This is a genomic window from Acinetobacter sp. H1(2024) (assembly GCF_046557555.1).
GTDB lineage: Bacteria > Pseudomonadota > Gammaproteobacteria > Pseudomonadales > Moraxellaceae > Acinetobacter > Acinetobacter seifertii.
The window spans coordinates 1-57,671 of record NZ_JBKGFO010000002.1 but is presented as its reverse complement, the minus strand read 5'-3'; the positions used below and the strand labels follow the sequence as shown (position 1 = coordinate 57,671).

47 protein-coding genes and 3 pseudogenes (1 of these 50 running past the window's edge) are annotated in these 57,671 nt (G+C 37.8%); 30 read left to right on the top strand and 20 right to left on the bottom strand.

Annotated elements, in window-relative coordinates:
• Positions 1-1,003, bottom strand: partial view of an MFS transporter gene (locus tag ACLCEG_RS05895; RefSeq protein ID WP_077164885.1) — the 5' portion only. The gene continues 320 nt to the left of window position 1, outside the view; the window shows 1,003 of its 1,323 coding nt (coding positions 1-1,003); it begins with the start codon at positions 1,001-1,003; the stop codon falls past the left edge of the window.
• 165 nt (positions 1,004-1,168) lie between these two features.
• Between ACLCEG_RS05895 and ACLCEG_RS05890 the strand changes: the two are divergent.
• The 9 genes and pseudogenes from ACLCEG_RS05890 to ACLCEG_RS05850 form a co-directional block, all read left to right on the top strand.
• Positions 1,169-2,753: pseudogene (locus ACLCEG_RS05890) on the top strand (POTRA domain-containing protein); the annotation flags it as partial.
• A 59-nt stretch (positions 2,754-2,812) separates the two neighbouring features.
• Positions 2,813-3,892, top strand: a pseudogene (locus ACLCEG_RS05885) (autotransporter assembly complex protein TamA); the annotation flags it as partial.
• Between the two features lie 26 nt (positions 3,893-3,918).
• A complete protein-coding gene (locus ACLCEG_RS05880; protein WP_410566614.1) occupies positions 3,919-8,424 on the top strand; it encodes a translocation/assembly module TamB domain-containing protein in 4,506 nt (1,501 codons plus the stop codon).
• A gap of 248 nt (positions 8,425-8,672) precedes the next feature.
• On the top strand, positions 8,673-9,914 hold the full coding sequence (locus ACLCEG_RS05875; protein WP_410566612.1) for a lactonase family protein: 1,242 nt from the start codon (positions 8,673-8,675) through the stop codon (positions 9,912-9,914).
• Positions 9,915-10,047: 133 nt separating this feature from the next.
• Positions 10,048-10,410 (top strand): hypothetical protein, encoded by a 363-nt coding sequence (locus tag ACLCEG_RS05870; protein WP_031944952.1) that lies wholly within the window; start codon positions 10,048-10,050, stop codon positions 10,408-10,410.
• Positions 10,411-10,667: 257 nt separating this feature from the next.
• Positions 10,668-13,307 carry a bifunctional aconitate hydratase 2/2-methylisocitrate dehydratase gene (locus ACLCEG_RS05865; RefSeq protein ID WP_004700901.1) on the top strand — a complete coding sequence of 880 codons (2,640 nt, stop codon included), beginning with the start codon at positions 10,668-10,670 and terminating at the stop codon, positions 13,305-13,307.
• Positions 13,308-13,395: 88 nt separating this feature from the next.
• A complete protein-coding gene (locus tag ACLCEG_RS05860; RefSeq protein WP_410566610.1) occupies positions 13,396-14,511 on the top strand; it encodes a DUF262 domain-containing protein in 1,116 nt (371 codons plus the stop codon).
• A gap of 2 nt (positions 14,512-14,513) precedes the next feature.
• Positions 14,514-15,017 carry a hypothetical protein gene (locus tag ACLCEG_RS05855; RefSeq protein ID WP_410566608.1) on the top strand — a complete coding sequence of 168 codons (504 nt, stop codon included), beginning with the start codon at positions 14,514-14,516 and terminating at the stop codon, positions 15,015-15,017.
• 87 nt (positions 15,018-15,104) lie between these two features.
• Positions 15,105-15,326, top strand: a complete 222-nt coding sequence (locus ACLCEG_RS05850) for a hypothetical protein (RefSeq protein ID WP_410566606.1) — start codon at positions 15,105-15,107, stop codon at positions 15,324-15,326.
• A 106-nt stretch (positions 15,327-15,432) separates the two neighbouring features.
• On the opposite strand, the gene ACLCEG_RS05845 is transcribed toward ACLCEG_RS05850, so the two are convergent.
• Positions 15,433-16,890, bottom strand: a complete 1,458-nt coding sequence (locus ACLCEG_RS05845; RefSeq protein ID WP_410566604.1) for a DASS family sodium-coupled anion symporter — start codon at positions 16,888-16,890, stop codon at positions 15,433-15,435.
• A gap of 651 nt (positions 16,891-17,541) precedes the next feature.
• Here ACLCEG_RS05845 and ACLCEG_RS05840 point away from each other — a divergent pair.
• Entirely contained in the window at positions 17,542-17,976 is a 435-nt protein-coding gene (locus tag ACLCEG_RS05840) for a hypothetical protein (protein ID WP_004700904.1), read from the top strand.
• Positions 17,977-18,114: 138 nt separating this feature from the next.
• Positions 18,115-19,098 (top strand): ion transporter, encoded by a 984-nt coding sequence (locus ACLCEG_RS05835; RefSeq protein WP_174741483.1) that lies wholly within the window; start codon positions 18,115-18,117, stop codon positions 19,096-19,098.
• Between the two features lie 27 nt (positions 19,099-19,125).
• On the opposite strand, the gene ACLCEG_RS05830 is transcribed toward ACLCEG_RS05835, so the two are convergent.
• Positions 19,126-20,325: an MFS transporter gene (locus ACLCEG_RS05830; RefSeq protein ID WP_410566602.1), complete on the bottom strand. Its 1,200-nt coding sequence runs from the start codon at positions 20,323-20,325 to the stop codon at positions 19,126-19,128.
• A gap of 226 nt (positions 20,326-20,551) precedes the next feature.
• On the opposite strand from ACLCEG_RS05830, the gene ACLCEG_RS05825 reads away from it, so the two are divergent.
• Together ACLCEG_RS05825 and ACLCEG_RS05820 are read left to right on the top strand one after the other, a co-directional pair.
• Complete coding sequence (locus tag ACLCEG_RS05825) at positions 20,552-20,980, top strand: hypothetical protein (protein ID WP_025465208.1); 429 nt, start codon at positions 20,552-20,554, stop codon at positions 20,978-20,980.
• Positions 20,981-21,240: 260 nt separating this feature from the next.
• Positions 21,241-22,161: a LysR family transcriptional regulator gene (locus ACLCEG_RS05820; RefSeq protein ID WP_039251455.1), complete on the top strand. Its 921-nt coding sequence runs from the start codon at positions 21,241-21,243 to the stop codon at positions 22,159-22,161.
• A 51-nt stretch (positions 22,162-22,212) separates the two neighbouring features.
• Here the strand turns inward: ACLCEG_RS05820 and ACLCEG_RS05815 are convergent, their stop codons facing one another.
• Complete coding sequence (locus tag ACLCEG_RS05815; RefSeq protein WP_004700914.1) at positions 22,213-22,665, bottom strand: DUF441 domain-containing protein; 453 nt, start codon at positions 22,663-22,665, stop codon at positions 22,213-22,215.
• Positions 22,666-22,919: 254 nt separating this feature from the next.
• Between ACLCEG_RS05815 and ACLCEG_RS05810 the strand changes: the two genes are divergently transcribed.
• Positions 22,920-23,138, top strand: coding sequence for a hypothetical protein (locus tag ACLCEG_RS05810; protein WP_004700915.1), 219 nt, complete (start codon positions 22,920-22,922; stop codon positions 23,136-23,138).
• A gap of 103 nt (positions 23,139-23,241) precedes the next feature.
• On the top strand, positions 23,242-23,946 hold the full coding sequence (locus ACLCEG_RS05805) for a pseudouridine synthase (RefSeq protein ID WP_191011821.1): 705 nt from the start codon (positions 23,242-23,244) through the stop codon (positions 23,944-23,946).
• Here ACLCEG_RS05805 and ACLCEG_RS05800 read toward each other — a convergent pair.
• From ACLCEG_RS05800 to ACLCEG_RS05790, 3 genes are all read right to left on the bottom strand, one after another.
• Complete coding sequence (locus ACLCEG_RS05800; protein WP_077163434.1) at positions 23,939-24,382, bottom strand: GNAT family N-acetyltransferase; 444 nt, start codon at positions 24,380-24,382, stop codon at positions 23,939-23,941. The two genes, ACLCEG_RS05805 and ACLCEG_RS05800, sit on opposite strands and share 8 nt — an antisense overlap.
• 97 nt (positions 24,383-24,479) lie before the next feature.
• On the bottom strand, positions 24,480-24,788 hold the full coding sequence (locus ACLCEG_RS05795; RefSeq protein WP_004700921.1) for a type II toxin-antitoxin system RelB/DinJ family antitoxin: 309 nt from the start codon (positions 24,786-24,788) through the stop codon (positions 24,480-24,482).
• Between the two features lie 111 nt (positions 24,789-24,899).
• Complete coding sequence (locus ACLCEG_RS05790; protein WP_410566599.1) at positions 24,900-25,808, bottom strand: pseudouridine synthase; 909 nt, start codon at positions 25,806-25,808, stop codon at positions 24,900-24,902.
• A gap of 119 nt (positions 25,809-25,927) precedes the next feature.
• Here ACLCEG_RS05790 and tsaE point away from each other — a divergent pair, with 119 nt between their 5' ends.
• The 5 genes from tsaE to ACLCEG_RS05765 all read left to right on the top strand — a co-directional run bounded on the left by tsaE (position 25,928) and on the right by ACLCEG_RS05765 (position 30,895).
• Positions 25,928-26,401, top strand: a complete 474-nt coding sequence (tsaE, locus tag ACLCEG_RS05785) for a tRNA (adenosine(37)-N6)-threonylcarbamoyltransferase complex ATPase subunit type 1 TsaE (protein ID WP_191011820.1) — start codon at positions 25,928-25,930, stop codon at positions 26,399-26,401.
• On the top strand, positions 26,394-28,349 hold the full coding sequence (mutL, locus tag ACLCEG_RS05780; protein ID WP_410566597.1) for a DNA mismatch repair endonuclease MutL: 1,956 nt from the start codon (positions 26,394-26,396) through the stop codon (positions 28,347-28,349). Before tsaE ends, mutL begins: the two co-directional genes overlap by 8 nt.
• 6 nt (positions 28,350-28,355) lie before the next feature.
• On the top strand, positions 28,356-29,300 hold the full coding sequence (gene miaA, locus ACLCEG_RS05775) for a tRNA (adenosine(37)-N6)-dimethylallyltransferase MiaA (protein ID WP_410566595.1): 945 nt from the start codon (positions 28,356-28,358) through the stop codon (positions 29,298-29,300).
• A gap of 94 nt (positions 29,301-29,394) precedes the next feature.
• Positions 29,395-29,907, top strand: a complete 513-nt coding sequence (gene hfq, locus ACLCEG_RS05770; protein WP_004700932.1) for an RNA chaperone Hfq — start codon at positions 29,395-29,397, stop codon at positions 29,905-29,907.
• Positions 29,908-30,037: 130 nt separating this feature from the next.
• Positions 30,038-30,895 carry an EamA family transporter gene (locus ACLCEG_RS05765; RefSeq protein ID WP_410566593.1) on the top strand — a complete coding sequence of 286 codons (858 nt, stop codon included), beginning with the start codon at positions 30,038-30,040 and terminating at the stop codon, positions 30,893-30,895.
• Positions 30,896-30,932: 37 nt separating this feature from the next.
• Here ACLCEG_RS05765 and nfsB read toward each other — a convergent pair whose 3' ends face one another.
• Positions 30,933-31,586 (bottom strand): oxygen-insensitive NAD(P)H nitroreductase, encoded by a 654-nt coding sequence (gene nfsB / locus ACLCEG_RS05760; RefSeq protein WP_100193591.1) that lies wholly within the window; start codon positions 31,584-31,586, stop codon positions 30,933-30,935.
• A 139-nt stretch (positions 31,587-31,725) separates the two neighbouring features.
• Here nfsB and ACLCEG_RS05755 point away from each other — a divergent pair, with 139 nt between their 5' ends.
• The gene (locus ACLCEG_RS05755; RefSeq protein WP_086497307.1) at positions 31,726-31,944 is read left to right on the top strand and encodes a hypothetical protein; all 219 of its coding nucleotides are present in this window, start codon (positions 31,726-31,728) and stop codon (positions 31,942-31,944) included.
• 7 nt (positions 31,945-31,951) lie between these two features.
• Here the strand turns inward: ACLCEG_RS05755 and ACLCEG_RS05750 are convergent, their stop codons facing one another.
• Both ACLCEG_RS05750 and ACLCEG_RS05745 read right to left on the bottom strand, forming a co-directional pair.
• Positions 31,952-32,671, bottom strand: coding sequence for a UDP-2,3-diacylglucosamine diphosphatase (locus ACLCEG_RS05750; RefSeq protein ID WP_191010093.1), 720 nt, complete (start codon positions 32,669-32,671; stop codon positions 31,952-31,954).
• A 15-nt stretch (positions 32,672-32,686) separates the two neighbouring features.
• The gene (locus ACLCEG_RS05745) at positions 32,687-33,196 is read right to left on the bottom strand and encodes a peptidylprolyl isomerase (protein WP_004700945.1); all 510 of its coding nucleotides are present in this window, start codon (positions 33,194-33,196) and stop codon (positions 32,687-32,689) included.
• A 168-nt stretch (positions 33,197-33,364) separates the two neighbouring features.
• Here ACLCEG_RS05745 and ACLCEG_RS05740 point away from each other — a divergent pair, with 168 nt between their 5' ends.
• Positions 33,365-35,092 (top strand): glutamine--tRNA ligase/YqeY domain fusion protein, encoded by a 1,728-nt coding sequence (locus tag ACLCEG_RS05740; protein ID WP_410566591.1) that lies wholly within the window; start codon positions 33,365-33,367, stop codon positions 35,090-35,092.
• A gap of 547 nt (positions 35,093-35,639) precedes the next feature.
• Here the strand turns inward: ACLCEG_RS05740 and ACLCEG_RS05735 are convergent.
• The 5 genes from ACLCEG_RS05735 to ACLCEG_RS05715 form a co-directional block, all read right to left on the bottom strand.
• Positions 35,640-36,362, bottom strand: a complete 723-nt coding sequence (locus ACLCEG_RS05735; RefSeq protein ID WP_410566589.1) for a glutamine amidotransferase — start codon at positions 36,360-36,362, stop codon at positions 35,640-35,642.
• A gap of 165 nt (positions 36,363-36,527) precedes the next feature.
• Positions 36,528-37,343, bottom strand: a complete 816-nt coding sequence (gene eutC / locus ACLCEG_RS05730) for an ethanolamine ammonia-lyase subunit EutC (RefSeq protein WP_410566587.1) — start codon at positions 37,341-37,343, stop codon at positions 36,528-36,530.
• Between the two features lie 10 nt (positions 37,344-37,353).
• Positions 37,354-38,739: an ethanolamine ammonia-lyase subunit EutB gene (locus ACLCEG_RS05725; RefSeq protein WP_410566585.1), complete on the bottom strand. Its 1,386-nt coding sequence runs from the start codon at positions 38,737-38,739 to the stop codon at positions 37,354-37,356.
• Positions 38,740-38,752: 13 nt separating this feature from the next.
• Positions 38,753-40,189: an ethanolamine permease gene (gene eat, locus ACLCEG_RS05720; protein ID WP_410566583.1), complete on the bottom strand. Its 1,437-nt coding sequence runs from the start codon at positions 40,187-40,189 to the stop codon at positions 38,753-38,755.
• A gap of 220 nt (positions 40,190-40,409) precedes the next feature.
• Entirely contained in the window at positions 40,410-41,921 is a 1,512-nt protein-coding gene (locus ACLCEG_RS05715; RefSeq protein WP_191110550.1) for an aldehyde dehydrogenase family protein, read from the bottom strand.
• A 142-nt stretch (positions 41,922-42,063) separates the two neighbouring features.
• Here ACLCEG_RS05715 and ACLCEG_RS05710 point away from each other — a divergent pair, with 142 nt between their 5' ends.
• Positions 42,064-43,254: a helix-turn-helix domain-containing protein gene (locus ACLCEG_RS05710; protein ID WP_151683429.1), complete on the top strand. Its 1,191-nt coding sequence runs from the start codon at positions 42,064-42,066 to the stop codon at positions 43,252-43,254.
• Here the strand turns inward: ACLCEG_RS05710 and ACLCEG_RS05705 are convergent.
• Both ACLCEG_RS05705 and ACLCEG_RS05700 read right to left on the bottom strand, forming a co-directional pair.
• On the bottom strand, positions 43,251-44,219 hold the full coding sequence (locus tag ACLCEG_RS05705) for an alpha/beta hydrolase (RefSeq protein ID WP_410566581.1): 969 nt from the start codon (positions 44,217-44,219) through the stop codon (positions 43,251-43,253). The genes ACLCEG_RS05710 and ACLCEG_RS05705 overlap by 4 nt on opposite strands.
• 195 nt (positions 44,220-44,414) lie before the next feature.
• On the bottom strand, positions 44,415-45,587 hold the full coding sequence (locus ACLCEG_RS05700) for an iron-containing alcohol dehydrogenase (protein ID WP_134261781.1): 1,173 nt from the start codon (positions 45,585-45,587) through the stop codon (positions 44,415-44,417).
• A 230-nt stretch (positions 45,588-45,817) separates the two neighbouring features.
• Between ACLCEG_RS05700 and ACLCEG_RS05695 the strand changes: the two genes are divergently transcribed.
• From ACLCEG_RS05695 to ACLCEG_RS05685, 3 genes are all read left to right on the top strand, one after another.
• A complete protein-coding gene (locus tag ACLCEG_RS05695) occupies positions 45,818-47,530 on the top strand; it encodes an AAA family ATPase (protein ID WP_410566579.1) in 1,713 nt (570 codons plus the stop codon).
• A 43-nt stretch (positions 47,531-47,573) separates the two neighbouring features.
• The gene (locus tag ACLCEG_RS05690) at positions 47,574-47,933 is read left to right on the top strand and encodes a 5-carboxymethyl-2-hydroxymuconate Delta-isomerase (RefSeq protein ID WP_200002119.1); all 360 of its coding nucleotides are present in this window, start codon (positions 47,574-47,576) and stop codon (positions 47,931-47,933) included.
• Positions 47,934-48,014: 81 nt separating this feature from the next.
• Positions 48,015-48,866, top strand: coding sequence for a GyrI-like domain-containing protein (locus ACLCEG_RS05685; RefSeq protein WP_410567275.1), 852 nt, complete (start codon positions 48,015-48,017; stop codon positions 48,864-48,866).
• Between the two features lie 28 nt (positions 48,867-48,894).
• On the opposite strand, the gene thiM is transcribed toward ACLCEG_RS05685, so the two are convergent.
• The 3 genes from thiM to ACLCEG_RS05670 all read right to left on the bottom strand — a co-directional run bounded on the left by thiM (position 48,895) and on the right by ACLCEG_RS05670 (position 51,321).
• Positions 48,895-49,722 (bottom strand): hydroxyethylthiazole kinase, encoded by an 828-nt coding sequence (gene thiM, locus ACLCEG_RS05680; protein ID WP_410566577.1) that lies wholly within the window; start codon positions 49,720-49,722, stop codon positions 48,895-48,897.
• A 32-nt stretch (positions 49,723-49,754) separates the two neighbouring features.
• Entirely contained in the window at positions 49,755-50,912 is a 1,158-nt protein-coding gene (locus ACLCEG_RS05675) for a hypothetical protein (protein ID WP_410566575.1), read from the bottom strand.
• Between the two features lie 151 nt (positions 50,913-51,063).
• The gene (locus ACLCEG_RS05670; RefSeq protein WP_410566573.1) at positions 51,064-51,321 is read right to left on the bottom strand and encodes a hypothetical protein; all 258 of its coding nucleotides are present in this window, start codon (positions 51,319-51,321) and stop codon (positions 51,064-51,066) included.
• 319 nt (positions 51,322-51,640) lie between these two features.
• On the opposite strand from ACLCEG_RS05670, the gene pepN reads away from it, so the two are divergent.
• The 4 genes and pseudogenes from pepN to ACLCEG_RS05650 form a co-directional block, all read left to right on the top strand.
• A complete protein-coding gene (gene pepN, locus ACLCEG_RS05665; protein ID WP_410566571.1) occupies positions 51,641-54,247 on the top strand; it encodes an aminopeptidase N in 2,607 nt (868 codons plus the stop codon).
• Between the two features lie 488 nt (positions 54,248-54,735).
• Complete coding sequence (locus ACLCEG_RS05660) at positions 54,736-55,272, top strand: spore coat U domain-containing protein (RefSeq protein WP_199983325.1); 537 nt, start codon at positions 54,736-54,738, stop codon at positions 55,270-55,272.
• 90 nt (positions 55,273-55,362) lie between these two features.
• The gene (locus tag ACLCEG_RS05655) at positions 55,363-56,067 is read left to right on the top strand and encodes a molecular chaperone (protein WP_410566569.1); all 705 of its coding nucleotides are present in this window, start codon (positions 55,363-55,365) and stop codon (positions 56,065-56,067) included.
• Between the two features lie 9 nt (positions 56,068-56,076).
• Positions 56,077-57,671 (top strand): annotated as a pseudogene (locus ACLCEG_RS05650) (fimbrial biogenesis outer membrane usher protein); the annotation flags it as partial.

The window sequence follows — 57,671 nt, the reverse complement described above, 5'->3', positions numbered from 1 at the left end:
CTTGAGTGAAAATATCTTTTAAGGTCAGTAATGCTCCAGTTCTTTCAGGTACAAAAGCTAGACTGGCTGCAAGGTAAAGTGCAAAAACAGTAAGGCCAATTGCACCGATTGGCACCATTTTAATGTTGATTTCCGAACCACCAATTTTACGGCAAAGTAATGAACCCACACCAATTCCGACAGAGAAGAAGGTGAGTAACAGGCTAACTACATTTTCCGATGCATGAAGATTTTGCTGAGTGAGCTGCGGAATTTGCGTTAAATAAGTTGCCCCATAAAACCAGTACCACGAGTTACCTAATAAAATGGTAAATACTAACGGTAAACTTTTGGCATATGTAATGGTTTGGAAGCTTGTCCGAATAAAGTTCCAGTCTATATCTAAATCTGGCGCAGCAACTTTCTGTGGCAAAATAAAGCGACTAAACACATAGCCTATGCAAGCAATAGCGACTACAGTCACACTAATCCACAGTAAATTGCCTTCTGATGATGCGATTACGGCACCACCTAAAATCATGCCGAACAAGATCGCCATCGATGTACCAGATTGAAATAAGGCATTACCCGACATGAGTTCGTTTGGTTTTAAAATTTCAGGCAAAATGGCATATTTAATTGGGCCGAAGAAAGTTGAATGTGTACCCATTAAAAATAAGGCGAAGAGTAGCAACCATAAATGCCCCAATAAAAAGCCAGCAGAACCAATGAGCATAATAATAATTTCTAAGATTTTTATGCCGCGTACAAGTTGTGATCGTTCGTATTTGTCTGCAATTTGTCCAGCAGTTGCTGAAAAAAAGAAATATGGCAATATAAACAATAATGCTGCTAAATTATTGAGTGTGCTTACTGGGGCAGATTGTTGTTGAATCCAACCATACGTAATGACTAACAATAAAGCTTGCTTAAAAACATTGTCATTTAATGCGCCAAAAAACTGTGTAAAAAACATCGGTACAAACCGACGTGATGTCATCAGGGATTCATCTTGTTTCATCATGTGCAAGCTTCATTGAGTTTTATTAAAAAATGTGACCGAGTGTTAATTTGCATCGAAAACCATGTATGATATTTTTAACGCTTGATTAAATGAAAAATCAATGGTTTCGAGTGAGTTTTATCCTCATATTGGTGCGTTTATTAAAAAATAAGTTTAGAGTTTTCCATGCCTTCTAAAATTAAGTTTAAACAGTCAACTCTTTCTCACTCTATGCATTTAATCTTAAAAATGCAGAGTATACCTAAACTTATTTGTAGCAGCTTATTGTTAAGTTTATGTGTTACTCCTTGTTATGCCGAAAGTTCGGCAGAAACAGTAACACCAGCAGCCCAACAGACGGTAGCTAATTTATCACTACAACAAACGAGTACAAATAACCAAAATGATGTTCCAATTACGGATGTTGCGACGCTTGTAACTCAAGCACAGCAGCAACAAGATAGCTTGGCTATATTGCAACAACAAGAACAATTTCCAAATCAGATTGAAGAATTTAAGCCAATTACGCTTGATAACCTTGATGACTTACCTGTTATGCCCGTTGATCAGAGTATGGCAAATGAAATTTATCGGGTTGCAGAAGAGGCAAAAACTGAGGCGCAAAACTTCCAAAATGGAACTCAAAAACATCCAGAAATGGTGGTCAATGATGCATCTCAAGCAGAATTACATGAAATTACTCAAGCACCTGTAAATATTGACCAACTCATGAGTGAGATTCAATCGGATAGTAAGATTGTAGTCGAAGCAAATGAAACGGGAAAAACTTTACCAGAACTTACAGCTGCTACAGAAGAACCACCTGAAGAGAAAGGTTTCTTTAAACGTATTATCAATAAAATTCGTCCGCCGCGTGTGACTCCGATGGAACAAATTCCACGTATCACTGCGGAGGTTAGTGGTGCACCGGATGATCTTGCTAAAAATATCAAAGGTAAGTTATCTACATTTACCCAAGAATCATTTGAAGATTTTAATTCTGCGTTACCACAGCTTAGAAGTTTAAGTAACCAAGCCGCACAAGCTGTAGGTTATTACAATGCCGAATTTCGTTTTGAAAAATTAAGTGCAAGTCGAGTACGCGTAAAAGTCACACCAAATGAACCTGTTCGAATTAATGAACAAAATATTGAATTTAGTGGAGCAGGTGCAAAACAACCACAGTTCCAAGTTATTCGTTTAGTTCCAGACCAAGATGTAGGAGATATTTTTAACCATGGTCTGTATGAAACAACTAAAAGCCGAATTGTAGATGCTGCATCAAATAATGGATACTTTGATGCATTCTGGCGGTTACACGATGTAAAAGTCAGCCAACCTGAAAACAAAGCAGATATTAATCTCAAATATGAAACGGGTGAGCGATACAAGCTTGGTAAGGTTGAGTTTCGTATGAGCGATCCTTCAAAACCATTACCTATCAAATTAAATATTTTGGAAAGTATGGCGCCTTGGAAAGAGGGCGATGACTATACATTTTGGCGTGTAAATGCTTTAGCTAATAACCTGACTAACTCGCGGTATTTTAACTATACTCTGGTCGATTCAATTAAACCTGATCCAATTGAAAAGCCGCTTGAGTTACCTCCAGATTTACAAGCACTGGTCGATCAGCAGAATGTTACGATTGACGAATCAAAACTGCTTTCTCCAGAGCAACAACAACTTGCTAAAGCACGTCAATTAGCCTCACCTACTAAAGAGGTTAGTCAAAATGTTGTAGACGAAAAACAATTTGCTGGGACTGAAAATGCACAATTAGCTGCAGCTCCAGCTGCTTTAAAAACTGCAGCAGATCATGAAGAGCAAGAATCGGAACAAGACCGTTTACAAGCCAAAGCACGTGAAGAAAAAAGAATTCCAGTTATTGTGACTTTAAATGCAGACAGATTAAATAGTCTGGAAACTGGTGTGGGTTATGGTACCGATACGGGAGCTCGCTTACGTAGTCAATATCGTCGTTCAATTGTGAACGAATATGGTCATTCATTTGACGCGAACTTTGAGCTTTCTCAAATTCGTCAGTCCATAGATGGCCGTTATAGTATTCCTTATAAACACCCATTAAATGACTACTTTAACATTGTGGGTGGTTATGAACGTGAGACTAGAGATAATATTGGGCCTGATGTCAGTTTATTAACCGAATCTGCCGTGTTTGGTGGAGAGCGCGTTATTAAAAAACCGTTAGGTGATTGGCAACATACCATTGGAGTTCGTTATCGTCTGGATCGTTTAACTCAAAAAGGAAATGTCGATATTTCTGAGTTACCCGATGCTTTTAAAACTGCCGCTTCAGAGCAAGAAGCGTTATTGTTTGGTTATGAAACTTCTAAAACTTCAAGTAATACACGTTTAAATCCAACTAAAGCATTTAAACAAAGTTATAAGTTAGAACTGGGAAGTAGCAGTTTACTTTCAGATGCCAATATGGCAATTGCAACAGCTGGTTGGAGATTTATTTATTCTTTAGGTGAGAATGATGACCATCAGTTTGTGGGTAGATCAGATCTTAGTTATATTTTTACAGATGAGTTTGATAAAGTTCCCTACAATTTAAGATTCTTTACAGGTGGTGACCAAACAATTCGTGGGTTTGACTACAAAAGTCTTTCTCCAGAAGTGGATGGATATAAAATTGGGGGACAAGCTCTAGCGGTAGGCTCTCTGGAATACAACTATCAATTCAAAGAAGGTTGGCGAGCAGCAATTTTTTCTGATTTTGGTAATGCTTACGATAAGAATTTTAGTAACCCGACAGCTTATAGCGTTGGTGTTGGTATTCGTTGGAAGTCACCTATTGGCCCAATTCGTTTGGATGTAGCTTCGGGTATTTCTGATGAAAATCATCCAATTCGTTTGCATTTCTTTATTGGTCCACAACTTTAAAAATAAAATTTTATTAGGTTTATTTTATGGCGGAAGTAGAACAGCAGCCCACTTCGGCACCAAGCTCTCCTAAGAAGCGACGTATTTTGCGTAGCTTCTTGCTGACAATATTAATCATACTTTTATTACTTGTTGCTTCCATCATTATTATGATGTCGACTGACCGTGGAAGCCGTTTTTTATTAGACCGTGTTTTACAAGCTCAACAAGTCATTAAATATGAGTATGAAGGGGGTAATTTACTTAGGGGAATTATCCTTAAAAATATTATTGTTCAGTTGGCAGAAGTCGATGTTACTTTAGATAGAGCTGATGTTCGCTTAGGATGGCGTTCTTTACTATTAGAAAAAGAAGTCCATTTAAGCAACGCAGATGTACGCAACTTAATCATTATTAATAAAGCGCCGCCGTCAGATAAACCATTTGGATTTAAACCTATAAAACTACCATTTGTTTTACGTATAGATAAGGCAGATGTTGATCATTTAGAAATTAAAAATTCGGGTTCTGTTGTAAATTTTCATGATGTCCACTTAAACGATGCGCTGTGGTCAGAGACAAAGCTGAAGTTTGAAAACTCAAGTATGGATATGGGTTATCTTTCTGTACATAACGCAACAGGAAACATGGACTTTAGTGGGAAATATCCGCTTAATGCGACAGCAGATTTAAGAATTCCTTCTTTAAAAAGCTTAAATATTCAAAATATAAAAGTTGCAGCCCGAGGAAGTTTAGATACATTACAAGCTGGCGTAGCAACGACAACACCAGACCTCTTAACTGGCTGGGTTGTTTTACATCCAGTTCGTCATGAAGTTCCAATGCAAGGGGCTTTGTTACTTAAAAATTATCACTTGCCTTTACTGGTTGATCAAAAATTATTTGCTAAAAATGGTGTTATTAAATTTCAGGGTAATGTTCAAAAGCTTAACTTAGCACTTGATACAGATTTAAAAGGTGCGAACTTACCTGAAGGCCAATACAACGCCTTAATGAATACTGATTTAGTACATCAGTTGAATATTACTGATTTTAATGGCCAAGTCATGAAAGGTGCAATTAACCTTAAAGGGTTAGTGAGCTGGAAAGACCATGTTACTTGGGACATAAAAGGTCGTTTAGATCATGTTAATCCTAAAGATAAAGCGATTCCCCAAGTCGTTCAGGACTTCTTACCACCAAGTTTAGATGCAGCAGTTTCTTCCACTGGTTCTTTAGAAAAAGGCACTGAAGTATTAGCGAATGTAGACTTCGATCGTTATGAATCTTGGAAACTTAAATTAAACCAAGCACCTGAAAAGAATAAAAAACCTCAACCAATGTTTATGAATGTGGCTTGGTCGAAAATAGACCGTGCTATGCCATATATAGGTTGGTTAAGCAGTGATAGTGGACAAGTTGATCTGACTTTGCGAGATGGTCAGCAAGATATTAAAGTCGCAACCAAAGTATATCAGCATGAACAGACTCTATTACCAGCAGGACAATATCTTGCAACGTTGAATGTTAAAGATAATATTCTTAATGTTCCTAGTTTTAGTTTTGCTGCTCAAAAAGGTAGCCTTACAGGCCAAGCCAAAGTTTTATTGCCTACTGAAAAACGTCAGCTGGCTTGGAATGCCTTATTAAATGCAAAAGACTTTAATCCGCAAAGTATTCATACAGCAGCACCTGTTAACCTACTTAATGGATCAATCAAAGCAAGTGGTTTTGCAAAGCCAAATCAACAAATTATTCAACTTGAAAAAATCGATTTAAAAGGTCAATTGGCTCAAGCAAGCCAAGAAACGGTTGCGCTAGCAGGGAAAAGTACAGCTGCTTTATTATTTAATGATGTTAAAGCAGGTGGTGGGTTTAAAGGTTTTGCAGTTAATTATGATGGATCTTTGAAAGCACTTAATCAGGCGAATGGATTATTAAAGTTCTCTATTGCGGGTACTCCAGAGTTTATTCGAATTAACCAGTTACAACATGATGGTGTTGCTGGAAAAATCTATGCGACTGGCTCAGTAAACTTAAAAGATCGTATTGCTTGGGATATCAACAGCTCGCTTGTACGTTTTAAACCTCAATATTTTGCTTCAAGTGTAAAAGGCGAAATTTCAGGAAATGTAAAAACGCAAGGTGTTTGGTCTGATAAGTTAAAGCGTATTGATATTCAACAGTTGAATCTTGCAGGATTTTTGAATAACAAGCCAGTGAGAGGTAGAGGTAACTTATCTGTACTTATGGATTCGAACCAAAAGGGCTTTTTACCTCAACAATTCGAAGCGAATAATCTATTTTTGGTTTATGCACAAAACCAGTTACAAGCAACGGGTAATGCGCAAAATTTAAAAATTAAGCTTAATGCACCTGCACTTTATGAGTTGTATCCTGGTTTGAGTGGGCGTGCCTATGGGGATTTGAGTGTCCAATCTCAACCTCGCCTAAAAGCTACAGCGAATATTGCAGTTGATAACTTTGCGTATACTAATTTAGTGAGCATTAAAAAACTGCGTATACAGGGTGAACTCCCAACATCTGAAACAACACCAACCCAGCTTACAGCTAAGTTAGATAATTTACGTAGTGGTAGCCGTCTAATTCAGTCCGCTGAAGTTAATTTAACAGGAACACGGAAAGCGCATTTATTAAAAGTGCAGGCAAATAATAATGTTTCTAAATTCTATGTTCAGTTGGCAGGTGGTTTTAACCAAAATAATGATTGGTTAGGCCAAATTCAAAAAGGAAGTTTTGATTCGCGACGAATTCGTTTAGCACAAAATCAAAATGCACCTATTATTTTCTCATCAGCACGTTCTGAATTATTTGTTGGGCAACATTGTTGGCAGAGTAAAAATAGTCAGTTATGTCTTGATCAACCTGTACGTGTAAGTAAAGCTCAAGGTAATATTTCATTTGTTACCCAAAATCTGGATTTAGGTGATTTTGCTGCGTTTATGCCAGAAGGGTTGGCAATGACAGGTCAGCTCAATGGTTATGCAAAAGCTTCTTGGGTAAATGGTGGGCATCCTAAACTTGATGCACGTTTAGTGACTAGAAAAGGTGAACTAGGCCTAGCTGCGGAAGATCCTCAAGACCCGCCAACCACGCTGAATTATGATGAGCTCAGTGTAATTGCGAAGAGTATCTCAGATGGTCTATTGTTACGCATTGACGTGAAAACACCTGATATTGGTACTGGCTATGCAAATGTCATTATTAATCCATACCAACCCTCTATGCCAATGCGTGGTGAGGTGGCCTTTAATGATGTGCAATTAAAAGTTTTGAAACCATTTATTCAAGATGTACGCTCAATGAGTGGTACGTTAGCTTTAGCTGGTAAAGTAAATGGTACTTTAACCCAACCTCAATTTACGGGTGAAATGCGATTGAAAAACGGGGCGATCAGTATGATTTCCCTGCCAGTGAACTTAACCAACGTACAAGTGTATTCATCTATTCGTCAGGATATGGCAACAATTGATGGTGCATTTAACAGCGGACAAGGGGTAGGTTTACTTAAAGGCAGTTTCGACTGGAAAGATTCACCGCGTCTACAGTTGAACTTAAAAGGTGATAACTTACTGGTACGCCAAGCACCATTAATTACAGCAATTGCAAATCCGAATTTGACACTTGATATGTATCCTTTCGATAAACGTTTAAGTTTGAAAGGGTCTGTAGATGTTCCTCGTGCACGTATTTCAATGCCTGAAACAACTGCACCTGTCATTAATACATCTTCAGATGTGCGTATCGTCCGTCAGGGCCAAGACCCACTTGCAATTTTACGCGCAGCTAAACCTTGGGATATTCGTGCTGATATTTCGGTGAATATTGGTAACCAAGTAATCTTCCAAGGCTTTAACAGTAATATTCCTTTAGTTGGTCGTTTGAACTTGACTCAACGTGGTTATGAAACTGCAATGCGCGCGATGGGTGCTATTGGTGTAAGTCAAAAAGTGAAAATTGAAGCATATGGTCAAAGCTTAGATTTAAATCGTGCAATTGCTCGTTTCAATGGGCCACTGTCAAACCCGACTTTAGATATTGATGCCAATAAAAATGTTCAGGGCAGTATGGTTGGTGTGCGTGTTACGGGTACTGCGTCATCACCAAGTATTCAAGTTTATAATGATGCTGGTTTGTCTGAACAAGAAGCCTTGAATGCATTGGTAACAGGTCGTATTAATGAAGGTTCAAGCGGTTTAAGTAATTCGGAAGGTTTTAAATCTGATGTAAACAATACTATTGCTGCTGCTGGTATTAGTATGGGCTTAGGTGGTACTCGCGCTTTAACGAATCAAATTGGTCGTACTTTTGGCTTAAGTGGACTTGCATTAGATGCCCAAGGTACAGGGGATGATACTCAGGTAAGCTTAACTGGATATATCACCCCTGACTTATTTATTCGTTATGGTGTTGGTGTATTTACGCCAGTCAATAAGCTTACCTTACGTTATCAAATGAATCGCCGTTTATATTTAGAAGCAAGTCAGTCTTTAGAAAGAGCGATCGACTTATTCTACAACTGGCGTTTCTAAATGTATGAATTAAGAGCTCACTTTAAGTGGGCTCTTATTTTATTAAGGTTATACCATTTTAAAAAAATTAATAATTCTCATATAGATCATTAATTTACTTTGAAGTAATCACATATTAAACACGATTCTGGTTAAAGAAACTTCACTTGAAAATTGCTGTTTTATAAATTAATTTTCAAAATCATTAAATGAAATTAGATCGATAAAGCCTTGTTGATAATTACAAATAAGGTGAATTTTTCAAGGAAATGCCGGTGAAAAAAGTTACTTGTGTTGAAATTACAGAGAGCAAGGATAACGATATAAAGCTTAAATATCGTGGATTGATTCAGAAATTAACAGCAACTTTGTCGTTGACGTTTATATCACTTGGGTGGGGTAACATAGTTAATGCCGCAGACCAACAAATCGCTTTAGTGGGAACTTGGACATCTATTCCTAATGCACCACTTGTGCAAAAGCCAAAGCAGGCCAGTGAAGGTTTGTACCAGTTTAAAGTTAATAGGGATGGGACTTTAACTCCTATTAAAGTTTTAAAAATGAAAAGTCCTTCTTGGATTGTGAAATCGAAAGATGGCCGTTTTGCATATACAACAAATGAAGAAAATTTAGGAGAAGTCACTGCATTATCAGTTCAAAACGGAAAGGTAGAAGTGCTAAACACAGTAGATAGCCATGGTGGGCATCCAACACACGCCTCAATCAGTTTAGATAGTAAATTCCTATTCGTGTCGAACTATTCTGCATTTGATAAAGGTCGTGGTGGTGTAGCCGTTTTGCCAATTTTACCAAATGGACATATAGGTGAAATGGTACAGAATATTGTTTTCGCGGAAGGTTCTGGCCATGTCAAAGGTCGGCAGGAAAGTGGTCATGCACATTCGACAACTTTCAGCCCAGATGGTAAGTATTTATATGCGAGTGATCTAGGAAATGACAAAGTCTATGCCTTTCGTTATAACCCTAACAAACCCCAACCACTTGAAGCAGACAGCAGTCGAGATGTGAAGTTTGTTCATGGTTCTGGGCCGCGCCATATGGTCTTTTCTCCAAATGGCAAATATGCGTACATTACCGCAGAAATGCGAAGTGAGATTGTAGCGTTCAATGTACAAGATGGACATTTGAAAAAAATAGCTGAGCTAAAGTTGGTACACGAAGATAAAACACCTGAATTTAAGAGTGCGAGTGGAATTATCTTGAGTCCAGATGGCAAATATGTCATCGCTGCCAATCGTGGTGCAGACAACAAACTTCTGGTATTTAAAATTCAACAAAATGGGTTGTTAGGTCAACCAGTCATTTATAAAGCTAATGGCATTGAACCACGAGCTTTCTCTTTCGATGCAACTGGTAAATATCTATATGTGACGAATGTATATAGTAATAACATCAGTTTGTTCCGTTTTGATGCAAAAAGCGGTAGTTTAAAACCTGCTGGCGATGCTGCAAAAATATCTACACCTACTGATATTAAGTTCTTTAATTAATTTGAGTAAAGTGACCTATATTTTTGACACTTCATATAAAAGATCGAGAGCTGGTATCTCGGTTTTTTTATGGCAGTTTTTGCAAAGTCTGTCAGATTCAGTATGATGTGGGCAGCTTAGTCTGTGTAGAGTAATGATGAAAAAAGTTTTATTTGTCTTGATGGGAATGTTGTTAGTCGGCTGTACAGAGAAAAAACCTTTGACACCAGAAGAACAATGGCATGGCTTTTGTACCAGTGTTGGTAATGCGGCTAGAAGTATTGTGTTTGACCGTCAGCAAGCAATTGAAAAGTCTCAAGCGGTTGAGCATGCAAATAAAATTGAAGATGAGATCACAAAAAAATTCATCTTGAATATTATTGAGAAAGTTTATGCTATTCCACAAGATGAGCTAAAAACTAACCCAGAAGCCCTACAAGAAAAAATTAGAAAACAAATGGCAGATGAATGCTTAGTTACACCACATGACAAAATGCCAAACTACAAAAAGTTCTAAGTGTGCAAGACATCGTTAACACTCCACTAAGGTGGAGTGTTCTTTCAATTCAAAATATCGCATGATAAGTCAGTCATTAAGATCATTATTTACACAGGGGTATTTAGTTACAAAATAATGGGCATCACGGAGAAACACCCCGCGCGCATTAACTTTTAGCTTGAACTCTAGTAAAATTTTGTAGTCCATATTACTTGTGAAGCTTTGTGAAAGCTGGAATTTACAAGTAATTTTTTAAAAAAAGAGGAATGAACACCGTGCTAGAAGCTTACCGCCAACACGTTGCTGAACGTGCCGCACTCGGAGTCCCACCGAAGCCACTTGATGATGCTCAAACTGCTCAACTTGTTGAGTTATTAAAAAACCCACCGGCAGGTGAAGAAGCATTCTTGGTTGATTTGCTTGAAAACCGTGTTCCTGCAGGTGTTGACCAAGCAGCTTACGTAAAAGCAGCTTTCTTGGCAGCGATTGCAAAAGGCGAAGCGACATCTCCGCTAGTTTCTAAAGAACGTGCAGTTTATTTACTAGGTACGATGCTTGGTGGCTATAACGTAGCGCCTTTAGTTGAGCTTCTAGATGATGCTGAATTAGGTAGCTTAGCTGCTGAAGCATTGAAAAAAACATTACTTGTATTTGATGCGTTCCATGACGTAGCTGACAAAGCTAAAGCTGGCAATGCAAATGCAAAAGCTGTTTTACAATCTTGGGCTGATGCTGAATGGTTCACTAGTCGTAAAGACGTACCAGAAGAAATCAAACTTACTGTATTCAAAGTAACGGGTGAAACAAACACCGATGACTTGTCTCCAGCTCAAGACGCTTGGAGCCGTCCGGATATCCCATTACACGCAAACGCAATGTTGAAAAATGAGCGTGATGGTATCAATCCTGAAAAACCAGGTGAAGTTGGTCCATTAAATCAAATCAAAGAGCTTATTGCTAAAGGCAATCAAGTTGCTTATGTAGGTGACGTTGTTGGTACAGGTTCATCTCGTAAATCTGCAACAAACTCTGTGCTTTGGTTCTTCGGTGACGAAATCGCTCACATTCCAAACAAAAAAGACGGTGGTTTCTGCTTAGGTTCTAAAATCGCTCCAATTTTCTTCAATACTATGGAAGACGCTGGTGCGTTACCTGTAGAAATTGATGTTGCGAATATGAACATGGGTGACGAAATCGTTCTTAAGATTGATCACTCAGCAGCTAAAGTAACTGCGTTCAAAAACGGTGAGCAAATCGCTGAGTCTGAACTTAAAACTCCAGTTCTTTTAGATGAAGTACGTGCAGGTGGTCGTATTAACTTGATCGTTGGCCGTGGTTTGACTGCTAAAGCGCGTGAAGCTTTAGGTCTTGCACCATCTACATTATTCCGTACTCCAGTACAACCTGCTGCAACTGGCAAAGGCTTCACTTTAGCTCAGAAGATGGTTGGTCGTGCATGTGGTCTTCCAGAAGGTCAAGGTGTAATTCCTGGTACTTACTGCGAACCTAAGATGACTACAGTTGGTTCTCAAGATACAACTGGTCCTATGACTCGTGACGAGTTAAAAGACTTAGCTTGCTTGGGCTTCTCTGCTGACTTAGTTATGCAATCTTTCTGTCACACTGCTGCTTATCCAAAGCCAGTTGACGTACAAATGCAACATACACTTCCAGACTTCATCATGAACCGTGGTGGTGTGTCTTTACGTCCAGGTGACGGTATTATCCACTCTTGGTTAAACCGTATGCTTCTTCCAGATACAGTAGGTACTGGTGGTGACTCGCATACTCGTTTCCCAATTGGTATTTCGTTCCCAGCAGGTTCGGGTCTTGTAGCTTTCGCTGCTGCAACTGGTGTAATGCCACTAGATATGCCTGAATCAGTTCTTGTTAAGTTCAAAGGTAAAATGCAGCCTGGTATCACTTTACGTGACCTTGTACATGCGATTCCTTACTATGCAATCAAAGAAGGCGATCTTACTGTTGAGAAAAAAGGTAAGAAAAACATCTTCTCTGGTCGTATCTTAGAAATCGACTTAACAGAAATGGAAACTGACTTAACAGTTGAGCAAGCATTTGAACTTTCTGATGCTTCTGCTGAACGTTCAGCTGCTGGTTGTGCAATCACACTTTCTGAAGAGAAGGTTGCTGAGTACTTACGTTCTAACATCACAATGCTTAAGTGGATGATTTCACAAGGCTATGGTGATGCTCGTACAATGGCTCGCCGTGTTGAAAACATGGAAAAATGGTTAGCAAACCCAAGCCTACTTAAAGCTGATGCGGATGCTGAATACACTAAAGTGTATGAAATTGATTTGTCAGAAATCAAAGAACCTATTCTTTGCTGCCCGAACGATCCAGATGATGCAAAACTTCTTTCTGACGTTCAAGGTGACAAAATTGATGAAGTATTCATCGGTTCTTGTATGACTAACATTGGTCACTTCCGTGCTGCTGGTCAGTTACTTGAGAAAGTACCAAGCGGTTCATTAACAACCCGTTTATGGTTGGCTCCACCAACACGTATGGACGAACACCAGTTAATGGAAGAAGGCTTCTATAACACTTATGGCCGTGCTGGTGCACGTACTGAAATGCCTGGTTGTTCATTATGTATGGGTAACCAAGCACGTGTTGCGCCGAACACAACTGTTGTATCGACTTCTACACGTAACTTCCCTAACCGTTTAGGTCAAGGTTCTAACGTTTACTTAGCATCTGCTGAGCTTGCATCTGTTGCTGCTGTACTTGGTAAATTACCAACTCCAGAAGAATATCAACAATATGCAGCTCAAATTGACAGTATGTCTGCTGACATCTACAAATATTTGAATTTCGACCAAATGGGCGAATATACAAATGCTGCTGATAAAGTAGATACTAAGAAAATTGCTGCTGCTCAGTTAACTTAATTAATTGATAATTAAGTTTTAATGAGTTAAAAATAAGGGCTGAGAAATCAGCCCTTATTTTTATAAATAAGTATTTTAGAGGTTCAAAATGACACAAATAGAGATTAATGAAGAGCAAATTGTAGAGGAAGAGGAGCGTTTGTCAGAAGAACATGATGATAATGAAACACCTCCAAGTGACATAATTGCATTTAATGAATTGAGATCATGTGCTGATTTATTGAGAATGTATAAATCCAATCAATTAACTATCGATCCAGAGTTCCAGAGAAATTTAGTATGGTCTATTAGTGCTCGATCTAAATTTATTGATTCTCTAGCTAAGCAGCTACCTATTCCAAGTATGTGTATCAGTCTCGATTACAAAACTGATAAAAGATTGGTGATTGATGGTTTACAACGTATTTCTACTATTGTCAGTTTTTTGAATGAAGAAAGTTGGACTCTATCAAATATTAAAGAAATTGATCAAAGGCTTAGAGGTAAAACACCTAATCAAATTAAAAATGAAAATCCTGATTTATTTTCTCGGATTGAAAATGTAACAATTCCTATTACTGTATTAAGATGTGACTATAGTAAAAAATCGCATATGCGCCATCTGTTTACAATATTCCATAGATTAAATTCAGGTGGTTCAAAACTAAATAATCAGGAAATTCGTAATTGTATATACTCAGGTAAATTGAATAATTTATTGAAAGAAATTGCAAATACAACTGAATCCCAATCTTTCTTTAAGTATAAAACTTCAAATATATCGAGTGCAAATGCATTATTGGGCAGTAATTATAGATATCAATATGAAGAGTTATATCTAAGGGTGATAGCTTTTTCAGAAAAGTTAGATAAATATAATGGTAAGTTGTCAAATTTCTTGAATGATTTTATGGATGACCATCTTAATCCTAGTGATAGTAAGTGTTTAGAATGGAAGAACAAACTATTACAGACACTTTCACTTGCATTCCGTGATGAGCGTATAGCTAAATTTAGTAAAACAATTGTAGAAGCCATACTCTATGGTGTTTATAAAAATTTGAATAATGAAGCACTCTTAAATGAGGAATTATTTAGAAGTAGAGTAAATGAACTTAAATCGCACGAGAATTTTTCATTAATATCATTAAAAGAAGGCTTAGCTAGCAAAGAAAAAGTGAATAGTCGTTTGAATGTGGCAGAAGAAATATTTGGTAGGTCTTAAAAATGACATTATCAAAAACTGATATTAATCGTAATTTAAAGCAACTGAAACTGCTATATGATGCAGCATCTTCAAGTAGATCAAGTAATGCAAGTCTTCATATGACATTCTATAGTAAACTAGCATTATTAGAATATTGTGGATGGTTAGAAATTAGTATAGATATACTTATACGCCGAATTATTAGCAAAGTAAGTGATCCTAAGATTGTTGAGATTGGAAATGAGTGGATTACCCAAAATTATGGTTTTTCTTATAAACAACATTTTAGAAGTCTCCTTTGTAAATCGTTGGGTTTGCAAAAAACAGAAAGGATTTTGAATCGTTTACAAGTAAGTGGAGATTTAGCTATTCTTGAGTCAAAATTAAATTCATTTAAAACACTTCGTAATGAAGCGGCTCATAATCCTCTCAATTCTAATCATACTTACCGCGCACCTGATTATTATGTTAGTGAAGTAGAGATTGTTTATCCGATTTTCCAAAAAATTAAGAAATATTTGTAGGTGACTTTCGAGTTCTCTATATTTTACAAATCAGCATTAATGGTTTCTTATATTTAATTTTTTTACATGATATTGGTTTTATTCAGAATGCCCTCACAATCCCGCTTCCTATGTATAGGTGGATTTCTTAACGGTTCTGCTGTTAAAGATCAAGGTGATAGCTTTGTTTGTGTTGAAAATGGCAAACAAGTCACTTATCGAAAAATGGAAATTTTCCATCAAGACTCGTGGGATCATGACTACTATGTTTGTGAAACAACAACAGATAAACAAGCTCGTAATTGGGTGTATGACATTAAGCCTGATTAATTAAACTGATTGGTTTTTATCAAATAGATCGTGTTTTAGCTTAGTCTCTTGAAAATACAGATGTTCAAAAGCCCCTTGAAGGGGCTTTTTTGAAAACTAAATAATCTTACCAATAACCCAGCATCTTCCACCAAAGTCCGCCAATCACCACAAAGATTATGATATTAACAACGCTCATGACAAAGCCAGCTTTCCACCATTCACCAAGTGTAGTGTAACCCGAGCCAAATACTACAGGGGAAGTACCAGTCGCATAATGGGTTAATGTCATCATAATGCTTGAAGCTGCGGCCATCATTAAAGCAAACAACATTGGCGGTGCGCCGAGTGCAAGTCCTGCTGTATAAAAGGCTGCAAACATTGCGGTAATATGCGCCGTGGTGCTAGCAAACATATAATGTGCGTACAAATAGGCGAGCATTAATAATAGACAAGCAGGCATCCAGCTTAGACCTAAATGACCAATACTAGTTTCTAAAACACTTGAGAACCAAGTGATTAAACCGAGCTTATTTAAATAAGTCGCCATCATGACTAAAGCAGCGAACCAAGTAATCGTATCCCAAGCATTTTTCTGCGCAAGAATATCATCCCAAGTTAAAACACCTGTAAGCAGCAATAATCCTAAACCAATAAAAGCAGTTGTCGTTGGATCAACAGCCCAAGCGGAGCCAAAAATCATAGCGGGAATACCTGCCCATAGCATCAATAAAATTCCGAATACACCAAGCATGATGATTTCATTTTTACTGACAGGACCCATTTCTTCTAATTTAGTTTTAGCAAACTGAGCTGCGTTAGGTGTTTCTTTGACTTCTGGTGGATACATCAAATACATAATCAAAGGCATAATAATTAAAGCAATCAAACCAGGCAATAACATGGCCAATGCCCAAGTGCTCCAACTTAATGAAATTTCACTATTGGTTGCCTTTGCTACTAAATCAACTACTAATGGGTTAGGGGCAGTTGCCGTAATGAACATTGCAGAGGTAATAGGGTTAGCTTGGTAGTTAACCAATGACAGGTATTTTCCCATCCGGCCTTCTGTACCTTTAGCAGGATCAGAATCATAACTAGTAGAAATTGCCAGTACAATCGGATGAATAATTCCGCCACCACGAGCCGTATTACTTGGTGTTACAGGGGCGAGAATGAGTTCTGAAAGTACCATGCTATAGCCAATCCCGATGGTTTTTTTGCCCCAAACTGCGATAAATAAATAGCCTAAGCGTGCACCCAATCCAGTTTTTTGCAAACCTTTAGAGATCATGATGGAGATACCAATCAGCCAGATTAGTGGGTTAGCAAAGCTACTAAGGGCATCTTGAATTGCACCGCTTGGGCTGGTGTTAGTCACGCCAGTAATAGCGACCAAAGTTATTGCGATAATCGCAATAGCACCAATTGGCATAGCTTTACCAATGATTGCAGCAATTACACCGATAAACATCGCTAACAAATGCCATGCATCAGGATCAACACCAGTGGGCACAGGAACTACGAACCAGATTAACAATGTAATAAATAAAGATATAAGTGTAGGGAGGGCTTTAAATCCCATGTAATTTCCCCTTGTTTTCATATGATTAAAAATAAAGTTCTTTATGGGTAAATCGCTAAAGACATAAGTATTAAAGTTCTATTATCGATTAAATGATTCAAAAATTCAAAAAACACAAGAGATAAGTACTAGTTTTTCTTTCAATGAAATAGATCATGCTTCTAAGTTAAGTGTCGCTTAATTTAAACATTAATCGTTAAGTTCATCTGAAATTTAGTTCTAAAATTGATAACCAAATTATGAGTTTTCTGTACAAATATTAATCTAATAAATAGTACTTACTATGGTTAACTTTAGAAAAACTTATAAAGATAACTAATCAAATATATCTTAATGATAATTTTAGAAAATGTTAAAGATAAAAAAAGAAATTATGCATCTAGATTAAGATATGAATAGCGTAAAAATTATTAAATGAATTAACTTATATATAATATTGGATAAAAATTAGTCTTTCTAAATTGTTGTTTTTGAATTAGGTGTGAATTAAGTCATGATTTTCTTCTGAAATGCAAAATATATCATTTTTAAATGCGATGTATAAAAATTAAATATAATAGTAGAAATTAACGAGTTTTTTGCTTTAAAATAATGGGATGAACTTAAAAATAATTAAAAAGAACACGGGTATTTTATATATGGAACTTAAAAATGCTAAAGACAATTGTTGAATTTAAATTTGATGATTATCAGTTATATGATCAAAAATTATCAACAGAAGACGGAAATACATTAGTACAGAAAACTGAAGATATTGCACAATATATTTATAGTATCTTGAAAAATAGATATCACTTAAATATCGAATTAAATCCTGAGCGTTGGGGGTGGGAAATAGAAGTACCTCTACCAGAGATCACGATGTATATTGGTATTAGTGTTTATGAAGAATACAGCAATGGTTTCGCAATATTTATTTCACCAAATACACCAATTTTGAAAAGATTTCTTTTTAGAAAATTGGATATTACTCATCATATTATGCTGCTTCAAAATTATATTAATGTCATTTTGAAATCACATGGCGGTATTTATGATGTGCAATGGTGGGAAGAAAATGAGTTTAGATATGTTGCTGCCCATTAAAATATAATTAGAAAATATGAAATATTCTTTATGATTGTTTAGCTAATACAATTAATAAAATATTTTATTAAGAGTTATAGTGGTGAATTTACGTGTGTGAGCTTAATATATGTTCAAAATAATGTGGCTCAGATCCGTATGCGAGTTTTAGCTTGGAAGGCGTTACGTAAGTTCTTCTATAACAACCTTCATGATCATGATTACGAAACGACAGTAAGTCGATGTATTAACTATTTCTTGGTTTTCTTAATTATTGGTAATGTAATTGCAGTATTGCTAGAAACAGTAAATGATCTGTATTACAGCTATCGTATATGGTTTGACTACTTTGAAAATATTTCAATCACGATTTTTAGTGTTGAATACCTCTTACGCCTGTGGAGTGTAGTCGAACGTGATCCGACACAACCTGCTTGGAAACAGCGTTTTGCTTGGATGAAGAGTGGAGAGGCACTGATTGACCTCATGGCAATTCTGCCTGCATATCTAAATTTCTTTGTACGAATAGACCTTCGTATGCTTAGAATTTTACGTTTACTCCGACTATTAAAATTAACTCGCTATTTTATCTCTTTACAAATATTGCTTTGTGTCATTAAAAGGGAAAAGGGCTCGTTTCAGGCAGTGATTTTCATTTTAATCATTATGATTATTATGACTGCTTCAGGTATTTATGTGGTTGAAAATAAAGCTCAACCAGAAGCTTTTAGCTCTATTCCAAAAGCAATGTGGTGGGCAGTCGTTACATTAACTACAGTCGGATACGGTGATGTCACACCTGTAACCAGCTTAGGAAAGTTGCTAGGTGCTTTGATTACAATTTTAGGGGTAGGTATTGCTGCTTTGCCTGCTGGTATTTTAGCCTCTGGTTTAGCTAATGAACTGAACCAGCGTAATCAGCGCCTTGAACAAGAGTTCCGAGAGTTACTTCAAGTGCGTGGTATAGATATCATGCACGATGAAATTGAAATAGAACGTATTCGGCAAAAAGTCGGATTGCCAAAAGAACAAGCGCATAATCTGATTATTCAAATCATGCGCGAAAAGGTATTAGAAGAAAAAGAAGTGGAAAGGGAAAAGAAATGTTATTGCCCACATTGTGGTGGAAAGCTAACAGACTAGTATTTTGGTCAAAAAGTCTGGCGCTAGTCAGGCTTTTTGAGTTGCTTTCTCTACAGCAAATGCAATAAGTAAAATAATAAGACCACCAAGACTTAATACAAACCCTACCCAGATCGGTGCAATCCAGCCCATCTGATGACTGAGTACCCAACCACCTAAAAAAGCACCTAATGCATTCGCAAGATTAAAAGCGGAGTGATTAAGCGAAGCTGCTAGTGTTTGTGCATCACCTGCAACATCCATCAGGCGTGTTTGTAATGCTCCGCCTAAGCCCATTACAGTTAGTCCGATTAAGAATAAAGAAGCGATAGCAGTATAGATATTAGTCATTAGAAAACTTGCAACAACAAAAGCAATTGCTGAACTAATGAGTACACCTACAATGGTTTTATTGAGGTTTTTATCTGCCAGCCAGCCAGCTGCTAAACCTCCAATCACCATCCCGATTCCCCACAGTGCTAACGCAATAGGAACGATTTGAATATTAACTTTTGTATATTCAGTCAAAATAGGTGAGACATAGCTATATACCGAAAACATGCCTCCAAAGCCAATTGCACCGACCGCAAGGGTTAACCACATATTTATATTTTTAAGCCCAGCCAATTCTGTTTTTATGCTGGCAGTAGCTTGAACCGGAATATTCGGCACAAAGCAAGCTACAGCAATTAAAGTAAAAAATGCAATCGTTGCTGAAAATTCAAAACCTGCTCTCCAACCAAAATGTTGGCCTAACCATGTCGCTAAAGGTACGCCAATAACCGTAGCAACGGTTAAACCCATCATCATTTGTGCAACTGCAGAAGCTCTTCGTGATGGGCCTGCAAGTTCAGCAGCGACTAGAGCACCCACTCCAAAATATGCACCATGGGGTAAACCTGCAATAAAACGAGAAACTAAAACGGTCTCAGGCGTATCTGCTAGGGCTGTACAAGCATTAGCAATACCATAAAACAGCATGAGACAAAGCAATAAAGTCTTTCTAGGTACTTTAGCACCCAAAATAGCAATAATAGGGGCGCCAATAACAACACCTAATGCATACGCACTAATAAAATGTCCAGCTTCAGGTACTGTAATATTTAGGTTGTGTGCAATTTCTTGAATAAGGCCCATTGCAACAAATTCTGTGGTACCAATACAGAAACCACCAACTGCGAGAGAGAAAATTGCTAAGAACAGTGAATAATGTTGAGGTGTGTTGGATGAAGATTGGGGGGACGCCATAATAAATTAAAAAGGAGACTCAAAAATGAAAGTATAAGGGAAAAGAGGTCAAAATAATAAAAAACTAAAACATTGAGCGTACAGTTGCAGGTTTTAAGCAAAAGCATTTTATATTTATTTTAAATAATTTATCGAAATTTTTTAATAAATTATATATGATAAGTTCGTAATACTTTAGGCATTACAATAAGTTGTATAAATATTTAAAAAATAGAGAATCTAAATCGTGAGAAAATTAAGTATTGCCTGCCTTATGGGGTTGGTTATGTTATCTACGTCAGGTTGCTCAGTCTTTATGGCGGGTAATCAACCAAGTAAAAAAAATTTAAACGTGTTAAATCCGGGTAGTTCTCGCAATTATGTCATTGCTGAGCTAGGTGCACCTGTACTTTCTGAATATCGTGATGGTACAAGAGTCGAGATTTATACTTTCCAACAAGGCTATCCAAAATGGGCGAAAGTCAGCCGTGCATTTGGACACGGTATAGCGGATGTTGCGTCATTCGGGCTATGGGAAGTATTTGGAACACCAACTGAGGCGTATTTTAGTGGGAAAGAAACTTCTTATGAAGTAACGTACGGGCAAGATGATTTGGTGAAAAGTTTTAAGCTCATCGATTTTGAGCAGGCATTTCCTAAACCAAAAGCAGAGTGATGAAATGAAAAGGGCCGTTAGGCCTTTTTCTTTGTATATGTTAAAAAATTATATTAAATAAAATCATTGTCTTAAAATTTAATTGGCTTATTTACCTTAAAAATAATCAAGTAAAAAGCAAGTTGAGACACATTAATTAATATTGTGATAAGATGAATACTATTCATTAATAATGATTTATCTAGACTAACTCTATTTTCTTCAAATAAGAGAAAATTTTCAAAATTTATGGATAAATCTATTTATTCAGGCTTTTGCCCATGTTAGAAATTCGTCATCTTAAAACTTTGGTTGCATTACGTGAACATGGTTCACTTGTTGCGGCAGCTAATGATTTGTGTTTAACACCCTCTGCTATTTCTCACCAATTAAAAGAATTAGATCATTGGTATGGGGTAGAGGTTGTGAATCGTCGAAGCAGACCTGTTAGCTTTTCGAATGTTGGACAGCGCTTGCTCAAATTGGCTGATGATGTATTGCCACAGATTCAAATTACTCAAAGTGATATTACTCGTATTGTGCATGGGCAAACGGGTAGAATTATTTTTTCTTCTGAATGCCATAGCTGCTTTGACTGGCTAATGCCTTTGCTCAATCAATACCGTCATCAATATCCAGATGTTGATTTAGATTTTGCTTCAGGCTTTGAGTCAAACCCACATGAGCTTTTACAAAATGGTGAGTTTGATTTACTCATTACAGCCGATCCAATTGCATTAAAAGGAATTGAATATTTTCCAATTTTTGAATATGAATCACGTTTAGTTCTATCAAACACTCATCGATTGGTACGTGCTGAAAATATTACGGTCCAAGACCTTGCAGAAGAAGTTCTTATTACTTATCCCGTTGATAAGCATCGTTTAGATATCATGTCGAAACTGTTTATACCTGCCAATATTCAACCAAAACAAATTCGCACAACAGATTTAACTCAAATGCTTATTCAGCTTGTAGCGAGTGGGCGAGGTATTGCTGCTTTACCAGACTGGGTAGTAAATGAATATGAGCAAAAGGGATGGGTCACTAGCCGCCGTTTAGATTGTGTTTCTCAAAATGGTTTAAGACGTACATTATATGCAGGCTATCGAGTTGAAGAAAAAGAGAAGAGCTATTTTGAGGGATTTTTAAAACAGTTAGAAAAGTTCTCTTTAAAGCGAAATTCTTATTATTCAGCCTAAACATGGGCACTTAGCCCAATTAGTAATGAGAAGGTACTTAAATGTGCCTTTTTATTTGCCTATAAATAAAGATAATAGCCCTGCTGCAATGAGTGGCCCAACTGGTACACCGCGAAGGAGTGCAACGCCCGCAACTGTACCAATGAGTAAGCCCGCAACTACATCAGGTTGGCTTGACATAAGTTTTACACCACGTCCACCTAACCAAGCAACAAGTAGACCGATTGCAATGGCAATCAAAGATTTAAAACTAACAAACGATTTTAAAATACTTTCTCCACTAAGCTTGCCACTCGCAATGGGGGTAAGTACGCCAATCGTTAAAATAAGAATTCCTAAATTAAGGCCATGCGCTTGGATATAAGGAAAAAACTCATTTAGCGGGGTAATTTTAATCACAATAAGCACACCTGCTGCAATTGTTACAGCAGCATTTTGGCTCAATAAGCCACAAATCAGCAAAACCAGTAAAACAACTAAATTAACATCGAATTGGGCAAGCATGGAGAGTGGCAAGGAAAGCAAATAATTTGAATTGTATAATAATTGAGAATCAAAATGTGAAAGCATTTAAAAGTTGCAAAGATTAGAGTATGAATTTGTAATCACAATTTTAGTCTATATGATTCAATCATAAAGAGTTTTGCTTTCTGGTTACGATTGGAAACGATGTTATATAAATTAACAAGTTAAAAACTCTTCTTTTGAAATGTTGTGATATAAAAATAATCATTAGTCATAATTTTAGGATGATTCATATGGACATTGTCGATATTAAAATTAAAGACCAATTCGAAAAAATTTATGATGCGAAAGCTCAACTAAAGAAGAATTTGGTTGAACATGATAATGAGCCTCTAAAGCTAAGTCAGCGAATTGAACATATTATTGTGGATAATGAAATTATCTTGCCTACGACTGAATTGTTATTTGAAAGTGAACAAAACGAGAAAATTTATCGCGTCATTGAAGAATAACTTCAAAATGATGAGAGTTAAGTACAAAGTTGATAAAGCAAAAAGGATAATAAAGTTCTGAAACTGCGTTAAAATAATGGTTTGGTTTTAAAGAGAAAGCTTTATGCTGCTGGAAAAAATTTTGCAATCACAAGGGTTCGGTTCACGTAAATATTGCCAGCAGTTAATAAAAAATGGTTCTGTAAGTATTGATGGAGAGGTTGCGAGTGATCTTAAAAAGCAATTCTCTCCAGAAAATTTTGAATTTTCTGTTTTTGGTCAAAATTATCTGTATCGAGAAAAAATTTATATTGCTCTGAAAAAGCCGCAAGGTTTCGAGTGTTCGCACAATCCTCAGCATCATCAAAGTGTTTTCAGCTTATTGCCTGAAACTATGATTCAACGTGGTGTGCAAGCCATTGGTCGTTTAGATCAAGATACAACTGGCTTATTGTTACTTACTGATGATGGTAAATATCTTCAAGCTTTAACACATCCTCGTAAACATGTTCCAAAGGTTTATCATGTGACGACTTATGACCCAATCACACCTGAACAAATTGAAATGCTTACTCAAGGCGTTAATTTACACCAAGAAAAAGGGATATTTGCTGCTACAGATGTAGCATTACTTGGAACTCATCAGTTAACAATGACCATTCATCAAGGTGTATATCATCAAGTCAAAAGAATGATTGCTGCTGTTGGCAATAGAGTCGAAAAATTACACCGACATCAAATAGGTCAATTGGTTTTACCTGAAATTGAGGAAGGGGATTGGGTATATTTGTCTGATCAGGAAAAACAACTCGCTCAAAACATTATTTAAGAAAACAATGAAATGTCTGAAATTCACTGTCTCGAATAAATCCCATTTTTTCATAGAGACGGTGAGATTCATGATTGTTCGTTTGAGTCTCTAGGCTAATACGTAAAGCATTTTCTTGTTTTGCAAATAAAATCGCCGTATCAATAAGCTGTTTTGCTGAACCCTGACGACGGAACATTGGAGTGACATATACGTCATCTAAGATGTAATAAGTTGAACAAGCAACTGAAGAAAAACCTAAATAAAGAAGGACAAAACCAGTGATTTTTTCATCTTTAATATGAATAAAAAATACACTTTCTTTATTTTCAAAACGTTGTTTTAAAAAATGATGTGATTCATCAAGATTAGAAGATGCACCGTAAAATTGACGGTACTCATCAAATAGGACAGCAAGTTGTGTTAAATCTTCTTTGGTCGCTCGTCTTACAATCATTAGGCGCTCCTTGTATTTATGTTTATGTTTTTACAAAGAGAGCATAACTAAAAAAAAAGCCAATTGACGTTAAAAGTTGTTTAAAAATGCAACACTGTTAAGTGTTGTCACTTTCACCCAATAAGGCATTTAACTCTTCAAATAAATCTTCGTGGTCATCATCTTCATTTAAACTTGAAGGGTTCTGATTTAAGGAAGATGCTTTCGCTTTTCTCAGTTTTAATAATTGTTCCATATTAATGTTCTGATTTTCGATAGCAAAAGGAATAGATTTAGTTAAAACGACTTGTTTAAAGAACAGTCGCACTGCTTGGGCAGGGGTAATCCCCAATTGTTTAAAAACAGCAAAAGCCTGTTTTTTCTCTTGGGAGTCAAGTCGAACCTGATAAACTTCTGTTTTTCGCATGAATAACAAAACCAAATGATTTTTAATTTTTAGGGATTTATTTTAAACCATCAGAATGTAATTTCAATGTCTTTCAGCATAAAAAATAATCTTTTTGTCATTACGATATGATTACAGTGTCAATTCAAAGTGAGAATTGAAAACCATTTCCTGTTTTGTGAGGGGGTCTATGAAAGAAATTTGCTTAGCTAATAGCTGTAACGGTTGAGAAAAATCATCGTCAGCTTTATGTTGAACTATTGGGTAAAACGGATCATTTTTAATCGGAATTCCCAAATGGCTTAAATGCACACGGAGTTGATGTTGTTTTCCTGTAGTGGGTGTTAAACAGTATTTAGCCCAAGATTGGTTATGCTCAAGCAACTCAATTTTTGTTTCTGTATTGGTTTTAGTATGGGGAATAACGCACATTGTATAAAAGGGCGTACCTTTATCTAAATAGAGTTTTAAAGTCTGAGGAAATTCTAATTCAGCTTTATATTGAGAGATTGCATGATAAATCTTATGAACTTGACGATCTGCAAATAACTGATGGTAAACCCCGCGTGACTGTGGCCGTTTGCAAAATAAAACGACTCCCGCAGTTTCACGGTCTAATCGATGGATTGGGGTTAAAAACTCATTGCCCGTTTGTTTTTTTAATCTGACTAATAGCGTTTCTTGTACATATTGCCCTGTTGGACTAATGGTTAAAAAATGAGGTTTATCTACAACAAGCAAGTCATCATTTTCAAATAAAATTTGATGTTCAAAGGGAACATGGGCTTCATAAGCAAGAAAGCGATAATAAAAAATATGAGTGTTTGCTATATATCGGCTGTCTAATGTTAATTTTTCACCATTTGCCGCGTAAATAAGCCCATCCTGAAAACGTTGTTGCCACTCAACTGTTTTTATATGAGGAAAATTTTCACAAAGAAATTGATAGATGGTCTGAGCATTTGTTTGAGTCGGAAGATAGACTTGGCTTGCGCTTACGCCATCAATCATTGGAGGGAAAAATTCAATCGGACTAGACATAAAAGTGTGTCAATATTTAATAAATGTGGTGTAAAAAAAGCCATCGTTAAGGACTTAAGTAGGCTTTAAAGCAGGGCAATGGTATCATATCGATTATTTTGAATCATGTTATGTGTGTTATGTCGTATTCATTGAAAATTGTCTTAAATCATGAAGAAGATACCCAGCGTTTAGGTCAGGCATTGGCGCAGCATGTTCAAGCTGGCGTGATTTATCTAATTGGCGATTTGGGTGCCGGTAAAACGACATTAACCCGTTATTTTTTGCAGTCTTTAGGGCATAAAGGCTCGGTTAAAAGTCCTACCTATACACTTGTTGAACCATACAAAATCAATAATAAAGAAATTTTTCATTTTGACTTATATCGTTTGAATGACCCCTACGAACTTGAATTAATGGGAATCCGTGATTATTTAGACATTCAGGATGCACTATTTTTATTTGAGTGGCCGTCGAAAGGTGGAGACGAAATTCCACAGGCAGATATTGTTATTGATATTCAAAAGTCAGATGATGAACTCAATCGTTTTGTCACCTTAACTTTACCAACAGAGCATTTGTACCAGACTTTGCAGGAACAGCTTCATGACTGATGAAAAGCTAACACAACGTCGTATTCATACATTAGACGCCGCGTTAGCCAACCAGATTGCTGCCGGTGAGGTGATTGAACGCCCTTCATCGGTTGTAAAAGAATTATTAGAAAACTCAATTGATGCAGGTGCAACGGAGCTCATTGTGCGGATTGCACAAGGTGGTTCAACACTAATCGAGATTATTGACAATGGACATGGGATTCATCCTGATGATTTATCATTGGCAGTGATGCGCCATGCAACCAGTAAAATTAAAACAGCAGAAGATTTACACGCGATTGTTAGCTTAGGTTTCCGTGGTGAAGCACTTGCTTCTATTGCAGCAGTTTCACGATTGACTTTAACCAGTAGTCAAGATGAAAGCGGAATTGGTCATCAGGTTGAAGTGAATGGTACAGCCTTTGACCACCAACAAGTACAAGCTGTAGCTGCACAAAAGGGTACTCATATTCGAGTTCAGGATTTATTTTTCAATGTTCCTGCTCGCCGTAAATTTTTAAAAAAGCCAACGACTGAATTTGGTCATATTGAAGAAATTGTACGCCGTTTGGCTTTAACGCATTTTGATATACGTTTTGTACTTGAGCATAACGATAATATTCGAATTAATTTACCAATAGCAGACAGCGGTGAATTAAGATTTCAGCGTGTACAGCAATTATTGGGGCAACAGTTTGTTCAAAATGCTTACTGGATTGATGCAGATAGTATTAACATGCGTTTGTCAGGTTGGTTAGGACATCCTTCAGATGCACGTGCTCAAGCAGACTTGCAATATGTGTATGTAAATGGCCGAATTGTTAAAGATAAAACGATTTCACATGCTTTAAGAATGGCATATGACGGTATTTTACATGGTCATCAGCATTCATCTTATTTACTTTTCTTAGAAGTTGATCCTGAAAATATTGATGTTAACGTTCACCCAACCAAACATGAGATTCGTTTTCTAAATCAACGCGAAGTACATGAGTTTGTAAGACATTACGCTAAAGAAACCCTAGCACAATTTCAGACAGCGAGTGCTGATTTAGCCCAAGCCATGAAAGTGGACGATACTCAGGCCTCATGGGTACAACCTCAGCCTAAATATCAAGAACAATTCACATTGCATCGTACAGAGCATGCTGTTGATACAACACTAGACAAGCCGAGTAGTTATCAGCCCTCTACTGAACTTTTAACTGATTTTAATGACAGTCGTCCACAAGCTGTTCACTATGCGGAACAACCCCCCAAATATAATGGTTCTGCGCAGTTAAATAATGCATTAAAGACTTATTTAGCACCTTTACGCGATCAACCTGCTGCCAATTTTTCAGTTGATGAAAATATTGAGCCTGTCGCTAAAGTGGATGAATTTCCATTAGGTATTGCCATTGCTCAGCTTCATGGAATTTATATTCTGGCGCAAAATACTGAAGGTCTAATTATTGTTGATATGCATGCAGCACATGAACGTATCTTGCTGCAACAAATGAAAAATGCTTGGGATAAACCTGAGTTTTGGACATCTCAACAATTGCTTATACCTAAAGTGATCTCAATTAGCCGTATGCAAGCTGTACGGGTTGAGGATTTAAAACCTCAACTTGAGCGTTTAGGGTTGGAGATTGATCTGTATGGCGACGAGCAAGTGATTGTGCGTGGTGTGCCAGCTATTTTGCAAAAAGCAGATTTTGAAAATCTTATTCCAGAACTTCTAAATGATTTAGATCCAAATGATGAAGCACAAGGGTTATTGCAAAAGCGTGATGAACTGTTAGCAGGTATGGCGTGTCATGGGGCAGTTAGAGCGCACAGACAACTCAGCCTTTCTGAGATGAATGCTTTGCTGCGCCAAATGGAACAAACTGAATTTGCGAGTCAGTGTAATCATGGCCGTCCAACTTGGCGTGCATTTCCATTACCTCAACTAGATAAATTATTTGCTCGAGGAGAGTAGTTTTACATGTCAAATCAATTGCCCGTCATCAATTTAATGGGACCGACTGCAAGCGGAAAAACCGCTTTGGCATGTGAACTTTATGAGCGTGGAAATTTTGAATTAATTTCAGTTGATTCTGCACTTGTTTATAAAGATATGGATATAGGTACAGCTAAACCTACTCGTGAAGAGCAGGAGCTATATCCACATCATTTGATTGATATTATTACCCCACTTGAAGTTTATTCGGCCGCTCAGTTTGTTGAAGATGCATGTGCTTTAATTGATCAAATGCATTCGCGCGGTAAAACTCCTATTTTGGTAGGAGGAACCATGTTGTATTTCAAGGCGCTCTTGGAAGGCTTATCAAGTAATTTACCAAGTGCTGATGCAAATGTTCGTGCAGCAATTGAAGAAAAAGCGGCAAATGAAGGTTGGGAAGCCGTTTATAATGATTTATTGCTAGTAGATCCGATTGCTGCTGGAAAATTTAAGATTTCTGATAAGCAAAGAATTATCCGAGCGCTTGAAGTTTATCGTATTACAGGTCAACCAATTACTAAATTGCAGGCTGAACAACCAAAAAATGTACCATATCGATACATATTTCATAACTATGCTTTGCTTCCAGATCGGTTAGAATTACATCAACGCATTGAGCAAAGATTGAGCAAAATGTGGGATATCGGTTTTTTGAGTGAAGTTGAGTCTCTAATTGAAAAATACGATTTAGATGAAAATTTACCCTCTATGCGTTCAGTTGGTTATCGACAAGCTCTAGAATTTCTATTAAAAAGTGATATGAGTCTCAAAAAAAAGCAGGAAATGGAGGATAAAGCCCTATTTGCAACACGACAACTTGCCAAACGTCAATATACGTGGTTACGTTCTTTGCAAGAAATACACGATTTTAAAACTTACTTGACGATAAAGCAGGCGAAAGAAGACTTGCGAAACTCTTATGGATAAAGCAAAATTTGCACACTGTCTTTTTATAATTTTTAGTTGAAAAATAAAGATAGTTTTTTTGCGCTGATTTAAAAATTTTTTTTTGGAGTTAAAAATGTCTAAAGGTCAAACTTTACAAGATCCGTTCTTAAATTCTCTCCGTAAAGAACGTATCCCAGTTTCTATTTTCCTTGTTAACGGTATTAAATTACAAGGTCATATTGAATCTTTTGACCAATATGTTGTTTTATTAAAAAATACTGTAAGTCAAATGGTTTACAAACACGCTATTTCTACGGTTGTTCCAGCTCGTAACCCTCGTCCAGCAGGTGCACAAGGTGCAGGTTTCCCAGCTCAGGGTGGTAGTCAAGGTGGCTTCGGTGGTCAAGGTACTGGCTTTGGCGGCGGTCAAGGTGGCGGCTTCGGCGGTCAAGGTGGCTTCGGCGGTCAAGGTGGCTTCGGTGGTCAAGGTGGCGGCTTCGGCGGTCAAGGTGGCTTCGGTGGTCAAGGTGGCTTCGGTGGTCAAGCTGGCGGCTTCGGCGGTCAAGGTGGCTTCGGTGGACACCAAGGCGGTTTTGATGGCGATTCTAAATTTGAAGATGGTCAAGAAGACGAAAATAATCGTTAATTGATTACTATAAAAAACCAGTCATAAACTGACTGGTTTTTTTATGGCTTTAAAAATATAAAAGTAAATTAGCTAGCCTTCAGTTCATCTCATTTCTTCAAATTTCGGTTAATTAATAGGTTCTTTGCGAATGATATTAATATTTGCTGCAGCACTGTGCAGTGTTTTGGTGTCCGTGCTGCTAAAAAATTTAAAGAAAAAGGGATACCAGCCCATGCAGATGATTGCATGGAATTATGCAAGTGCAAGCTTGTTATGCTATTGGTGGTTTAAGCCAGATATACAGCATATATCTACACAAAACACGCCTTGGTGGCTAATTTTTGCATTAGGGATCATTCTACCAAGTATTTTTTTGTGTCTTGCAAAATCATTAGAATATGCTGGTATTGTCAAAACTGAAATCGCTCAGCGGCTATCAGTAGTACTTTCTTTGTTAGCAGCTTATTTCTTTTTTCATGAACAGTTTAGTTCTCTTAAATTATTGGGAATAGGTTTAGGAATTTTTGCTGTTTTTTTAATTGTATTTGGACAGTTCAATGGTTCTTCAGGCCAGCAGTCAAAAAAAGCAGTTTTTGCTTTGATGAGTGTTTGGTTTGGTTATGCAGCAGTAGATATCTTATTAAAATATACGAGTAGTTTAGGTTTGCAGTTTACGTTAACTTTGAATCTAATTTTTATGACATCTTTTGTCTTATCAATTATTTATTTATTTTTCCAAAAAAAGTCAACATGGAATTTTAAAAACACACTGGCTGGATTGTTACTTGGAGTACTGAATTTTTCAAACATAGCTCTATATGTAAAAGCCCATATTTTACTTAAAGACTCTCCAGCTATTGTCTTTGCAAGCATGAATATTTTGGTCGTATTGCTTGGCATCGTTTGTGGTGTAGTTTTATATAAAGAAAAATTAAAACTGCCAACCATGTTAGGAACAATTTTAGGAATAAGTGGCCTAGTATGTTTAGCACTTACTATGAAATAGGAGTTCAAAAGAAAGTTCTTTTGAACTCTACTAAGTTTTATAAGTGAGTAAAAATCACATCGTCAGGTAGGCGAGATTTTGGGAGCTTGGCATTAAAATCATTTTCGCTTCTATAGCCAAGTGAGACAATGACTGAACTTCGTAGGCCTTTTTCTTTTAGACCAAATTCTTCATTTAAGATATCTTCGTCAAAACCACCCATGGGTGTTGCGTCAATCCCTTCTAATCCAGCTGCAAAAAGTAGTTGCCCTAAAGCAATAAAGGTTTGATTTTCCATCCAACCAAATAAGTTCTTCTGCTCATTGCGATAAAACTCTACATAGCCATGGCGAGTATCTTTTTGGCCGAGTTTTGCTTTTTCATCTTTGAATCGGCCACTTAAATCATCTTGTTCAAGTAACTGGTTTAAAAACTCAGGTGAAATATCTGTTCTTGTACAAAATACGAGTGTATGTGATGACTCAAGGACTTTTGGCGCATTGTAGGCGTAGCGACCTGTTAAGGCCTTAGCAATACGTTCTTTAGCCGCAGGATTGTCAGCAACTAAGAAATGCCAAGGTTGTATATTCACTGAAGAAGGTGTAAAGCGTAAGATTTCTAGTAATTTATCGAATTTTTCTTGAGGAATCTTTTTCTCAGGATCATACGCTTTTGTGGTGTAGCGACTTTTAACCGTATTTAATATATCCATACTTTACTCCATATCAATCTTATTACAATGGAAGGGCTTTAATCTTTGGCATCATACGCGATTTTAGAGAAAAACATCTGCATTTTAATGTGATAAATAAATATAATACTTATATAAATTTTTTACTAATTTATTGAAAATGTTTGAATTAATATCAACTAATCGAAAAAGTAAACTGCGAGAAATTAGAATTGTTAAAGTTTTTCTAATTTTTGCATTTGTATTGTGCTTTTTAATTTTATATATCGAATATCAAAAGTACGGACATATAAACTGGAAATTTGTATTCATTACCTGTCTATGTATGATCTGGGATTTTGATTTAAATAAACAAGCTAGTCATTTGAAAAATAACTAATTATTAATTAATAATACCAATCAGTTAGTTTAATTTGTTTCATATGTGAAGAGGGATCTATTTCTAAAATTTTTGCATGATCTTCACGCCAGTCACCTAATACAATTCTTTGTTTTTGTTGTATCTCATGAATTGCGGGACGGTGAGTATGACCATGAATAAGTGCATCAACATTTTCTAAAGCACCAATTACGGCCTGTTCATTCACATCCATAATCTCGTAACTTTTTTGTTGTTTGTCTGAATGACTTCTTTTGCGGAAACCATTGACCAGTTTTATACGAAAACTGAGTGGTGTTCGACGTAAAAAAGCCACTAAAAGAGGGTTTCGAATAATTTTTCTAAATCTTTGGTAAGAAATATCATCTGTACACAACGCATCACCATGTTCTAGGCGATATTGGTGACCTGCGATATTAAGATAATAGATATCAGGAAGTAACACACCATTAAACTTATTCAGAAAAACCTGATTTAGAGCAAAGTCGCGGTTACCCACTTGAAAGTAAACTCGATTACCTTTTTGATTAAATGCTTTTAAAGCTTCGACAATTTCATCGAGCCAAGGGGCTGAATAATCGTCACCAATCCAAGCGTTAAACCAGTCACCTAAAATGTAAAGCTGTGTTTGCTTATTTTGATAATGTATCAACAAATCTAAAAACCCTCGAACGAGTCGAGGGTGTTCAGGTGACAAATGTAAATCTGAAATAAACAGATAGGTCACAGCTTATTCCTAAAATTATTCAGAAATAATTTTAGCAGATTCGATAACAACGTTTTCTAAAGGAACGTCAGCGTGATAACCACGGTTACCTGTACGTACACCTTTGATTGCTTCTACAACGTCCATACCTTCAACAACTTTACCAAATACAGCATAACCCCAACCTTGAGCAGTTTTTGAAGTATGGTTCAAGAAAGAGTTATTTTTTACGTTAATGAAGAATTGTGCTGAAGCAGAGTGAGGCGCTTGAGTACGTGCCATAGCAATTGTACCAACATCATTGCTCAAGCCGTTGTCAGCTTCATTTTCAATCGCATCGCGAGTTGCTTTTTCTTTGAAGTTTTCATCCATCCCGCCGCCTTGGATCATGAAACCATCAATGACACGGTGGAAAATAACGCCGTCATAAAAACCGTCACGTACGTATTCTAAAAAGTTTGCTACTGTTTTTGGTGCTTTTTCAGTATTTAGTTCAAGAACAATACGACCTTTATTGGTGTTTAATTCGACTTGAGGAAAACTCATTACATTAATCTCCTAAACATGGGCTTATGACCATGGGTTTTTTGGTTGAGAGAAGCATAAGCAAACTGTAAACTACAAGGCAAGTAAAAAACGTTAAAATCTTTGTGAAAAATGAAGATAGCGTTTATTTTTTCGAAATTTTATCTACAAAGAAGTGATTGATACACTATGAAGCCTAATGATGTTGTCTCGAACCTGCCAAACAACCCGACACCGAATACTCATGCCTCTGTCGATTCTGCGCAGCAAGAACAACAGGCTGGATTAGATTTTGTTCGCCAAGTCATTACTGATGATTTGGCTGCCGGACGTGCAAAACAAATCGTAACGCGTTTTCCGCCAGAACCAAATGGTTATTTACATATTGGTCACGTAAAAGCAATCTGTCTAAACTTTGGTGTTGCTGAAGAGTTTAATGGCCTTTGTAATTTACGGTTTGACGACACAAACCCAGATGCAGAAGAACAAGAATATGTTGATGGTATTGCCAATGACGTGAAATGGCTTGGTTTTAACTGGAATGGTGAACCACGCTATGCTTCTGGTTATTTTGATCAGCTTTATGCATGGGCAATTCAGTTAATTGAGCAAGGTGATGCTTATGTTGATTTGCAATCTCCTGAAGAAATTAAGTTAAATCGCGGTAATTTTGTCGAGCCAGGTAAAAACTCGCCATATCGTGATGCTTCTGTAGAAGAGAATCTTGCTCGCTTTGAACAAATGCGCAGTGGTGAACTCAAAGAAGGTGAAGCAGTTCTACGTGCCAAAATTGATATGGCAAGCCCGAACGTGCACATGCGTGACCCGATTTTGTATCGTGTTTTGCATTCAGAGCATCACCAAACTGGTGACAAATGGAAAATCTACCCAATGTATGATTATGCTCATCCATTGTCTGATGCAATTGAAGGAATCACACATTCACTTTGCACATTGGAGTTCCAAGATCACCGCCCATTTTATGATTGGATTGTTGAAAAGGTTAAATCTAAATCTGTTCCACACCAATATGAATCTTCTCGTTTGAACGTAGACTATACGATTACCTCTAAACGTAAATTGCGTAAGCTGGTTGAAGGTGGTTATGTAAACGGTTGGGATGACCCACGTATGCCAACAGTTGTAGGTATGCGCCGTCGTGGCTTTACGCCAGAGGGCTTACGTGATTTCTGTAAACGTGTAGGTGTGTCTAAAACTGACGGTATTGTTGATGTTGCAATGCTTGAGTTCTGCATTCGTCAATCTTTAGAAAATACTGCTGCGCGTGGCATGGCTGTTTTAAGCCCACTTAAAGTGACTTTGACCAATTTACCAGAAGATATGGATCTTGCACATGCTCGCCATCCTAACGTGGATATGGGTGACCGTGTAATTCCTTTAACCAAGGAAATCTATATTGACCGCAAAGACTTTGAAGAAGTACCTCCTAAAGGCTTTAAGCGCTTAACACCTGATGGGGAAGTGCGTTTACGCCATGCTTACGTCATCAAGTGTAATGAAGTTATTAAGGATGCAAATGGTGAAGTGGTTGAATTGAAGTGTTCAATTGACCCTGAAACTTTAGGTAAGAACCCTGAAGGCCGTAAAGTAAAAGGCGTAATTCACTGGGTATCTGCGACAAAAGGCATTCCTGCTGAGGTGCGTATTTATGATCGTTTATTTACTGAAGCAGCACCTGACGCAGATGATGACTTCTTGGCAAACCTTAATCCAGAATCGTTGAAAGTGGTACAGGCTGTGATTGAGCCTGCTTTAGCTCAAGCGAGTCCTGAAGATCGTTTCCAATTTGAACGTGAAGGTTATTTTGTTGCTGATCAACATGATCATTCACCTGAAAAACCAGTCTTTAACCGCATTCTTGATTTGAAGGACAGCTTCAAACCTGAGAAAAAGTAAGAGATTGATTATCTCTTACTTTTTCGCAAGACGAACAACATGTTGTGAGTAGTTAGTCGAGATTAATTATCTCTTACTTTTTCGCAAGACGAACAACATGTTGTGAGTAGATAGCAGAGATTGATTATTTCTTGCTTTTTCACAAGACGATAAACATGTTGTGAGTAAATAGAAAATATTAAAAAAGCCCAACTATAAGGTTGGGCTTTTTTTCGGAGGTCTTCTCATCATAATATTCTTTTTCTTTATGATTTCGCTTCCTTGGCAAACAAGCTTAGGTAGGACTAATCACATAAAAATAAAGAACTAATAATAGAAGAAGCATAGTTGAAAGCATTAAATAAGTATTAACCGTATTAAAGCTTTTAATAAACTTCCAGATATCCATAGTAAATCAGCGTATATTTTATGTTACAAATTAATAATACACTGAAATTTTTCTGAAATGTTTCTAAAAATAAAATATAAAGTTTTTTTGTTTAAAAAATAATCATAAAATACCAAGTGTTAAAAAATAATAATCATGAAGCATTAGAAACCACTTCATTTAGGTACTATAACCAATTCTTTTTAAGAATTTTTGAATTACTTCAAAAGCAGCATGTTCGAGGTTTTGAGCATATTTTTTATTTTCTTCACGAAGTGTCTGAATTGAAATATTGGCACTACGAAGTTCACATGTATGGCCAATAAGCCATTTTTCAAAATGTTCTTCAGTAGTTTCAATATGGAACTGCAACGCGAGAATATTATTGCCAACTTCAAATGCCTGATTGGTATAAATATCTGAGCTAGCCAAAAGGGCAGCATTTTCAGGAAGATCGAAAGTATCACCATGCCAATGTAGGACATGAACATTATTAAGTAAAGGAGATAATACCTGATTAGGGCGTAAACTTAAGCTCAGTGGGCTCCAACCAATTTCTTTTTGATGACCGGCATATACTTTTGCACCAAGTGCATGAGCAATTAACTGTGCACCCAAACAAATACCAAGTGTAGGTTTATCCGCTGCCAAGCGTTGTTTAAGCAAAGCAATTTCATCTTTTAAAAATGGATAATCTTCAGTTTCATAAACTCCGATTGGACCACCTAAAATAATAGTTAATCCATCGTGTGCAAAAGCAGCAGTTAAATCATCTACACCCGCTTCAAAATAACGGACGCGGAAGCCAAGTTGATAAAAGACATCTTCTAATGAACCTAAGTCTTCGAAAGCAAGATGCTGAATGGCATAAATAGTTTTTGGGAAGGCGTTTGTTGTGCTCATACAAATGATTCATAGAAGATCAATAGGTGGAGTATAGCGATAAATATAAAGAAGAAAATATCTGTATAAATCGTCAATACCTGAAAATTGATATTTTTCGTTAAGATAATGTTGTTATGCAAACGATTACCTATTTTGAGTGAATCTGTTTGCATATTCCATCTTTTAAAATAATAGCTTTTGAGTTGTCTCAAGGCATATATCTGTAAGTTGATGTTCATCTTTTAAATTAACGCCTGAAAAGCCAAGTTGTTTTGACTTTTTCATGAGTGCCAGTAACCTTTGTACTGCAACAGGAATACTTAAGCCTGCTGAGCGGACATTGGAAATACAATTACGTTTGGCGTCGAGGCAGCCTGAATATGCATTCCACGTGTAGTAAATTCCCATACTATCAGGAGAGCTTAAACCTGGGCGCTCACCAATGAGCATAACAAGCATGGATGCTTTAAAGATTTCAGCAACCTCATCACCTAAAGCAACCCGACTGCCTGTTGCCAGTGCAATGGGTGCAAGAGTCCAGTTTTCTTGCTGAATTTGTTCACTTAGCGCGGTAATGAATGGAATGGCATTCGCTTCAATCGCTCTTGCTGAGAGTCCATCACCAACCACAATACAAACATCGTATTGTTGCGGATTTTCTGCATACTTCTTAATTAAGGTTTCTTTTGATTGATCTGAAAGCTGACGACCTAAATCTGGACGTTTAAGATAGACTTCCTTATTAGGTGCGTTGCTGTGGACATGAAGACTTTGTAGCTGTCTTTGCGCTAATTGCTCAGATAAATAGGAAACATGCATATCTTGATAAACCGCATCTTTTGCTTGTGCATGAGACAACTGAAACTCAAGTAAGGCTTGTGTAGGGATGCTACAACCTGCACGGCCCAGAGCAATACGGGCATCGGTAAACTGTTTGAGTTTTTCCCACTGGTCTTGATGAGTAGAAGATGGATATTGAATATCACGCTTCAGTTTCATGGCGTTCTCCCTAGTTCATGAGCAGACGAGAGAATTGGTCAGGCATGTGATCTGCCCAACAAATTTGAGAGTTTTGCTGTTTAAAAATACCTTGTTGTTCAAGCCAAGCTGAAAACTCAGGAGCGGGTTTTAAACCGAGGAGTTGTCTTAAATAGAGGGCATCATGGAACGAGGTCGTTTGATAATTGAGCATGACATCATCTGAACCTGGAATTCCCATAATAAAGTTAATGCCCGCAGCGCCAAACAGAGTAAGTAGAACATCCATATCATTTTGGTCAGCATCGGCATGGTTGGTGTAACAAATGTCGCAGCCCATTGGCACACCAAGTAACTTGCCGCAGAAGTGGTCTTCTAGTCCTGCACGTATAATTTGTTTACCGTTAAAAAGATATTCGGGACCAATAAAGCCAACGACTGTATTCACTAAAAGCGGATTGTATTTACGGGCCACTGCATAAGCCCGTGTTTCTAATGTTTGCTGGTCAACGCCGTGATGTGCATTACTGGATAAGGCACTGCCTTGACCAGTTTCAAAGTACATAACGTTGTTTCCAATGGTTCCACGCTTGAGTGCGAGTGTGGCTTCATATCCTTCTTGTAGTAAATCGAGTGAAATTCCAAATCCTTCGTTTGCCAGCTGGGTACCAGCGATTGATTGAAACATTAAATCAATAGGCACATTTTTTTCAGCCAGTTGAATGCCTGAGCTGATATGGGTAAGTACACAAGATTGCGTCGGAATTTGATATTCCTGAATGACATGGTCAAGTAGTTTTAGTAGCTCTGACAAATTATGTAGGTTATCCGTCGCTGGATTGATACCAATCACGGCATCACCATTACCATACATCAAACCATCTAAAATACTGGCAGAAATACCGAGTACATCATCGGTAGGGTGATTAGGTTGTAAACGGGTAGAAAGATGACCTTTTAAACCAATGGTGTTACGAAACTGGGTAACTACTTCACATTTGCTGGCGATATAAATTAAATCTTGATTGCGCATAATTTTGCTGACAGCAGCTACCATTTCTGGAGTTAAGCCCGATGCTAATGCTTTTAAACTTTGGGCAGTTGCTTCTTCTCCAAGTAACCAATTTCGGAAATCACCTACTGTAAAGTGTGAAATAGGGGCAAAGGCTGCCAGATCATGTTCATCAATAATCAGTCGTGTAATTTCATCGGTTTCGTAATCCACCACAACCTCATTTAAAAAGGTTTTAAGTGGTACATCGGCCAAAGTCATTTGTGCCGCAACATGCTCGGTTGCATCTCTGGCAGCTACACCTGCTAATTCATCTCCTGAACGTAGCGGCGTAGCTTTCGCCATCAAGGTCTTCAAATCGGCAAAGTGATACTGTTGATTGGCGACAATATTGCGATAACTCATATTTACATCCTTTTTATAGTTCTTGTTCTGCGGCTTTAATATTTGCAAACTCTTCTTCTGGTGTACCTTTAACTAAATGATAACGGCTATAGAATAAAAAGTAAGCAATAAATACGACATAAATAGCGGCAGCAATAAACCAAACTTTCGGATTAACAACAAAGCCCGCAACGACAGCAGCGACCGCTAGGACTAGCGCAATACTTGAAGTAACGATTCCCCCAGGAGTTTTATAAGGACGAGGCATGTCGGGTTTAGAGAGGCGTAGTTTGATGTGGGACAAAAGAATCAACACATAAGAAATGGTGGCACCAAAAACCGCTATTAAAATCAGTGAATCACCTTCTTTGGTGAGTGAAAGCAAGAATCCAATAATGCCCGGAATAATAATTGCCAGATAAGGCGCTTTATTTTTATTGGTTAAAGAGAGTGACGTCGGTAAGTAACCAGCACGAGAGAGTGCAAAAATTTGACGCGAATAGGCATAGATGATTGAAAAGAAACTCGCGATTAAACCAGCTAAACCGACAAAGTTTACGAAAGTCGCAAGCCAAGTGTTGGTGCCATAAACTTTAACCAGAGCATCTACGAGGGGAGCACCTGAGTTTTGCAAAGTACTTGCACCTGCTGCGCCCGCACCCAAGAATAAAATGAGCATAGCAAATGCCGTTAATATGAGCATTGCACCGATTAAACCGCGTGGAAGAGATTTAGCTGGATCTTTTGCTTCTTCGGCTGCTAATGGCACACCTTCAACTGCAAGGAAAAACCAGATTGCAAAGGGAACTGCGGCCCAGATGCCTAAATAGCCATGAGGTAGAAAACTGCTTGCGCCTACACCTGTACCAACTGGAATATCAAATAAATTTTGTGCATTAAAGTGTGGAATCATTGCCACAATAAATACAACAAGAGCAACAGCAGCGACAAGGGTAATTGCGAACATGATTTTTAAAGCTTCACCGGCACCTTTAAGATGTATGCCCATAAAAATGGCGTAGCAGGCGAGATAAATCATCCAGCCATTAATGCCAAATAGAGATTCGCAATAACCACCAATAAATACAGCAATTGCCGCAGGGGCAATTGCGTATTCAATTAAAATGGCTGTTCCTGTTAAATAGCCTCCAAAAGGGCCAAAGGCAGCACGTGCAAAACTATAACCGCCACCTGCTGTAGGCATCATGGTGGACATTTCTGACATAGAAAGACACAGGCATAAGTACATAAGCGCAGCGAGAGCAGTGGCAATAAACATGCCACCCCAACCACCCTGAGCAATACCAAAGTTCCAGCCGGCAAAATCACCTGATATCACATAAGCTACACCTAAACCAATCAGGAGTAACCAACCAACCGTACCTTGTTTGAGTTGACGCTGAGCAAAATATTCTGCTGATGAGACTTCTGTGCTTGAAGAAATGACGGAAGCTGTTTCTGGGTGATTCATACAATACTCCTGCGAGTGGATTTGTATGAATCAATGCAAAAGCAATGCCTAAATGAAGCACTTCAGAGAGTAGATGAAGCTTTTTTATTCTGCATGATAAAAATTCAAGCTTAACAATCGTAAATAAAGAAGCCAGCAATCTAAATTACTGGCTTCTTATATAATTAGTCATCTTACTTCTTTCTAGTGTTGATAGTTTGGTATCAACTTGGTGCGAAACTTAGAAGAAGCCCATTGGCTTAGTTGAATAACTCACCAACAAGTTTTTAGTTTGTTGATAGTGATCTAGCATCATCTTATGGTTTTCTCGGCCAATACCAGACTTTTTGTAACCACCAAATGCAGCATGTGCAGGGTAGATGTTGTAGCAGTTTGTCCAAACACGGCCCGCTTCAATAGCACGACCTGCACGATAAGAAATGTGAGCTGAACGTGACCATACGCCTGCACCTAAACCATACATGGTGTCATTGGCAATTTTAATTGCATCGTCAAAGTCTTTGAACGTTGTCACAGCAAGTACAGGTCCAAAAATTTCTTCTTGGAAAACTTGCATGCTGTTGTGACCTTTAAAAATAGTCGGATCGACATAGTAACCATCGCCTACTTCTTTACGGCCGCTACCGCCAAGTAAGAGCTCTGCGCCTTCTTCACGACCAGTGTTAATACAACGTAAGATTTTCTCTTGTTGTTGTAGAGATGCTTGAGCACCAATCATCGTTTCAGTATCAAGTGGATGACCGGTTTTAATACGTTTTACGCGCTCGACTGCCATCTCTAAGAACTGATCAGCAATGCTTTCTTGTACTAAAGCACGAGAAGGGCAAGTACATACTTCACCTTGGTTTAAGGCAAACATGGCAAAACCTTCAAGCGTTTTTTCTAAGAAGTCATCTTCTTTGTCCAAGATATCTTCAAAGAAAAGGTTTGGTGACTTACCGCCAAGTTCTAAGGTAACTGGAATAATATTTTCGGTCGCATATTGCATCACCATTTGTCCAGTTTGAGTTGAACCTGTGAATGCGATTTTTGCAATACGTGGGTTTGTCGCTAATGGGCGGCCGACTTCTGAACCGAAACCATTGACAATATTAAGAACACCCGGCGGTAAAATGTCTTGAATCAGTTCAGCCACTAACAAAATACCTACTGGAGTTTGCTCAGCTGGCTTAATCACCACACAGTTACCAGCCGCTAGAGCAGGAGCAAGTTTCCATGCTGCCATCAAAATCGGGAAGTTCCACGGAATGATTTGGCCCACTACACCGAGTGGTTCGTGGAAATGATATGCAATAGTATCTTCATCAATTTCAGAGATACCACCTTCTTGAGCACGAATACATCCAGCGAAATAACGGAAATGGTCAATCGCAAGCGGAAGGTCAGCTGCTAAAGTTTCACGGACTGCTTTACCGTTATCCCAAGTTTCTGCAACAGCAAGCATTTCAAGATTTGCTTCTAAACGATCAGCAATTTTTAAAAGGATATTTGAGCGTACCGTTGGTGATGCTTTATTCCATGTTGCTTTTGCTTTGTGCGCTGCATCTAGAGCGAGCTCAATATCTTCGGCACTAGAGCGTGGAATACGTGTAAAAGCTTTTCCGTCAACAGGAGATACGTTGTCAAAATACGCACCCTTTACAGGTGCTACCCATTCACCGCCAATAAAATTTTCGTATTGTGATTTAAATTGAACTTTTGAGCCTGGTTGATTTGGATCGATATAGCGCATATAAATATTCCTTTGCTTTTTAGGACTAAAGACTAACAAGAACCCTGTCAGTAGGTACTTTCGTACTTTGTATAATTAGGATATAAAGAAGAAGGTTGGAGAAAGGTTGGAATAGAAATGTGGATATATAAGGAATTTACAAATGTTCACAAAAAAGGATTTATTGCAGCAACGGACGTTGATTGATCAACTGCGCACGCAAAATAGTCTCTCTCCTCAGAATGCTGCCAAACTCGGCCAAAGTATTGCAAGCTCGTGGGAACGATCAGCTTCTGCTGCGATTCCTAAAGAACGTTTTGCTGCTCCATTGGTCGAGAAAAAAACTGCTTCACAAAACGCTTTAGATATGGCCTTAAGCCAATGTGCCGACGACTTACGTCATATTGCAGAGCAATCTTCAATGGTGATTGCTGTCGGTGATATTGGCAGTACGATTATCTGGACGGCAACAAGTGCTCAAATGCAAAGTGCAGCTGAGCGTGTGCATTTTGTGCAGGGTGGGCAGTGGCGGGAAGAATTTGTGGGCACCAATGCCTTGGCTTTATCTTTAAAAACTCAACAATCAAGCTGTGTTTTTTCAAACGAACATTACATGGAATCGATTCATGATTGGGTGTGTTATGCTGCGCCGATTATCGATCCATACTCAAAACAAACTCTAGGGGTTGTTGATTTATCAACCACTTGGAAGAATCATAATAGTTTAGGAATATTGGCTGCTGAACGTTGTGCATCCATTATTCAATCCGCTTTGCTAGAGCAGCAGCGCCAGCAATTACATATTCGTGCTTTTTCGACACCACAAGTTAAATTTAATGGCAAAAGTCTGTTATTAACGCCGCGTCAAATTGAAATTTTAACCATATTGGCACTATGTCCACATGGTTTAACTTTAGAGCATCTTTATCAGGCACTGTATGGTGAACGTAAAGTCAGCATGGGTACGCTTAAAGCTGAAATGTCTCAACTACGCGATATTTTGGGCGGTTTGCTTGGTTCACGTCCATATCGCTTACTTGTACATGTTGAAGCCGATTTTTTACAAGCTGAACAAGCATTAGATGCGGGATATGCTGCTTCTGCTTTGCAGCTTTACACAGGTGTGTTTCTGGCAAAAACGGAAAGTCCGTTTTTATGTGCATGGCGTGACTGTCTTGAATCACGCTTAAGTGATGCAATTTTTAAAACCCAAGAAACAGATTTATTACTTAAGCATTTAGCTCATTTTCCTGAAGCAATTGATGCGGTAGAACGCCTTATGGAGTTAGTACCGAGTGAACATCCTGCGCATCAACTGCTGGTGAAATACCTTGACTCACCTAAACTCAGTTAAGTGATTTTTTGATCTAGCCACTGGAACAATTGTTGATAGACTTGTTCCCGTACTGGCTGGGCCGAAAGCACTAAGTCATGCAATCCATTGTGAATAGAAACTACAGAGATATCGCCTTTCATTTTTTTACCAAATTTGGCAATGTCTTTAACATCTAAAATGATATCGCTTTGAGTCGCATCTGGCCCCCATTTTTTAGGGTTTTTAGTTTGGTGCGAGTGCATAATCAGTGCAGGAACGTTTAGCTTAACTCCTTGATGAATCTCTTTTTGAGCCGTATGAATGGCTTGAATAAAGCTGAGTTGAACTGTAGAAACAGATGCAGGTTTCCAGTCGAGGTTGAAGTCCCATTCACCTTGATATTTTTTATGAAGACTGGTGGCGTACCATTTGTTCAGTTGGCTTGGAAATTTAACTTTCGGCAGATATTTTCCTACTCGACTAAGCATTGGAATACCAAATTTCTTTTCGACTAGACTTAAATTGAAGTCGTAAAACGGACTATTTGCCCATAGTGCTTTAATAAGAGGGTGATTCGGGTGATGGGTTGCATAAAGTGTTGCTGTCAAACCGCCAGTCGAATGCCCAGCAAGTAAGACTTGGGTATGTTTCTCTTCGCCAATAATCTCTAATGCTTGGGTAATTTCGGCGTCGTATTCATTTAAATCATGCACATTATAGAAAATTTGATGAGGCAATTTTGAACGCCCATATTTTCTTAAATCAAGTGCATAGAAGTCATAACCATGAGCATTAAATTGCTCAGCCATTTCGGTTTGAAAGAAATAATCTAAAAAACCATGAATATACAGTACGGCTTTTTGAGTCGGTTGAGCGGCTTTTTTACGGATTAAGGTGGCTACAACTTTACCTTCATAATCATCAGTAAAGTTGAGGGTAAGCTGTTCGTAGCCAGTACCTAAAATATCTGGAACATAAGTTTGAGTAGCTAAAGATGTATTCATTGTTATCGGGCTATTGTAATTAAGACATGCAGAGTATCCTTCAATGAAATGGGTAAATTGTCAATCAGGTTTGGAGAAGGTTGGAGTATAGGTTCTAAAAAAAGGGAATACCGCTGGAGCTAAGTATTCCCCAAAAAAGTAAGTCAACGGTCGGAGGGATTTGACTTACTAGAGGGACATGCCATTACATCAGGATTAAAGTGCTGCTTTGAAAATCTCCACAACTTGAGCATGATTAGCTTTACGAGGGTTGGTCAGCATACATGCATCTTTTTGAGCATTATCTGCCATCACTGCAAGGTCTTCGGTTTTTACGCCAAGCTCGGTTAAGCCAGATGGAATACCAATCGATGAAGACAGTTTACGAATGGCGTCAATTGCAGCATATGCAGCTTCCATCACTGTTAACCCGTGAGTTCTTACACCCATTAACTCGGCGATTTTTGCGTAACGATCTGGGCAAGCAATTAAGTTAAATTCACATACGTGTGGTAATAAGATTGCGTTACATACGCCGTGAGGTAGGTTATAGAAACCGCCCAACTGGTGTGCCATGGCATGAACATAGCCTAATGACGCGTTGTTAAATGCCATACCAGCCAAATACTGCGCATAGCTCATCGCATCTCGTGCTTCGATATTTTCGCCGTTTGCGACAGCAGGTTGGAGCCACTGGCTAATCATCGTAATTGCTTTTTCTGCACACGCATCGGTAATTGGGTTTGCCGCTGTAGAAACATATGCTTCAACTGCATGGGTTAATGCATCCATACCTGTTGCAGCAGTTAAACCAGCTGGTTTTGCAATCATAAGTTTCGGGTCGTCAATTGCAATGAGTGGGGTACAACGCCAGTCAACAATTGCCATTTTTACATGAGTGTCTGTATTGGTAATAATACAGAAACGAGTCATTTCAGATGCAGTACCAGCCGTTGTGTTCACTGCAATCAGTGGTGTCATTGGCACTTTGCTTTTATCAATACCTTCATAGTCACGAATATGACCACCGCCTGCAGTAACTAGGCCAATACCTTTGGCACAGTCGTGAGATGAACCGCCACCTAAAGACACAATAAAGTCACAGCCATTGTCGTTATAGGCTTTCACGCCATTGTGAACATTAATATCGGTTGGGTTAGGTTCTGCACCCGGGAAAATATGGCTCGAAACGCCTGCTTCAGTTAAATAGTTTGCGATAAGGTCTGCAACGCCAAATTTAAATAAGCCTTCATCGGTCACAATTAATGCTTTTTTTGCGCCGAGGTTTTGTGCCTTCGTACCAATTTCTTTAGCACATCCTGGTCCAAAGAGTGATACGCAAGGAATATAAAAACCGTTTGTTTGATCTGCAATATTTTTAAAAGCCATGGAGTGATTCCTTTTTCCATAAATCCATTGTTTGTTATTACAGGTGGGCCTCACCATGGGCTTAGTATTGTGATCTGAAGATTATTTTCCTACCTACCAAAAACCTACCAAATATTACCTAGGACTTAATTATTGATTTTTAATGACTTTATATAAAATTTGGCGCATTCATTTAATTTTTTCGGGAAAATCGTTAAGCTATGGGCTGTTGAAGATGTACATATGAGATTATGAAACAGGAAACTGCGCTTAAACTGCTCAAAGCAGGTGAAAATGTTTTTTTAACCGGTTCGGCTGGTGCAGGGAAAACCTATACACTCAATCAGTACATCCAATATCTAAAAGCACGTAAAGTACCTGTGGCCATTACAGCATCTACAGGTATTGCGGCAACGCATATGAATGGCATGACCATTCATACGTGGGCGGGCATCGGTATTAAAGATCAGTTAACTGACGATGACCTAAAACGTATGAAAGAGCGTAAATATCTCAAGGAACACCTTGAAAATGCGCAAGTTCTCGTTATCGATGAAATTTCGATGCTACATGCAAAGCAGCTCAATCTGGTCAATCAGGTTTTAAAATATTTTAAAGAAAGTGATGAGGCTTTTGGTGGCATTCAAGTCATTGTGGCTGGAGATTTCTTCCAGTTACCACCTGTAGGACGTAATGGTGAAGCTAATCGTGACAAATTCTGTTTTATGTCAGATGCATGGGTCGAAGCCAAATTTCGCGTATGTTATTTAACAGAACAACACCGTCAAGACGATGAAATTCTAAATCAGATTTTAAATGCCATTCGTGCGCAAAATATTCAAGCAGATCATTTAAACGCATTACGTCAATCGCGTTCGCATGATATTGGTGAGACTTTTACTCGTCTTTATACGCACAATATGGATGTCGACAATATAAATTATCAGCACTTAAATGAAATTGATAATGAAGGACATCAATTTAATGCCGTTTTAGATGGTAATGAGAAACTGGTAGAAACTTTAAAATCTTCAGTTCGTGCTCCAGAAGAACTCACCTTGAAGAAACATGCAAAAGTCATGTTTGTCAAAAACAACTTTGATATGGGATATATCAACGGTAGTTTGGGTGAAGTTATCGGCTTTGAAGAAGATGACGAAAATGGCTTACTGCCGAAAGTAAAACTAACCGATGGCACGACATTGCTCGTTGCCCCTGAAACATGGTCAGTTGAAAATGAAGCAGGCAAAGTGATTGCAAGTTTTCAGCAAATTCCACTTCGTTTAGCGTGGGCGATTACTATTCATAAAAGTCAGGGTATGACTTTAGAAGCTGCAGAAATTAACCTCATGAACACCTTTGAGAAAGGGCAAGGTTATGTTGCGCTTTCGCGCTTAAAATCTTTAACAGGGTTAAAGTTATTAGGTATTAATGAACAAGCTTTAGAGTTAGATAGTTTAGCTGTAAAAGCCGATCGCCGTTTTCAGGAGTTATCGGCTGAAGCTGAAGATAACTTTGCAGATGTAGATTTAACGGCTCAGCACAAAGCCTTTATTCGTCATTGTGGCGGTACCTTAAATGAAACTGAGATTTCTCGTAATGAGAAGAAACTCGCAAAAGGTGGCAAGCAAAATTACGCTACGGCAACGCTAGATGAAACACGTGCCTTGTTTGAAGAAGGCTACGAGATTGAAGACATCGCGCATGAACGTGGCCTGACACCAGCAACGATTATTAACCATTTGGCTCGACTTCATAAAGAACAAAAGCTGGATATTTCGGTTGCTCATCCGGGTGAAGAAGTGGTCGAAGAAGTCCGTAAAATCTATAAGAAGTTGAAAAAACGTCAGAATCCAGATCATTTTTCTGATGATGGTTCGATCAAACTAAGACCAATTGTTGAAGCAACTAGTCCTCGAATGGGATATGATCAGGTTCGATTAGCTTTATTATTTATTGAATAAAGTTTGATTGGCTTAATTACTTATTACATAAATTGAGGTGGCTATGCCGCACGTAGTAGTCGATTATTCAGAAAACTTAACTGGATTAAACGCAAAACAATTACTTGAAGAAATTAATAGCACACTGATTGAGACAGAGTTATTTAGTCCAGAAGACATTAAAAGCCGTGCACGTAAAGATGATGTTTTCCTAATAGGCTTAGGAGCTGATCAAGCCTATATTCATGTAAAGGCGTATATTTTGTCGGGAAGAAAGGCTGAACAAAAACAGCTTATGGGTGAGCAATTGTTGGCGGTGCTCAGCAACAAAAAATATCTACCGCAAGATTTTAATAAAGAAATTCAACTGTGCGTTGAGCTTATCGACATGCCAAGAGAAGATTATTTTAAGCAAGTTGTATAACACTAAAAAGCGCAATTTCGATCAAGAATAGCGATTAGCACTATGTAAAAGTAGTGCTATCGAATGAACAGACATAAATGTATGGCTGTATATACACAAAAGTTGCAACTGGTTTGCGATTATATTCAAAGACATTTAGACGAAGATTTAGATGTTGATCGATTGAGCCAGATTGCGACCTTATCTAAGTTTCATTTTCATCGTATTTTTGCCATTCATATTGGTTTAAATGTGATGAAGTTTATTCAACTTTCTCGTTTAAAGCGGGCCTCTTTTCAACTGGCTTTTGAACCCGATCTCAAGATTATTGAGATTGCATTACAAGCAGGGTTTGACAGTCCAGAGGCATTTACTCGTGCATTTAAGCGTTCATTTGATCAAACTCCTCGAGCTTTTAGAGATAAACCAGACTGGGAATCTTGGCACCAGAAGTTTGTTTTTACGATTCCAAAAAGTGAGCTAAAAATGAATGTAAATATTGTTGAGCGTCCTGCTGAAAAGATTGCCTATCTATCGCATTTAGGAAGTCCCGATAAAGTTTTGGAAACAGCTGCGTGTTTTATTGCTTGGCGCAAAGAAACAGGTTTATCGCCCGTAACCAAGTCTAGAACTTATGGTATTCCTTTTGCTGACCCCGATCAGACACCATCTGATGAGTTTCGGTTTGATATTGCAGGTTCAATTGAAAAAACTGTACCTGAAAATAGTTACGGCGTGCAGACAGGTGAAATTCCTGCGGGGCGTTATGCAACCGTAAGACATTTGGGTAGCCATGACCAGATTAAAGATAGCGTGTATTACATCTTTAGAAACTGGTTACCTGAGCAACCAGAAGAAGCAGGGGATTATCCAGTTTTCTTTCACTATCACAACTTTGTGCACGAAGTGAACGAGTGCGACCTTGTTACCGACATTTACTTACTTCTAAAGTGAGTCTAATCTGATACAGGCATAGCTTAGGTTATGCCTGTATGTTTAAAAGTTTGATATCTGCGTATTGTTCAATCAGGTTGTCATCTAGCATATGGATATAATCCATAAAGATGCTACTAAAGCTTCCCATGGTTTGCGCTTGATTTGCTGCAAGTTTACCCGCAATTGCAAAATGAACATGAGCTGAGAGAGCAGCAATCGTTGGTGTTGTCACAGCGCTATATGCGGCAATTAACGCACCTAAAGAACAGCCTGTTGCAGTAATTTTTGGTTGTAAAGGACTTCCGCCGTTCACTTGAATCACAGCATCTATTTCATGAGACAAGATATAGTCTGACTGGCCAGAAATAGCGATACAGCTTGCATGTGTTAAGAGAGAAAAAGCTTGTTGATAGGCTTGATCGCTACTTAACGTGCTGTCTACACCTTTAGATTGAACCTGATTGCCTGCAAGCGTACTGATTTCTGAAGCATTACCACGAATAACGCTTGGCTTGAACTGTAAAAGCTCGTCTGTCATTTGACTGCGCCAAGCTAAAATTGGGCCGTAACCTACCGGATCAAGTACCCAAGGAATATTGTTAAGCTGTGCTGTTTTGGCAGAGATTTGCATGGCTTGCATTTGCTCTGAAGTTGGCGTTCCCAAATTAATGCTTAAAGCTGATGAAATTTTGGTAAAGCTTTCTGCTTCATAAGGATTATCAATCATTGCCGGTGAGGCACCGGAAGCCAGTAACACATTGGCTGTGTAGTTGGCTGCAACGCTATTGGTAATGCACTGAACAAGAGGCGTTTGTGCCTGCATGTTTTGCCAAGCTTCAATCACCTGTTCTATGAGGTTTGATGTTGAAGTCATCTGATTATCCTTATAAGCCAGAGATAACGAATTTAACGGGTAAAATAGTGATCTTGATGCTTACATCTTTCGCAAATTAAAGAAACATAATCTGCGGCATCATAATCAACACTTAAATCATTTGAACCACAATGCATACAACGTTTAACCGAGTAAAAGTTTAACCGAGGTTCAATTTTTCGCCACGCTTTCCATACAGGTTGTACAAAAATGTGTTCGTCATAACCTAAAAAGCGGTTAAACAAAATGTGACTCATTTTACTGTAGGGAATATTGTACGGACGTGGCAACATTGAAGTTTCCCACTTTTCTGCTAAAGCCCGTTCCCGATATTGCTCTAAAGTTTTCTTTAATAAATTGGTATTAATAAATTTTTCATTACGTGGCTGTAGAGCTTTTTGTTTATAAAGATATTCGAGTGCAGTTTGAATCAAATAATAAATTTGACCAATGGCCAATGAGTCCATTAAACGATAGCAAAAAGTTTGAAAGTTAGAGCTACCAGCAATTTGAATACCCCATGTTCGGCAGTAGAACTGCATAAACTGGATAATTTCTTGATAGAGCACTTGAAAAAGGACGTCTTTCACTTCGTCGGCACTACGAAATGGAATACCAAGACTTAAGTTTTCATAGAACCAATGACGTAGTTGTTGGGCTACACTGTATAAGCTTGGGTCACTATAGCCATCTAGACGAATGTTTAAATAAAAGCACTGTGGTTCGTCAGATTGATCCTGTGCATTTAAAATCCCATCTTTATGAAGCTGTTTAATGAGATGGTTTTGGAACATCCAGTTGGGTGTAATAGGTTGATATTTTATTTGGTCCCAGTGAATGTATTCGTCATGCGCAATATCGTCACGTGCATAATCATCGAGCAAGCTAAGCAGAAAAAGTTTATTTAAAAAACTAAGTTGCTCCAGACTGCGCTGAGGTTGGTCTTTTGACTTAAACTGGCGTTGTTCTTGTAGGCGGGTTTGCTGTAAAAGTTTCTTTCTCTGTTTAGTGCATTGGTCACAGTGACACGTCATTTTTGTGTCTTTAAATACACGGTGCTGGCAATGACTGCATTCATGAAACTGAATGTCTTGCTCAAATTGTTCGGCATCTACCCAATACATTGAAGCTTGGCAGAGTGGGCAATGGCTACTTTCATCTAGCTGTTTCTGTAGAATTTGTAAGGCCATTTCGCTCCGAACACTTAAATCAATCATGATTGACCTATTATACACAGCCGCATTGCCGATAGCTGAGATTGTATTTTTGTTTGGTGCAAAAATAGAAAACCTAAAATCTTTATTTTGATTTTAGGTTTTCATAAGAGATTAAAAGTTAAGATTAAACAGGGCACGGTAAGCTCTCGTCATGTTGTCCAAGTTTTTTAGCATTAATAAGCGCCTGTACTTTTTTACTTGGTAATTTCACTTTACCTAATGCGTCATAAGTATTAACGATAGTTGTTACCTCCTGAGCATTCATTGAAATACCTTCAGCAGTTAAAAACACGGCAATCACATGATGGTCGAGTCCCGCTGCATCTAGATCATGAATAGCTTTAATATTTTCTAAACGATGTAAATAAGTTTTTAATTCCATAGTAGCTACCTCTTGTTCTGATCGAAATACTTATACTGGTATATGAGCTAAGGCAAGAACCATGCCTAAAATGTAAGCAGCTCCTAAAAAATGTTAAAAGCGAAAGGAGTTTTATTTTTATTGTATAGATTGATTATATAAACAACGATTATCGTAATTTTGGTCTAATCTGTGCTAATAAAACCAGATTCTAATTTGAAATGTATAAATCAAGTCCCATTAATTTTATTAAGGTAAGCAAACATAGTATGTATGAATGTGTATGATCAAGTTCATAAAATTCGTACTACGGTTTTCGAAAAGTATATAAGGAATAAAGATGAATATTGCGGCACAGCCTCCCGTTCAGGCAGATCAAACAGTTTATTTAAAAGATTATCAAAAACCTTCGTTCTTGGTTGAATCCATTAATCTTGATATTCAAGTTTATGATGATAAAACAATTGTTGATTCAACTTTAGTCATGAAGCGTCAAACTGCTGGAGATTTGGTGCTGTTGGGCCGTGACCTTGAGTTGCAATCTATTCAGCTCAATGGTCAAACGCTTACTCCTGCACAATATTTACTCGATAGTGAGCAACTGGTGATCACTAACGCACCAGATGAAGTCATTTTACAAACTCAAGTGATTATTCATCCGGAAACTAATACTCAGCTTGAAGGCTTATATAAAGCTGGTGATTTGTTTGTTACGCAAAACGAGCCTGAAGGCTTCCGCAAAATTACCTTCTATCCAGACCGTCCAGACGTACTTTCAGTCTTTACGACTCGTGTAGAAGCAGACAAAAAATATCCAGTATTACTTGCCAATGGTAACTTGCTTGAAACAGGTGAAGCGGGTGAAAACCGTCACTTTGCAATTTGGCAAGACCCAACTAAAAAGCCAAGCTATTTGTTTGCTTGCGTTATTGGTGATTTAGCTGTACTGAAAGATCGTTATACGACTTCGGAAGGACGTGATGTTGCCTTAGAAATCTATGCCATTGAGAAAGACATTCCAAAATGCCATATCGCGATGGAAGCATTAAAGCATTCAATGCGTTGGGATGAAGAACACTACGGCCGTGCCTATGACCTCGACAACTATATGATTGTGGCGGTGAGCCAGTTCAACATGGGGGCAATGGAAAATAAAGGTTTAAATATCTTTAATACCTCATGTGTACTTGCTGATGAAGAATACACAACGGACGCAGCGATTATGCGTGTACAGTCGGTGATTGCCCATGAGTATTTCCACAACTGGACAGGGAACCGTATTACTTGCCGTGACTGGTTCCAGTTGTGTCTAAAAGAAGGTTTAACGGTATTCCGTGATCAGTCTTTCTCGGAAGATTTACAATCTGCTGCGGTTCAACGTATTGATGATGTTGCTGTACTTAAATCACACCAATTCCCTGAAGATGCAGGTCCATTATCGCATCCACCACGTCCAGACCACTTTGTAGAAATTAATAACTTCTATACAGCGACAGTCTATGAAAAAGGTGCGGAAATTAACCGCATGATGTCGACCTTACTTGGTAAAGAAAAATACCGTAAGGGAACAGACGAATACTTCCGCCGTCATGACGGACAAGCCGTGACTGTAGAGGACTGGGTTGCTGCATTATCAGCAGGTTCGGGTGTCGATTTATCTGCATTTTTAACTTGGTATAACCAACCGGGTACACCAAAGCTTGAAGCAAAAGGTGAGTACGATACAGCAGCACAAACTTACCGTTTAAGCTTTAAACAAAGTCTGAAAGCTCATCCTAAATATCCAAATTTAAAAGCTGTTCCAATTCCTGTGGCTTTAGCGCTATTTAATGCTAAAACAGGCGAGCAATATACATTGCACAGTGATAGTTTATTCGTTAATGATGTTAAAGATGGTGTGTACTTGTTTGATCAAGATGAGGCAACCATTGAGTTTACAGGTGTGACTGAACAGCCAGTTGTTTCGTTACTCCGTAATTTCTCTGCGCCTGTAAATCTTGTATTTGACTATACCGATGCAGAATTAGCTTTCTTAATTCAACATGAAACGAATGGTTTTAACCAGTGGCAAGCAACTCAAACCTTGCTTGAACGTATTTTGTTAGAAGACCATTCTGCAGATGCGTACATTCAAGCTATTCAAAGCACTTTACCTGAACTAGTTGGTCGTGACCCACTTTTAGCATCTCGTTTGTTTGATGTACCAAGTGAAGGTTACTTGGGGAGCCGTATTGATCAGGACTATGTACCAGCCGATGTTCATGTAAAACGTGAAGCTTTGCTGAATCGTTTAGCACAAGAGTTGGGTTCTTTCTGGAAAGATACTTACCTTACCCTTGACCCAGACCTGCAAAAAGAATTTTCTTTAGCGATGGGGGTTCGTGCATTAAAAAATATCATGCTGATGATGATGGCTCGTCAGGGCGATCAAACTGCATTTGAATTGGCTTATGAGCAATACCAAAACACAGGTAACATGTCTGAACGTTTAGGTGCATTACGTGTACTAGTTTGGCAAAATGCGCCTCAAGCGAAGCAAGCACTTACTGATTTTTATAACCGCTTTAAAGATGAAGCATTATCTTTAGACCAATGGTTTATGATTCAGGCAGCCAATCCAAATGCGACAGCAGAAACAATCGAGTATTTAACTCGACATCCTGATTATGACCTCACGACGCCAAACCGTATTCGTGCTGTAAGTGGCGGCTTGTCAAATAACCCTGAAAATACTTGGGGCTTTGGTGTAGCGCACTTTATTAATCTTGCGCAATATCTTGACGAGAAAAACCCGATTTTAGGTTCACGTTTATTACAGGTATTGTCACGCTGGTATACGCTTGCAGAGCCTCAACGTACACAAGTACAACAAGCTTTGCAGGCATTACAGCCTAAAGTGAAATCTAAAAACGTTTCTGAAACTTTAAATAGTATGTTAAGCGTTTAATTATTTAAAAATACTTAATAAAGGTCTCTTATGAGGCCTTTATTTTGTATTTTTAAACTAGAAAGTTTTTTAATTAATATTAAATGTATTATTTAAATATATTAAAAAATAAAATACTTCAATTTTAAGTGAATTATTTGGTTAAAAAATTGATTTATGTGACCAAATTCAATAAAAATATAGATTGAAATATTTGGTTAAATTTTTACAGGTAAATATTGTTGAATCTCTTTTAAGTTAATAAAAATCAATTATTTGTAATTGTGTTGTGTCTTTTTTTATAATTGGAAATTAAGTTTTATTAACAGTATTTTGTTAGTTGGAAATTAAAATAATAACAAACTCATGCATTTTAATTATTTTTATGTATGATATTTAAAAATAGGAATAAAAAATAAGCTTTAAAAGAGCAGTCAAATAAAAATGATTGTAAGGATAAGAGTTAATTTTTTTATATCTATTAATTCGACAATTTCATTCAAAAGGTTTTGACCATGAAAAAGACTTTTTTTTATTTATCAGCACTTGCTATAGCATTAATTTCTGTTAATGCAGCAAATGCCGCTACAGCAACGGGGACATTAACTGTTAAGGCGACAGTAACAAATAGTTGTGTCCTTAATACCTCTGCAACAGGTACCACAACAAATGCGGTTTTGGACTTTGGTACTTTAAGTTCTCTGACTAGTAATGTTGATGCAGATACCACAACGACAGGCGGTACAGCAATTAAAGTCCTTTGTAACAACACTGTGCCATGGACTTTGTCATTTGATGGTGGTCAAAATGTTTTATCCACTCAACGACGAATGATCGGTGGGGCAACAAGTAACGAATATATCCCTTATAACTTGTATTCAGATACAGGCCGCGGTACCGCGATTGGAATTGCTACAACAGCTTATAGTGGAACTGGTAGTGGTGCAGTACAAACAGTGAACGTGTATGGCCGTCTTCCTGCTGGTTCAGCTTTGCCAAGCGCTGGTAGCTATGTTGACACAGTAACTGTGACTGTGACTTATTAATTTTTTAAATAAGTTCTGTTTATTGTTGTCGCTAGCTCTTTGTAAGAGCTAGCTCTAGATTAATTTGAGAAAAGTAATTCTGGGCAAGTTATGAAAAAAAATATCTTTGTTGCTACAAGTTTATTGTTATTTTTGCCTAGTATGTTAAATGCTGCCTCAATACGTCTTTCTCCTGTGAGTGTTGAAATATTGAGTGATCAATCTGCGTCCTCAATTAGTTTATATAATCAGTCGAACGAAAGTGCTGACTTACAAATACGTATATTTGAATGGACTCAGAATGCTGGACAAGATCAATTAATTCCAACAGATGATATTGCAATTAGTCCACCTTTCTTAAAATTAAAACCGAATGATTCTTATAATTTGCGTGTAGTCCGTATTAAGCCAGAACCAATTTCTGGTGAAAAAACTTATCGTATTATTCTTGATGAATTACCAAAACCTATCGATAGTCGTAAAGCATCTCAAGGTGTAAATGTATTACTTCGCTCATCATTACCTGTATTTGTAGTAAATAAAGATGCGATTACCCAACTGAACTGGAAAATTGATGCGAAGCAAAATGATACTTCCTTGAATATTAGTAATATTGGTAACAGACATGCACTTTTAAATGACTTAATTCTTGTAGATAACACAGAGAATAAAAGTTATCCGATTAAAGTAAATACCGTAAATGGTTATATTCTTTCCGGAAAATCAAAAAATTACTCAATTAATAATTTTACATATCAGCCAAATCACAAATACAGTATTTCTCTAACAGTTAATGGTAAAAAAACCACACTTTAAGAGGCTTATATGAAATATATTATAGGTGTCTTATGTGTCGCATATTTTCCAGCACATTTATTTGCTGAACAACTTTTAGATCATACAAACACTGCGGTTCCCAGTGTTCCTAAGTCTATAAGTAACGATAATAAATATATGCACGAAAAGACGGATGGACAAGAGCAAGAACATACTTTTACTCAGCTATTTTTAAATATTTCTATTAATTCAAATACCTCTGAAGACTTGTTTTCTGTAAAACAATCTAAAGATGAAAAACTATATATTCGTTCTAGTGACTTAAAAGCCTTAAGACTGAAAATGGATGAGCATATCCCTGATAGCCAATGGGTATGTATTAATGAACTGAAAGGAGTCCAGTTTAAGTATCTGGAAAATGAGCAGTCTCTAAACTTACAAGTTCCTGCGAGTATGTTGAGTGACTATTCTGTTGACTTAACTGGTCAACCGACTACAAACACCAACTTACTAAAAATGAAACCTTTAAATGCTGCAATTCTGAATTACAGCATGTACCACACCATTACTAATGATGAGAGTATTTTCTCAGGTTCGGCAGAAGGGATTTTTAACAGTGCGCTTGGTAATTTTTCATCAGGCATTTTATACAACGGTAATAATGAAAATAGTTATAGCCACGAGAAGTGGGTGCGCTTAGAGAGCAAGTGGCAATATGTAGACCCTGAAAAAGTTAGGATATATACCCTAGGGGATTTTATTTCCAATAGTTCTGACTGGGGCAGTAGTGTGCGTCTTGCCGGTTTGCAGTGGTCGAGTGCCTATACTCAGCGTGGTGATATTGTTACTTCGGCGCTGCCACAGTTTTCCGGTTCAGCGGCGCTACCTTCTACACTGGACTTATACGTTAACCAGCAAAAGATTTATTCAGGCCTTGTTCCTTCAGGTCCATTTGATGTTAAGCAGCTCCCGTTTATTTCAGGAAATGAAGTTACACTGGTCACCACCGATGCAACAGGTCAGCAAACCATTACTAAAAAACCTTACTACTTTTCATCGAAGATTTTGGCAAAAGGTATAAATGAGTTTTCAGTCGATGTTGGGGTTCCGCGTTATAACTACGGACTGTACTCAAATGATTATGATGATGCCACCTTTGCCTCTGGTGCAATTCGTTATGGTTATAGCAACTCACTGACCTTAAGTGGTGGTGCAGAAGCTTCCACAGATGGTCTTTCCAACGTTGGAACAGGCTTTGCCAAGAACCTGTTTGGTGTTGGGGTGATTAATGCCGACATTGCTGCAAGTCAGTATAAAGATGAAAATGGCTATTCGGCTCTGGTTGGTTTAGAAGGGCGCATTAGCAAGAATATTTCATTTAACACCAGCTACCGCAAAGTATTTGATAACTACTTTGACTTGGCACGGGTGTCGCAAATTCGATATTTGAAAGAAAATCAGCTTAATGCTGAATCACAAAACTATTTAAACTACAGCGCGCTGGCAGACGAGATTATTAGGGCAGGGATTAACTATAACTTTTATACGGGTTATGGTGTTTATGTCGGCTATAACCAGATCAAATACAGTGATAACTCGTATAAGTTACTGTCTGCCAACTTAAGCGGAAGTTTAAACAAGAA

Excerpts from the sequence above, each read along its gene's own strand:
- ACLCEG_RS05880 (WP_410566614.1), top strand. The coding sequence starts at position 3,919 with ATGGCGGAAGTAGAACAGCAGCCCACTTCGGCACCAAGCTCTCCTAAG.
- ACLCEG_RS05875 (WP_410566612.1), top strand. The coding sequence starts at position 8,673 with ATGCCGGTGAAAAAAGTTACTTGTGTTGAAATTACAGAGAGCAAGGAT.
- ACLCEG_RS05870 (WP_031944952.1), top strand. The coding sequence starts at position 10,048 with ATGATGAAAAAAGTTTTATTTGTCTTGATGGGAATGTTGTTAGTCGGC.
- ACLCEG_RS05860 (WP_410566610.1), top strand. The coding sequence starts at position 13,396 with ATGACACAAATAGAGATTAATGAAGAGCAAATTGTAGAGGAAGAGGAG.
- ACLCEG_RS05855 (WP_410566608.1), top strand. The coding sequence starts at position 14,514 with ATGACATTATCAAAAACTGATATTAATCGTAATTTAAAGCAACTGAAA.
- ACLCEG_RS05850 (WP_410566606.1), top strand. The coding sequence starts at position 15,105 with ATGCCCTCACAATCCCGCTTCCTATGTATAGGTGGATTTCTTAACGGT.
- ACLCEG_RS05845 (WP_410566604.1), bottom strand. The coding sequence starts at position 16,890 with ATGGGATTTAAAGCCCTCCCTACACTTATATCTTTATTTATTACATTG.
- ACLCEG_RS05840 (WP_004700904.1), top strand. The coding sequence starts at position 17,542 with ATGCTAAAGACAATTGTTGAATTTAAATTTGATGATTATCAGTTATAT.
- ACLCEG_RS05835 (WP_174741483.1), top strand. The coding sequence starts at position 18,115 with ATGCGAGTTTTAGCTTGGAAGGCGTTACGTAAGTTCTTCTATAACAAC.
- ACLCEG_RS05830 (WP_410566602.1), bottom strand. The coding sequence starts at position 20,325 with ATGGCGTCCCCCCAATCTTCATCCAACACACCTCAACATTATTCACTG.
- ACLCEG_RS05820 (WP_039251455.1), top strand. The coding sequence starts at position 21,241 with ATGTTAGAAATTCGTCATCTTAAAACTTTGGTTGCATTACGTGAACAT.
- ACLCEG_RS05815 (WP_004700914.1), bottom strand. The coding sequence starts at position 22,665 with ATGCTTGCCCAATTCGATGTTAATTTAGTTGTTTTACTGGTTTTGCTG.
- ACLCEG_RS05810 (WP_004700915.1), top strand. The coding sequence starts at position 22,920 with ATGGACATTGTCGATATTAAAATTAAAGACCAATTCGAAAAAATTTAT.
- ACLCEG_RS05805 (WP_191011821.1), top strand. The coding sequence starts at position 23,242 with ATGCTGCTGGAAAAAATTTTGCAATCACAAGGGTTCGGTTCACGTAAA.
- ACLCEG_RS05800 (WP_077163434.1), bottom strand. The coding sequence starts at position 24,382 with ATGATTGTAAGACGAGCGACCAAAGAAGATTTAACACAACTTGCTGTC.
- ACLCEG_RS05795 (WP_004700921.1), bottom strand. The coding sequence starts at position 24,788 with ATGCGAAAAACAGAAGTTTATCAGGTTCGACTTGACTCCCAAGAGAAA.
- ACLCEG_RS05790 (WP_410566599.1), bottom strand. The coding sequence starts at position 25,808 with ATGTCTAGTCCGATTGAATTTTTCCCTCCAATGATTGATGGCGTAAGC.
- tsaE (WP_191011820.1), top strand. The coding sequence starts at position 25,928 with ATGTCGTATTCATTGAAAATTGTCTTAAATCATGAAGAAGATACCCAG.
- mutL (WP_410566597.1), top strand. The coding sequence starts at position 26,394 with ATGACTGATGAAAAGCTAACACAACGTCGTATTCATACATTAGACGCC.
- miaA (WP_410566595.1), top strand. The coding sequence starts at position 28,356 with ATGTCAAATCAATTGCCCGTCATCAATTTAATGGGACCGACTGCAAGC.
- hfq (WP_004700932.1), top strand. The coding sequence starts at position 29,395 with ATGTCTAAAGGTCAAACTTTACAAGATCCGTTCTTAAATTCTCTCCGT.
- ACLCEG_RS05765 (WP_410566593.1), top strand. The coding sequence starts at position 30,038 with ATGATATTAATATTTGCTGCAGCACTGTGCAGTGTTTTGGTGTCCGTG.
- nfsB (WP_100193591.1), bottom strand. The coding sequence starts at position 31,586 with ATGGATATATTAAATACGGTTAAAAGTCGCTACACCACAAAAGCGTAT.
- ACLCEG_RS05755 (WP_086497307.1), top strand. The coding sequence starts at position 31,726 with ATGTTTGAATTAATATCAACTAATCGAAAAAGTAAACTGCGAGAAATT.
- ACLCEG_RS05745 (WP_004700945.1), bottom strand. The coding sequence starts at position 33,196 with ATGAGTTTTCCTCAAGTCGAATTAAACACCAATAAAGGTCGTATTGTT.
- ACLCEG_RS05740 (WP_410566591.1), top strand. The coding sequence starts at position 33,365 with ATGAAGCCTAATGATGTTGTCTCGAACCTGCCAAACAACCCGACACCG.
- ACLCEG_RS05735 (WP_410566589.1), bottom strand. The coding sequence starts at position 36,362 with ATGAGCACAACAAACGCCTTCCCAAAAACTATTTATGCCATTCAGCAT.
- eutC (WP_410566587.1), bottom strand. The coding sequence starts at position 37,343 with ATGAAACTGAAGCGTGATATTCAATATCCATCTTCTACTCATCAAGAC.
- ACLCEG_RS05725 (WP_410566585.1), bottom strand. The coding sequence starts at position 38,739 with ATGAGTTATCGCAATATTGTCGCCAATCAACAGTATCACTTTGCCGAT.
- eat (WP_410566583.1), bottom strand. The coding sequence starts at position 40,189 with ATGAATCACCCAGAAACAGCTTCCGTCATTTCTTCAAGCACAGAAGTC.
- ACLCEG_RS05715 (WP_191110550.1), bottom strand. The coding sequence starts at position 41,921 with ATGCGCTATATCGATCCAAATCAACCAGGCTCAAAAGTTCAATTTAAA.
- ACLCEG_RS05710 (WP_151683429.1), top strand. The coding sequence starts at position 42,064 with ATGTTCACAAAAAAGGATTTATTGCAGCAACGGACGTTGATTGATCAA.
- ACLCEG_RS05705 (WP_410566581.1), bottom strand. The coding sequence starts at position 44,219 with ATGAATACATCTTTAGCTACTCAAACTTATGTTCCAGATATTTTAGGT.
- ACLCEG_RS05700 (WP_134261781.1), bottom strand. The coding sequence starts at position 45,587 with ATGGCTTTTAAAAATATTGCAGATCAAACAAACGGTTTTTATATTCCT.
- ACLCEG_RS05695 (WP_410566579.1), top strand. The coding sequence starts at position 45,818 with ATGAAACAGGAAACTGCGCTTAAACTGCTCAAAGCAGGTGAAAATGTT.
- ACLCEG_RS05690 (WP_200002119.1), top strand. The coding sequence starts at position 47,574 with ATGCCGCACGTAGTAGTCGATTATTCAGAAAACTTAACTGGATTAAAC.
- ACLCEG_RS05685 (WP_410567275.1), top strand. The coding sequence starts at position 48,015 with ATGGCTGTATATACACAAAAGTTGCAACTGGTTTGCGATTATATTCAA.
- thiM (WP_410566577.1), bottom strand. The coding sequence starts at position 49,722 with ATGACTTCAACATCAAACCTCATAGAACAGGTGATTGAAGCTTGGCAA.
- ACLCEG_RS05675 (WP_410566575.1), bottom strand. The coding sequence starts at position 50,912 with ATGGCCTTACAAATTCTACAGAAACAGCTAGATGAAAGTAGCCATTGC.
- ACLCEG_RS05670 (WP_410566573.1), bottom strand. The coding sequence starts at position 51,321 with ATGGAATTAAAAACTTATTTACATCGTTTAGAAAATATTAAAGCTATT.
- pepN (WP_410566571.1), top strand. The coding sequence starts at position 51,641 with ATGAATATTGCGGCACAGCCTCCCGTTCAGGCAGATCAAACAGTTTAT.
- ACLCEG_RS05655 (WP_410566569.1), top strand. The coding sequence starts at position 55,363 with ATGAAAAAAAATATCTTTGTTGCTACAAGTTTATTGTTATTTTTGCCT.